This is a genomic window from Bradyrhizobium yuanmingense, from assembly GCF_900094575.1.
Classification (GTDB): domain Bacteria; phylum Pseudomonadota; class Alphaproteobacteria; order Rhizobiales; family Xanthobacteraceae; genus Bradyrhizobium; species Bradyrhizobium yuanmingense.
Genome location: NZ_FMAE01000003.1, coordinates 508,447 through 564,222, shown reverse-complemented (window position 1 = coordinate 564,222; position 55,776 = coordinate 508,447). Strand labels below are relative to the sequence as shown.

56 protein-coding genes (2 of these 56 cut by a window edge) are annotated in these 55,776 nt (G+C 64.5%); 20 read left to right on the top strand and 36 right to left on the bottom strand.

The features are described from left to right. The 3 genes from GA0061099_RS12355 to mepK all read left to right on the top strand — a co-directional run. Positions 1–989, top strand: partial view of a sigma-54-dependent transcriptional regulator gene (locus GA0061099_RS12355; RefSeq protein ID WP_036021934.1) — the 3' portion only. 508 nt of this gene lie to the left of the window's left edge; 989 of the gene's 1,497 nt are visible here — the last part of the coding sequence; the start codon falls outside the window, past its left edge; it ends in the stop codon at positions 987–989. A 347-nt stretch (positions 990–1,336) separates the two neighbouring features. Then, complete coding sequence (locus GA0061099_RS12350) at positions 1,337–3,505, top strand: L,D-transpeptidase family protein (protein ID WP_036021931.1); 2,169 nt, start codon at positions 1,337–1,339, stop codon at positions 3,503–3,505. Positions 3,506–3,789: 284 nt separating this feature from the next. After that, the gene (gene mepK / locus GA0061099_RS12345; RefSeq protein ID WP_225139255.1) at positions 3,790–5,397 is read left to right on the top strand and encodes a peptidoglycan L,D-endopeptidase MepK; all 1,608 of its coding nucleotides are present in this window, start codon (positions 3,790–3,792) and stop codon (positions 5,395–5,397) included. A 49-nt stretch (positions 5,398–5,446) separates the two neighbouring features. Here mepK and GA0061099_RS12340 read toward each other — a convergent pair whose 3' ends face one another. The 3 genes from GA0061099_RS12340 to GA0061099_RS12330 form a co-directional block, all read right to left on the bottom strand. Beyond that, positions 5,447–7,213 carry an adenylate/guanylate cyclase domain-containing protein gene (locus GA0061099_RS12340; protein WP_035998656.1) on the bottom strand — a complete coding sequence of 589 codons (1,767 nt, stop codon included), beginning with the start codon at positions 7,211–7,213 and terminating at the stop codon, positions 5,447–5,449. 86 nt (positions 7,214–7,299) lie between these two features. Beyond that, on the bottom strand, positions 7,300–7,572 hold the full coding sequence (locus GA0061099_RS12335; RefSeq protein ID WP_018641571.1) for a DUF2312 domain-containing protein: 273 nt from the start codon (positions 7,570–7,572) through the stop codon (positions 7,300–7,302). Positions 7,573–7,767: 195 nt separating this feature from the next. After that, positions 7,768–8,073: a DUF1244 domain-containing protein gene (locus GA0061099_RS12330; protein ID WP_035998652.1), complete on the bottom strand. Its 306-nt coding sequence runs from the start codon at positions 8,071–8,073 to the stop codon at positions 7,768–7,770. 153 nt (positions 8,074–8,226) lie between these two features. Between GA0061099_RS12330 and GA0061099_RS12325 the strand changes: the two genes are divergently transcribed. The 3 genes from GA0061099_RS12325 (at position 8,227) to GA0061099_RS12315 (ending at position 11,384) form a co-directional block, all read left to right on the top strand. Further along, entirely contained in the window at positions 8,227–8,808 is a 582-nt protein-coding gene (locus GA0061099_RS12325; RefSeq protein ID WP_035998649.1) for a DUF1036 domain-containing protein, read from the top strand. Continuing rightward, positions 8,805–10,241, top strand: coding sequence for a pyruvate kinase (gene pyk, locus GA0061099_RS12320; protein WP_036021924.1), 1,437 nt, complete (start codon positions 8,805–8,807; stop codon positions 10,239–10,241). Before GA0061099_RS12325 ends, pyk begins: the two co-directional genes overlap by 4 nt. A 231-nt stretch (positions 10,242–10,472) precedes the next feature. Beyond that, positions 10,473–11,384, top strand: a complete 912-nt coding sequence (locus GA0061099_RS12315; protein ID WP_036021920.1) for a DMT family transporter — start codon at positions 10,473–10,475, stop codon at positions 11,382–11,384. A 36-nt stretch (positions 11,385–11,420) separates the two neighbouring features. Here the strand turns inward: GA0061099_RS12315 and GA0061099_RS12310 are convergent, their stop codons facing one another. Then, the gene (locus GA0061099_RS12310) at positions 11,421–12,101 is read right to left on the bottom strand and encodes a TetR/AcrR family transcriptional regulator (protein WP_057028549.1); all 681 of its coding nucleotides are present in this window, start codon (positions 12,099–12,101) and stop codon (positions 11,421–11,423) included. 553 nt (positions 12,102–12,654) lie between these two features. Between GA0061099_RS12310 and GA0061099_RS12305 the strand changes: the two genes are divergently transcribed. From GA0061099_RS12305 to GA0061099_RS12290, 4 genes are all read left to right on the top strand, one after another. After that, complete coding sequence (locus GA0061099_RS12305) at positions 12,655–13,380, top strand: hypothetical protein (protein WP_141697581.1); 726 nt, start codon at positions 12,655–12,657, stop codon at positions 13,378–13,380. A 252-nt stretch (positions 13,381–13,632) separates the two neighbouring features. Next, entirely contained in the window at positions 13,633–14,052 is a 420-nt protein-coding gene (locus GA0061099_RS12300) for a hypothetical protein (RefSeq protein ID WP_036021905.1), read from the top strand. Between the two features lie 322 nt (positions 14,053–14,374). Beyond that, positions 14,375–15,973, top strand: a complete 1,599-nt coding sequence (locus GA0061099_RS12295) for a glycosyltransferase 87 family protein (RefSeq protein WP_083235099.1) — start codon at positions 14,375–14,377, stop codon at positions 15,971–15,973. A gap of 74 nt (positions 15,974–16,047) precedes the next feature. Continuing rightward, entirely contained in the window at positions 16,048–17,280 is a 1,233-nt protein-coding gene (locus GA0061099_RS12290) for a glycosyltransferase family 87 protein (protein ID WP_081492866.1), read from the top strand. 222 nt (positions 17,281–17,502) lie between these two features. On the opposite strand, the gene GA0061099_RS12285 is transcribed toward GA0061099_RS12290, so the two are convergent. The 3 genes from GA0061099_RS12285 to GA0061099_RS12275 all read right to left on the bottom strand — a co-directional run bounded on the left by GA0061099_RS12285 (position 17,503) and on the right by GA0061099_RS12275 (position 19,386). Continuing rightward, a complete protein-coding gene (locus GA0061099_RS12285; protein WP_036021901.1) occupies positions 17,503–17,715 on the bottom strand; it encodes a hypothetical protein in 213 nt (70 codons plus the stop codon). A 109-nt stretch (positions 17,716–17,824) separates the two neighbouring features. Beyond that, entirely contained in the window at positions 17,825–19,054 is a 1,230-nt protein-coding gene (locus tag GA0061099_RS12280; protein ID WP_036021898.1) for a glycosyltransferase family 87 protein, read from the bottom strand. A 167-nt stretch (positions 19,055–19,221) separates the two neighbouring features. Then, positions 19,222–19,386: a Flp family type IVb pilin gene (locus GA0061099_RS12275; protein ID WP_035998610.1), complete on the bottom strand. Its 165-nt coding sequence runs from the start codon at positions 19,384–19,386 to the stop codon at positions 19,222–19,224. 297 nt (positions 19,387–19,683) lie between these two features. Between GA0061099_RS12275 and GA0061099_RS12270 the strand changes: the two genes are divergently transcribed. The 3 genes from GA0061099_RS12270 to GA0061099_RS12260 all read left to right on the top strand — a co-directional run bounded on the left by GA0061099_RS12270 (position 19,684) and on the right by GA0061099_RS12260 (position 23,841). Continuing rightward, the gene (locus GA0061099_RS12270) at positions 19,684–21,174 is read left to right on the top strand and encodes a hypothetical protein (RefSeq protein WP_074447703.1); all 1,491 of its coding nucleotides are present in this window, start codon (positions 19,684–19,686) and stop codon (positions 21,172–21,174) included. 110 nt (positions 21,175–21,284) lie between these two features. Next, a complete protein-coding gene (locus GA0061099_RS12265; protein ID WP_225156416.1) occupies positions 21,285–22,781 on the top strand; it encodes a hypothetical protein in 1,497 nt (498 codons plus the stop codon). A gap of 64 nt (positions 22,782–22,845) precedes the next feature. Continuing rightward, complete coding sequence (locus GA0061099_RS12260) at positions 22,846–23,841, top strand: glycosyltransferase family 2 protein (protein WP_036021887.1); 996 nt, start codon at positions 22,846–22,848, stop codon at positions 23,839–23,841. A 64-nt stretch (positions 23,842–23,905) separates the two neighbouring features. Here the strand turns inward: GA0061099_RS12260 and GA0061099_RS12255 are convergent, their stop codons facing one another. The 14 genes from GA0061099_RS12255 to tolQ form a co-directional block, all read right to left on the bottom strand. Continuing rightward, positions 23,906–25,345 (bottom strand): hypothetical protein, encoded by a 1,440-nt coding sequence (locus GA0061099_RS12255; protein WP_036021885.1) that lies wholly within the window; start codon positions 25,343–25,345, stop codon positions 23,906–23,908. Positions 25,346–25,466: 121 nt separating this feature from the next. Further along, positions 25,467–26,699 (bottom strand): APC family permease, encoded by a 1,233-nt coding sequence (locus GA0061099_RS12250; RefSeq protein WP_036021882.1) that lies wholly within the window; start codon positions 26,697–26,699, stop codon positions 25,467–25,469. Positions 26,700–26,708: 9 nt separating this feature from the next. Next, entirely contained in the window at positions 26,709–27,548 is an 840-nt protein-coding gene (locus GA0061099_RS12245) for a universal stress protein (protein WP_074447702.1), read from the bottom strand. 252 nt (positions 27,549–27,800) lie between these two features. After that, on the bottom strand, positions 27,801–29,723 hold the full coding sequence (gene ftsH / locus GA0061099_RS12240) for an ATP-dependent zinc metalloprotease FtsH (protein WP_035998585.1): 1,923 nt from the start codon (positions 29,721–29,723) through the stop codon (positions 27,801–27,803). A gap of 276 nt (positions 29,724–29,999) precedes the next feature. Continuing rightward, on the bottom strand, positions 30,000–31,055 hold the full coding sequence (gene tilS, locus GA0061099_RS12235; RefSeq protein ID WP_035998583.1) for a tRNA lysidine(34) synthetase TilS: 1,056 nt from the start codon (positions 31,053–31,055) through the stop codon (positions 30,000–30,002). Positions 31,056–31,119: 64 nt separating this feature from the next. Beyond that, the gene (gene ybgF / locus GA0061099_RS12230; protein WP_074447701.1) at positions 31,120–32,217 is read right to left on the bottom strand and encodes a tol-pal system protein YbgF; all 1,098 of its coding nucleotides are present in this window, start codon (positions 32,215–32,217) and stop codon (positions 31,120–31,122) included. A gap of 207 nt (positions 32,218–32,424) precedes the next feature. Next, positions 32,425–32,913 carry a peptidoglycan-associated lipoprotein Pal gene (pal, locus tag GA0061099_RS12225; RefSeq protein WP_035998574.1) on the bottom strand — a complete coding sequence of 163 codons (489 nt, stop codon included), beginning with the start codon at positions 32,911–32,913 and terminating at the stop codon, positions 32,425–32,427. 244 nt (positions 32,914–33,157) lie between these two features. Further along, a complete protein-coding gene (locus tag GA0061099_RS12220; protein ID WP_035998571.1) occupies positions 33,158–33,919 on the bottom strand; it encodes an N-acyl amino acid synthase FeeM domain-containing protein in 762 nt (253 codons plus the stop codon). A 167-nt stretch (positions 33,920–34,086) separates the two neighbouring features. After that, positions 34,087–36,408 (bottom strand): putative bifunctional diguanylate cyclase/phosphodiesterase, encoded by a 2,322-nt coding sequence (locus GA0061099_RS12215; RefSeq protein ID WP_036021865.1) that lies wholly within the window; start codon positions 36,406–36,408, stop codon positions 34,087–34,089. A 36-nt stretch (positions 36,409–36,444) separates the two neighbouring features. Then, positions 36,445–36,588, bottom strand: a complete 144-nt coding sequence (locus GA0061099_RS41090) for a hypothetical protein (protein ID WP_157783954.1) — start codon at positions 36,586–36,588, stop codon at positions 36,445–36,447. Between the two features lie 78 nt (positions 36,589–36,666). Next, positions 36,667–38,013 (bottom strand): Tol-Pal system beta propeller repeat protein TolB, encoded by a 1,347-nt coding sequence (gene tolB / locus GA0061099_RS12210; protein WP_225112957.1) that lies wholly within the window; start codon positions 38,011–38,013, stop codon positions 36,667–36,669. A 30-nt stretch (positions 38,014–38,043) separates the two neighbouring features. After that, entirely contained in the window at positions 38,044–39,003 is a 960-nt protein-coding gene (locus GA0061099_RS12205; RefSeq protein WP_074447700.1) for a protein TolA, read from the bottom strand. A gap of 4 nt (positions 39,004–39,007) precedes the next feature. Beyond that, positions 39,008–39,460: a protein TolR gene (gene tolR, locus GA0061099_RS12200; protein ID WP_036021864.1), complete on the bottom strand. Its 453-nt coding sequence runs from the start codon at positions 39,458–39,460 to the stop codon at positions 39,008–39,010. 43 nt (positions 39,461–39,503) lie between these two features. Continuing rightward, complete coding sequence (tolQ, locus tag GA0061099_RS12195; protein ID WP_008546343.1) at positions 39,504–40,220, bottom strand: protein TolQ; 717 nt, start codon at positions 40,218–40,220, stop codon at positions 39,504–39,506. A gap of 422 nt (positions 40,221–40,642) precedes the next feature. Between tolQ and GA0061099_RS12190 the strand changes: the two genes are divergently transcribed. Next, the gene (locus GA0061099_RS12190; protein WP_035998550.1) at positions 40,643–41,161 is read left to right on the top strand and encodes a DUF2231 domain-containing protein; all 519 of its coding nucleotides are present in this window, start codon (positions 40,643–40,645) and stop codon (positions 41,159–41,161) included. 7 nt (positions 41,162–41,168) lie between these two features. Here the strand turns inward: GA0061099_RS12190 and GA0061099_RS12185 are convergent, their stop codons facing one another. Then, on the bottom strand, positions 41,169–41,939 hold the full coding sequence (locus GA0061099_RS12185) for a serine acetyltransferase domain-containing protein (protein WP_036021861.1): 771 nt from the start codon (positions 41,937–41,939) through the stop codon (positions 41,169–41,171). A 255-nt stretch (positions 41,940–42,194) separates the two neighbouring features. Here GA0061099_RS12185 and GA0061099_RS12180 point away from each other — a divergent pair, with 255 nt between their 5' ends. Beyond that, positions 42,195–43,358, top strand: a complete 1,164-nt coding sequence (locus GA0061099_RS12180; RefSeq protein ID WP_074447699.1) for an acyl-CoA desaturase — start codon at positions 42,195–42,197, stop codon at positions 43,356–43,358. A 33-nt stretch (positions 43,359–43,391) separates the two neighbouring features. Here the strand turns inward: GA0061099_RS12180 and GA0061099_RS42740 are convergent, their stop codons facing one another. The 6 genes from GA0061099_RS42740 to GA0061099_RS12155 form a co-directional block, all read right to left on the bottom strand. Continuing rightward, entirely contained in the window at positions 43,392–43,526 is a 135-nt protein-coding gene (locus tag GA0061099_RS42740; RefSeq protein ID WP_271542926.1) for a hypothetical protein, read from the bottom strand. Beyond that, positions 43,523–43,780 (bottom strand): hypothetical protein, encoded by a 258-nt coding sequence (locus tag GA0061099_RS12175; protein WP_035998541.1) that lies wholly within the window; start codon positions 43,778–43,780, stop codon positions 43,523–43,525. The genes GA0061099_RS42740 and GA0061099_RS12175 overlap by 4 nt, the downstream gene beginning before the upstream one ends. Positions 43,781–44,034: 254 nt before the next feature. Beyond that, positions 44,035–44,526 carry a DUF2852 domain-containing protein gene (locus GA0061099_RS12170; protein ID WP_035998538.1) on the bottom strand — a complete coding sequence of 164 codons (492 nt, stop codon included), beginning with the start codon at positions 44,524–44,526 and terminating at the stop codon, positions 44,035–44,037. A gap of 121 nt (positions 44,527–44,647) precedes the next feature. Next, positions 44,648–45,388: a TetR/AcrR family transcriptional regulator gene (locus GA0061099_RS12165; RefSeq protein WP_057028075.1), complete on the bottom strand. Its 741-nt coding sequence runs from the start codon at positions 45,386–45,388 to the stop codon at positions 44,648–44,650. Between the two features lie 124 nt (positions 45,389–45,512). After that, a complete protein-coding gene (locus GA0061099_RS12160) occupies positions 45,513–45,878 on the bottom strand; it encodes a YciI family protein (protein ID WP_036021849.1) in 366 nt (121 codons plus the stop codon). Between the two features lie 48 nt (positions 45,879–45,926). Continuing rightward, positions 45,927–46,331, bottom strand: coding sequence for a YciI family protein (locus GA0061099_RS12155; RefSeq protein WP_035998515.1), 405 nt, complete (start codon positions 46,329–46,331; stop codon positions 45,927–45,929). Positions 46,332–46,594: 263 nt separating this feature from the next. Here GA0061099_RS12155 and GA0061099_RS12145 point away from each other — a divergent pair, with 263 nt between their 5' ends. The 3 genes from GA0061099_RS12145 to GA0061099_RS12135 all read left to right on the top strand — a co-directional run bounded on the left by GA0061099_RS12145 (position 46,595) and on the right by GA0061099_RS12135 (position 48,681). After that, positions 46,595–47,383, top strand: coding sequence for an SDR family NAD(P)-dependent oxidoreductase (locus GA0061099_RS12145; protein ID WP_036021843.1), 789 nt, complete (start codon positions 46,595–46,597; stop codon positions 47,381–47,383). A 114-nt stretch (positions 47,384–47,497) separates the two neighbouring features. After that, entirely contained in the window at positions 47,498–47,935 is a 438-nt protein-coding gene (locus GA0061099_RS12140; RefSeq protein WP_035998510.1) for a hypothetical protein, read from the top strand. Between the two features lie 395 nt (positions 47,936–48,330). Then, positions 48,331–48,681: a hypothetical protein gene (locus tag GA0061099_RS12135; RefSeq protein WP_036021841.1), complete on the top strand. Its 351-nt coding sequence runs from the start codon at positions 48,331–48,333 to the stop codon at positions 48,679–48,681. A gap of 196 nt (positions 48,682–48,877) precedes the next feature. On the opposite strand, the gene GA0061099_RS12130 is transcribed toward GA0061099_RS12135, so the two are convergent. The 4 genes from GA0061099_RS12130 to GA0061099_RS12115 all read right to left on the bottom strand — a co-directional run bounded on the left by GA0061099_RS12130 (position 48,878) and on the right by GA0061099_RS12115 (position 51,631). Further along, complete coding sequence (locus tag GA0061099_RS12130) at positions 48,878–49,291, bottom strand: VOC family protein (RefSeq protein ID WP_036021839.1); 414 nt, start codon at positions 49,289–49,291, stop codon at positions 48,878–48,880. A gap of 30 nt (positions 49,292–49,321) precedes the next feature. After that, positions 49,322–49,861 carry a K(+)-transporting ATPase subunit F gene (kdpF, locus tag GA0061099_RS12125; protein WP_036021837.1) on the bottom strand — a complete coding sequence of 180 codons (540 nt, stop codon included), beginning with the start codon at positions 49,859–49,861 and terminating at the stop codon, positions 49,322–49,324. Between the two features lie 118 nt (positions 49,862–49,979). Beyond that, a complete protein-coding gene (locus GA0061099_RS12120; protein ID WP_035998501.1) occupies positions 49,980–51,266 on the bottom strand; it encodes an RNA polymerase sigma factor in 1,287 nt (428 codons plus the stop codon). Further along, on the bottom strand, positions 51,263–51,631 hold the full coding sequence (locus GA0061099_RS12115) for a YciI family protein (RefSeq protein WP_035998498.1): 369 nt from the start codon (positions 51,629–51,631) through the stop codon (positions 51,263–51,265). Before GA0061099_RS12115 ends, GA0061099_RS12120 begins: the two co-directional genes overlap by 4 nt. A 140-nt stretch (positions 51,632–51,771) precedes the next feature. Between GA0061099_RS12115 and GA0061099_RS12110 the strand changes: the two genes are divergently transcribed. Then, complete coding sequence (locus GA0061099_RS12110) at positions 51,772–52,737, top strand: 2-hydroxyacid dehydrogenase (protein WP_036021835.1); 966 nt, start codon at positions 51,772–51,774, stop codon at positions 52,735–52,737. Between the two features lie 15 nt (positions 52,738–52,752). Here GA0061099_RS12110 and GA0061099_RS12105 read toward each other — a convergent pair whose 3' ends face one another. Next, positions 52,753–53,433, bottom strand: a complete 681-nt coding sequence (locus tag GA0061099_RS12105; protein WP_035998494.1) for a TetR/AcrR family transcriptional regulator — start codon at positions 53,431–53,433, stop codon at positions 52,753–52,755. Between the two features lie 106 nt (positions 53,434–53,539). Between GA0061099_RS12105 and GA0061099_RS12100 the strand changes: the two genes are divergently transcribed. Beyond that, the gene (locus tag GA0061099_RS12100) at positions 53,540–54,184 is read left to right on the top strand and encodes a glutathione binding-like protein (RefSeq protein WP_036021833.1); all 645 of its coding nucleotides are present in this window, start codon (positions 53,540–53,542) and stop codon (positions 54,182–54,184) included. A 36-nt stretch (positions 54,185–54,220) separates the two neighbouring features. Here GA0061099_RS12100 and GA0061099_RS12095 read toward each other — a convergent pair whose 3' ends face one another. From GA0061099_RS12095 to GA0061099_RS12085, 3 genes are all read right to left on the bottom strand, one after another. Continuing rightward, positions 54,221–54,988 carry a substrate-binding periplasmic protein gene (locus tag GA0061099_RS12095; RefSeq protein ID WP_035998489.1) on the bottom strand — a complete coding sequence of 256 codons (768 nt, stop codon included), beginning with the start codon at positions 54,986–54,988 and terminating at the stop codon, positions 54,221–54,223. Positions 54,989–55,005: 17 nt separating this feature from the next. Continuing rightward, on the bottom strand, positions 55,006–55,320 hold the full coding sequence (locus GA0061099_RS12090) for a c-type cytochrome (protein ID WP_225112963.1): 315 nt from the start codon (positions 55,318–55,320) through the stop codon (positions 55,006–55,008). 114 nt (positions 55,321–55,434) lie between these two features. Continuing rightward, positions 55,435–55,776 carry the final stretch of a pyrroloquinoline quinone-dependent dehydrogenase gene (locus GA0061099_RS12085; RefSeq protein WP_035998486.1) on the bottom strand. The gene runs 1,377 nt beyond the window's last position, so the window shows 342 of its 1,719 coding nt (coding positions 1,378–1,719); its start codon lies off the right edge, out of view; its stop codon occupies positions 55,435–55,437.

Sequence of the window (55,776 nt, the reverse complement as noted above, 5' to 3'; positions counted from 1 at the left end):
TGCTGATCGAGGGCGAGTCCGGCGTCGGCAAGGAGATGTTCGCGCGCGCAATCCATGGCAGCGGCGAGCGCAAGGCCAAGCCGTTCGTTGCGGTCAATTGCGGCGCAATTCCCGACAACCTCGTCGAGTCCATCCTGTTCGGCCATGAGAAGGGCGCCTTCACCGGGGCCACCGAGCGGCACACGGGCAAGTTCGTCGAGGCTCATGGCGGCACGCTGTTTCTGGACGAGGTCAGCGAGCTGCCGCTGACGGCGCAGGTAAAGCTGCTGCGTGCGCTCCAGGAAGGCGCCGTGGAATCGGTCGGCGGCCGCAAGCCGCTCAAGGTCGACGTCCGCATCATCTCGGCCACCAATCGCAAGCTGCTGGAGCGGGTGAAGCAGGGACAATTCCGGGAAGACCTGTTCTACCGGCTGCACGTGCTGCCGCTGACGATCCCCTCGCTGCGCGCGCGGCGTGAGGATATCCCGCACCTGCTCAGGCATTTCATCGCGCGCTTTGCCGCCGAGGAGAGCCGCCCGATCACCGGGATCAGCGGCGAGGCGGTGGCCCATCTTGCCCAGCTCGACTGGCCCGGCAACATCCGCCAGCTCGAGAACGCGGTCTATCGCGCCGTGGTGATGAGCGACGGGGACCAGCTTGGTCTCGGCGACTTCCCTCTGCTCGCCTCGCAAGCGCATCCCGTCACGGATATTCCGACCGCTCCGTTGCTGCTCGAGCCGGCGGCGACGCCCTCCGTAGTGTCGGGTAATGAAATACCAATCGCCCCGCTCCCCGCGGTGGGAACGCTGTCTATGCTCACTGCGACCGGGGATGTCCGCCCGCTGGAGGACATGGAGAACGAGATCATCCGTTTCGCGATCTCGCATTATCGCGGCCAGATGTCCGAAGTGGCTCGCCGACTCAAAATCGGCCGCTCGACGCTCTACCGCAAACTCGACGAGGCCGGGGTTCCCGGGCATGGCGGCAAAAGCGGCGAGGAGACGCATTGAGCCCAGTGCGAACGAAGCTTCGCGCGGCGGTGCGAGATCGCTCTAAGCCGTTCGCGTGACGACGGAATTCGTCTGCGATTTGAACCGTGACTTGGAAGTGACAGACAGAGGGAAAAGCGCGTGGCAGAAGCGTACAATCCGTTGCCAAGAGGCTCCCTTGAAGTCAGTTTGTCGTGAGTTGCCCCGGGCAGCGCTGGCCGCAAAATCGGGGCCTGTATATCGTCTGCGTCAGAATCGTTGCGTGCAGGCGTGCAACTTTCGAGAGGCCGGCGCGGTTTAGCCGAAACATCAATAAGCGATAACGACCTGTTCCATGAAGGAACAGTTCACCCGAGGGGTGCGACACAATGCGTGACTGTTTGAACCACCGTGTGGGCTTTGACCGTGTCTTGATGACGGTCGCGGCGACCTTCCTCACGGTGTCGGCCAGCTCGGTCCTGGCGCAGGATCTGCCGCGCAGCAGCGCCGCGGAACTCGCGATCGAAGCCGCGATCCCGCGCCCCGAACCGGCAAACGTCCCGCCCCCGACTGCAGCCGACATCAAGCTCGACACCACCGCCACGGTGCAGGATTCCACGAAGGACGTCGCAAGGGATTCCGCCAAGGTGAACGTCGCGCCCACGGCGGACAAGGTGGAGACCAAGCCCTCCGACGTTGCCACCACACCCGCGCCGGAAGCGCCGAAGAGCGAGACTGCGAAAACCGAGCCGGCCAAGGCCGACACCGCAACGGCCACGCCGGCGGCTCCCGCAGCACCGGCCGCCGAACCGGTGAAGGCCGCAAGCAACGTGCCCACCGCCGACCAACCGGTCGCGGACAAGCTCAAGGACATCATCGGCGCTAAGACCTCGCGCCATTTCGACCGCAAGAACGAGCGTGCAGCGATTGAGAAGTTCTATGGCGCGCGCGACTTCGCGCCGGTCTGGACGCAAGGCGGCAACCTGACTGCTGCGGCCAAGGGCGTGATCGCACGGCTCAAGGACGCGGCGTCCGACGGTCTCAATCCCGCCGACTATCCGGTGCCGGATTTCGCCGCCACGACCCCCGATGCGCTGGCTGATGCCGAGCTCAAGCTCACCGCCAGCATGTTCGACTATGCGCGCCACGCCCAGAGCGGCCGCATGCATTGGTCGCAGGCGAGCGGCGACATTCTCTATCCCGAGCATCCGGTCGATCCCGGCGAAGTGCTCGCCAAGATCACGACGGCGGCGGACGCCTCCGCGGCGCTCGAGAGTTACAACCCGCCGCACAAGCTCTACAAGGAGCTGAAGGCCAAGCTCGCCGAGCTGCGCGGCCAGGGCAGCGGTCCGGTGATCGAGATCGCCGACGGCCCTGCGCTGAAATACACCCCTGCCGGCAAGAAGCAGGCTGAGATCGTCGTGGAAGATCCGCGCGTGCCGCAACTGCGCGCCAAGCTAGGCCTCGCCGAGAACGCGAGCGACACCCGCTATGACGCGGCGGTCGCCGAAGCCGTGCGCAAGTTCCAGAGCGGCGCCGAGCTGAAGGCGACCGGCATCCTCGACGACAAGACGGTCAAGGCGCTCAACACCCCCAAGCGCGACAAGCAGATCGACGTGGTGCTGGTGAACATGGAACGCTGGCGCTGGCTGCCGCGCGAGCTCGGCGCGCCGTCGCTGGGTGATGCCTATGTCATCCTCAACATTCCCGATTTCACTTTGAAAGTGATGCAACGCGGCCAGCAGGTCTGGACCACACGCGTCGTCACCGGCAAGCCGGGCAAGCAAGCCACCCCGCTCCTCACCGAGACGATGAAGTACATCACGGTGAACCCGACCTGGAATGTGCCGCCATCCATCGTTTACAACGAGTACCTGCCGGCATTGCAGCAGGACCCGACCGTGCTTCAACGCATGGGCCTGAGGCTTGAGCAAAACCGCGACGGCTCGGTGCACATTTCGCAGCCGCCGGGCGAAGCCAACGCGCTCGGCCGCATCCGCTTCAACTTCCCGAACAAGTTCCTCGTCTATCAACACGACACGCCGGACAAGCATTTGTTCGCCAAGGAAGAGCGCGCCTTCAGCCATGGCTGCATGCGCGTGCAGAATCCGGATCAGTACGCCTCCGTTCTGCTCAACATCGTCATGCCGAACGAGAAGTACACGCCGGAGCGCATCCGCAGCATGTACGGCAAAAGCGAGATCGACCTGAAATTCCCGACCCCAATCCCGGTCAACATCACCTATCAGACCGCGTTCGTGGATGAGGCCGGCAAGCTGCAGTTCCGCAAGGACGTCTATGGCCGCGACGCGGCCATGATCAACGTCCTGAAGAACAACCGCGGCAAGGACCTCGAGGCCGTCGTGGCGCATTCCCAGCCGAGCTATTCGCGTCCGGCAACGACGCTGCCCTCCGGAGTGGCCGTGGCCAACAACGGCAGCGGCTTCGGCTCGTCCGGGCCGAACTTCTTCGAGCGGCTGTTCGGGGCGCCCACCCAGGCCGTGCCGCCGGCACCGGTCGGCCGCCGTCCGCAACAGCAGCGGGTGTTTACCCGCTGACGCCCGTCCCGCACTCGTTTTCCTGAAATTCTGCAAGGAAATCAGCGACCCCGTCCCCAGGATGGGGTCGTTGACGTTAACCATGCTGCGACCTGCGATGGGGCGGCGGGCGTTTTTTTGCCACAGTCAACCGCTTAGGATCGTAATCTGACTTGGTTTGGGGGCGAGAAGGTCAACCTCAAATTAACCTTCTCGCTTTAAGAAAGCGTTCATCCTCTTTCGCGCTGCTAACGGGGTTGGCGGGAGAGTCCATTTGAACGCTCGTCGACTGGGTGGGCTCATACGTGCTGACTGGTCTCGCACGCCAATTCGTTGTGCTGTCGTTGTCCCATGCGGGCGTGAAGGCCGGATCCCGGATCGGCCTTGCGGCTGCATTGCTGCTTGCGGCCGCCGGTTCGGTTCATGACGCCGCCGCTCTGAACGAGACCAAGACGCTCTCGTTCCACCACACCCATTCCGGCGAAGACCTCACCGTCACCTTCAAGCGCGACGGGCGCTACGACGAGGCGGCGCTGAAGCAGCTCAACCACTTCCTGCGCGACTGGCGTACCCAGGAACAGACGGTCATGGACCGTCGCCTGTTCGACATCCTCTGGGAAGTCTATCGGGACGTCGACGGCAAGCAGCCGATTCAGATCATCTCCTCCTATCGCTCCCCCGCCACCAACGCCATGCTCCGCCGCCGCTCCTCCGGCGTGGCGCGCGCCAGCCAGCACATGCTGGGCCATGCGATAGACTTCTTCATCCCCGGCGTACCGCTGGAGCAGATCCGCTTCGCCGGCCTGCGCCTGCAGCGCGGCGGGGTCGGCTTCTATCCGACATCCGGCTCGCCTTTCGTGCACCTCGACACCGGCAGCGTCCGGCACTGGCCGCGGATGACGCATGACCAGCTCGCCCGCGTCTTCCCGGACGGCAAGACGGTGCATCTGCCAACCGATGGCGTGCCGCTGAAGAACTATGAGCTCGCCAAGGCCGAGATCGAGCGGCGCGGCAACGGCGATGATGCCGGCAGCAAGCCGAATTTCTTCGCAGCCTTGTTCAGGAGCAAGCCGGCAGCTCCGGCCGCCAGCGACGAGGATGACGAGGGCGCGCCCGCCCCGGCCGCGAAGCCGGCGGCACCGACCGTCGTCGCAGCCGCCGCCAAGCCCGCCGAGCCGGTGCCGACGCCGCGCGCCAAGCCGCAGATCGCCGCCGCGATCCAGCTCGCGTCGGCCGATGCGCAGATCGTCGCGCCGCCCAAGCCGAAGCCCGCGCCCGTGGCTGACAAGCCCGCTTCCGGCAAGCCTGTTGACGGAAAGCCGGAGACCCCGGCCGACATCATCAATGCGCGCGGCTTCTGGGATGACGTTCCGGCCACGCCGCAGCAGGCGACGCCGGCGCAGGTCGCCGCGCTGAAGGCGCGCCAGGCGCTGGCCGCGGCCACCGATCCGCAACCGACCGCGAGCGTGTCCAACGCGGCCCTGCAAGCCCTGGCTTACGCGCCGGCGGCCTCCCCGGTCGACCGCGCCAATGTCGTCGCCGCCTCGGCGCCGATCCCGCGCACCACCCGCCCCCGCAGCGTGGCTCAGGCGCCGGAGATCAACAGCGTGGTCGGCAAGAGCGTCGACGGCAGGGTCGCAACCGCGACCCGCCTGTCTGCGGCCAAGGGCGAGAGCATCTGGCTCAAGATCGTGATGCTGTCGCCGAGCGCCAGCCACGCGATGTCGGTGACGCTGATGGGCGAGCTCGATACCGCGGCGCTGCGCGGCTATTTCGTCAAGCCGCGCTCCGTGATCGCGATGGGCTTCTCCGACGACCCAATGCAGGGCCTGTCCTGCGACAATTTCTCGGGCAGCGCGACCGCAAAGCTCGAGACGACGTCGTTCGTCGTGCGCACCGCCGCGCTGCGCTGAGTCCTCTGTACCAGCAAAGCTCTCTCTGTTCGTCCTTGCCCGGGGTTGATCAAGCCGGCAAGCCGGCCGCGATGAGGCCGGCCTCGTGACGCTGCCGGTCGGGCTCGCGCTTGTAGTGCAGCGTCGCAAGATAAGCTGCCACCGAGAATCCCGGTTCGCGCTTCAAGACCTCGGCGGCGTGAGCGCCGGCCGCGATCGCGTTCTTCATCTGCGCGAATGTCGCCGCCAGGAACGCATGATGGGTATAGTCGGGGCGCGTGATCCTTGAAAACGCCTCGGCGGCCTCGGCGTATTTCTCCGCGCAATAATAGGCGCGGCCCAGATGGCTCCAGAAGCGCTCGGGATGATAGGGGTTGAGACGCATCGCTTTCCTGATCCAGTCGATGCCTTCCTCCGGCAGGCCCAGCCAGGTCAGAAGCTCTCCCTGTTGCACGACGACGAGGTCGTAGTTCGGATTGAGGGCGAGTGCACGCTCCTGGTGATAGGTGGCCTTTTCGTAGTCGTGTCGCGTCAGATTGAGCGCGGCGAGAATTCGGTGTACGTCCGCGTCGTTGTCGTCGAGCGCCAACGCAATTTCCAGCTCCGAAGCAACCTGCTCGAAGGTCGCCTCGCGGTCGGCGCACCAGCCATAGATCCAGCACTGACCGAGCACGCATGCCTTCCAGGCATGAGCGTGGGCATAGTTCGGATCCATCGCCAGCGCACGGTTGAGCAGCGTCTGCGCCTGAGCGTTGTCGTCGCGGGTTGATCGATGATGCAGGAGCTTTGCAGCCAGCACGCATTCGTAAGCGGGCATGTTGTCGGTCGGCTTGCGCTTGGTGCGGTCGTGCGTTGCGGCTTCTACTCGCCCCGGCAACGTCGCCACGATCGCGCGGGTCATCTCGTCCTGGATGGCGAAGATATCCCGGAGCTCGCGGTCGTAACGTTCGGCCCAGATATGGCGGTCGGTCTCTGCATCGATCAGCTGCACGGTGACGCGGACGCGCTCGCCGGCCTTGCGAACGCTGCCCTCGATGACATAGTCGACTCCGAACTCACGGCCGATGTCCTGGACCTTTACGGCCTTTCCCTTGTAGACGAACGTCGAGTTGCGGGAGATGACGAGCAGGTCGTGGAAGCGCGAAAGCTCGGTGATGATGTCCTCGGTGAGACCGTCAGCGAAGAACTCCTGCTCCGGATCGCCGCTCATATTGGCGAACGGCAGCACGGCGATGGACGGCTTCTTCGAAACACCCGGCGGCGTCAGAGCACGATTGGACCCGTCAGGCAGGCTTGCGGGCCCCTCCGCCAGCCGAATGCGGAAGATGCGGATTGGACGGGCGATGTTCTTGACGCTCTGTTCACCGAGATCGTCGAACTGAACGCCGTCGAGCCGGTCGCCGACCTGATCGCGCACCGCGCCGGAGACGCAGATTCCTCCGGGCTCGGCCAGCGTCTCCAGCCGCGCCGCGACGTTGACGCCATCGCCGAATATGTCGTTCTGATCGACGATGACGTCGCCGAGATTGATGCCGATGCGGAATTGGATCCACCGCGGCGGCGGGACGTCGGCATTGCGCCGCGCCATGCGGCGCTGAACCTCGGCCGCACATAGCACGGCATCGACGACGCTGTGGAATTCCGCGAGCATGCCGTCGCCGGTCGTCTTGATGATACGGCCGCGATTCTTGGCAATGGCGGGATCGATGAGCTCGACACGATGGGTCTTGAGGCGCGCAAGGGTGCCGGCCTCGTCGACCTCCATCAGCCGGCTGAAGCCGACCATGTCGGCAGCGAGAACCGCGGCAAGCCTGCGCTCTGGTCCCGGCACATCCATCGCTCGGTCCCTTCACCGAGCAACCTAGCAGATGCCGAGATTTTGCCCAAGCTTGGTGCGCTGCAACGCCGACCGGGCGGGGCGCCTCAGAGCATCCCCAGCGCCTGCATGTAGGTCTCGAGGATGGTCTCTGCCTCGGCGCGCTCGTTGGGGTCCTGCTTGCGCAGGCGCACGATGGTGCGCAGCGCCTTGACGTCGTAGCCGTTGCCCTTGCTTTCGGCATAGACGTCGCGGATGTCGTCGGAGATCGCCTTCTTCTCTTCCTCCAGCCGCTCGATGCGCTCGATGATGGATTTGAGCTGGTCCTTGGCGAATTTCGTCGCGGGCTCGTCGTCGCGGACGGCGGCGGAGGTGGCCATCTTGGTACTCCCAATGGAACTGGCAAAACGAGGTGACGCCGGCATCCCTCACCGCGCGTGCTGGGTAGACCCTTAGGGTCGGCGCTCCCAGCGTTCAAGCAAGCATCACGCTCGTCCACAGCGCGCCCACACCTTCCTGCGCCGACGCATAGAAAGCTGTTGTGTGGTGCGACTCAGGGCTCGGCGATGGGCCGTTCAATGCCCGTGGGGATGGACCTTCTTCATCGCCTCGAGCTGCTCGGGCGTGGCCGTGCCCTGGTGCTTCGCCTTCCAGGTCTCATAGGGCATGCCGTAGACGGCCTCCCGGCTCTCGTCCTTGCTCAAGGCGACGCCCTGGGCGTCCGCGGCGTCCTTGAGCCAGTTGGACAGGCAATTGCGGCAGAAGCCGGCCAGATTCATCAGGTCGATGTTCTGGACGTCGGTGCGGCTCCGCAGATGCTCGACCAAGCGCCGAAAAGCGGCCGCCTCGAGCTCCGTTCTGGTTTTGTCGTCGATTGCCATGGCTGTCTTCCTCAAGGTCCGTTCCGGGGCAGGGTTACGGGATCAGGTGGGTCTTGTCACAGATTTTGCCATATCGCGGCGCAAAGGGGCCACTGCCCGGCTGCCCCCGGCCCAACGCCAAATCGTCAATGATCTGGTATAGCTTCCGCGACAATGACTGCCGAATCTCCCCGCTCCCCGCTTTACCTGCTCGCCCGGTTGGTCCCGGTGCTGGTGGTCGCCCTGGCGTGCCTCTACGCCGGCCCGGCCTCCGCCGATTTCCGCCTCTGCAACAACACGTCGAGCCGGGTCGGGATCGCGCTCGGCTACAAGGACGCCGAGGGCTGGACCACCGAGGGCTGGTGGAACATCTCGTCCCGTTCCTGCGAGACGCTGCTGCGCGGCACGCTGGTCGCCCGGTACTACTACATCTACGCCATCGACTACGACCGCGGCGGCGAATGGTCGGGCCAAGCCTTCATGTGCTCCCGCGACAAGGAGTTCACCATCCGCGGCACCGAGGATTGCCTGGCCCGCGGCTATGACCGCACCGGCTATTTCGAGGTCGACACCGGCGAGCAGCGCGCCTGGACGGTGCAGCTGACCGACGCCAACGAACAGCCGGCGCAGCAGCGCGTGCCTGGCCTGCCCGGCCCGGTGGGCCCGGGCGGCGTTCCGGGTTTGCCCAATAGCCCGCCCGGTGCTACGCCCCCGGGCTCGCCCGGCCTGCCACCCCCGTCTGGAAATAAGCCATGAGGCGCCTTCGCCGTATCAAGATTCTCGCGACCCTGGGACCAGCCTCTTCAGACCTCGCGATGATCCGCCGCCTGTTCGAGGCCGGCGCCGACCTGTTCCGCATCAACATGAGCCACACCCCGCATGACAAGATGCGGGAGCTGGTGGCGACGATCCGCAACGTCGAGAGCAGCTACGGCCGGCCGATCGGCATCCTGGTCGACCTGCAGGGCCCGAAGCTGAGACTGGGCTCCTTTGCCGAAGGGGCGATCCAGCTCCAGAACGGACAGACCTTCACGCTGGATTCCGACAAGACGCCCGGCGATGCCACGCGCGTCCAGCTCCCGCATCCGGAGATCCTGGCGGCGCTCAGGCCCGGCCATGCGCTGCTGCTCGACGACGGCAAGGTGCGGCTGATCGCGGAGGAGACCTCGAAGGAGCATGCGGTGACGCGTGTCGTGGTCGGCGGCAAGATGAGCGACCGCAAGGGCGTCAGCCTGCCCGACACCGACCTGCCGGTCTCGGCGATGACGCCCAAGGACCGCGCCGACCTCGAGGCCGCCCTCGTCACCGGGGTCGACTGGATCGCGCTGTCCTTCGTGCAGCGCGCCGACGACGTCATCGAGGCCAAGAAGATGATCCGCGGCCGGGCCGCCGTGATGGCCAAGATCGAGAAGCCGCAGGCGATCGACCGCCTCGCCGACATCATCGAGGCTTCCGATGCGCTGATGGTGGCGCGCGGCGACCTCGGCGTCGAGCTGCCGCTGGAGCGGGTGCCGAGCCTGCAGAAGCAGATGACGCGGATGGCGCGCCGCGCCGGCAAGCCGGTGGTGATCGCGACCCAGATGCTGGAATCGATGATCCAGTCGCCGGTGCCGACCCGCGCCGAAGTCTCCGACGTCGCCACCGCGGTCTATGAGGGCGCCGACGCCATCATGCTGTCGGCGGAATCGGCGGCCGGCAAATTCCCGGTCGAGGCGGTCTCGACCATGAACCGCATCGGCGAGGAGGTCGAGCGCGATCCGACCTACCGTTCGGTGATCATGGCCCAACGTCCGGCGCCGGAATCCACCGCGGGCGATGCCATCGCCGACGCCGCGCGGCAGATCGCCGAGACGCTCGACCTGCCGGCCTTGATCTGCTGGACCTCATCGGGCTCGACCGCCGTGCGCGTGGCGCGCGAGCGGCCGAAGCCGCCGATCGTGGCGATCACGCCGAACATCACCGCCGGCCGCCGGCTCGCGGTCGCCTGGGGCGTGCATTGCGTGGTGGCGGAGGACGCGCGCGACCAGGACGACATGGTGAGCCGCGCCGGCCAGATCGCCTTCCGCGACGGTTTCGTCCGCGCCGGCCAGCGCGTCATCATCGTCGCCGGCGTGCCCCTCGGCATCCCCGGCACCACCAACATGGTGCGCATCGCCTCGGTCGGCCCCGAGGGCGACGCCAACATGTGAGGCCCGCCGGGGGCGGCCAAACAAAAAGTCGAAAAACAACCCCATGCACAGTAGCCGGCCACTCTGGCCGGTCTTGCCGGGGTTTTGCGAAAAGGCACGCTCGGGCAATGGCCTGAGCGCGATCAGGTCGCCTTTTGGCTCGCGGCGCGATTTCTTCAGGTCCCGACCAGCGCCGTGTTCGCAGGCAGCAGCGTCTGCTGCACCAGGCCGCTATCGCTAGGAACCGGTTATATGGCCACCACCGTAGAATCCGAAGCCCGCGCCCGCCCGACGCTGGGCATCGTGCTCATGGCGGCCGCGATGCTTTCGATCCCGCTGGTCGATGGGATCGCCAAATATCTGAGCGCCGACTATTCGCCGCTCTTCATCGCCTGGGCGCGCTACGCCGTGGCAAGCGCCGTCGTCCTTCCGGTGGCCGCGATCAGGTACAAAGGAGAGATCTTTCCCGCCGAACGGCGCGCCTCCCATATGCTGCGGACGGTGTTCCTCGTCACCGGGATGACGCTTTACTTCCTGTCCATCGCGACCGTTCCGCTGGCTACAGCCGTCAGCGCCTATTTCGTGGGGCCGGTCATCGCGGTCGCGCTCGCCGCCATGGTCCTGAAGGAGCGTTTGACGCAACGAAAGATCGCGAGCCTGGCGCTGGGCTTCACCGGCGCCATCGTCATTCTGCGCCCGGACGGCGACATCGAGCCCGGCATCCTGCTGGCGCTCGGCGCCGGGCTAACGTTCGCGCTCTATCTGATCGCAACGCGGCAGGCTTCTCTGGTCAGCGATCCCGTCAAGACGCTCGCCTTCCAGTGTGTCGTCGGCATGGTGCTCCTGACGCCACAAGCCATCTTGACCTGGACCACACCGGCTTGGGACGCTGTCATGTTCTTTCTGGCTTTGGGTGCGCTCTCTGCTGTCAGTCATGTCCTGTCCATCGCGGCATTTCGCTTCGCCGAAGCGTCCACCCTGTCGCCGCTGGTCTATCTCGAACTGCTCGGTTCCACAGCCATCGGCTATCTTGTCTTCAAGGATATCCCGCAAGGCTCCACGATCGCCGGAGCCGTCCTCATTGTGACCGCCGGGCTCATTCTTCTGAAGCGTCCCACCGGGGTTGATCAGTCCGGCCGGGAAAATGCTGATGCAGCAGGATAACAGGGAGCTTGGGCCAGATCCCGGTGGCGGGTCGGCTCAGGCGCCGACCAGCGCCTTGGTCGTCGGCAGCAGCGTCTGCTGCACCACGAGGCCGCGGGCACGAGCGTCCATGACGCCGACGGCGCGCAGCGCCAGCAGGGTCACGGTCTGCACCGCATCGCGCATCTTGACGGGATCATCGAGATTGTCGGGCGCGAGCGGGCCGACGAGCGCCTCATGCAGCGCGCCGAGCAAGGCGGTGGCCGCAAGCGCGGTGTCCTGCGCCGGCAGATGGCCGGCACGCACGGCGGCGTCGATCCGGGAGGCGATCTCGCCGGCGATCTCGCGCCGGCTGGCAAGGCGCGAGGCGCTGACATCGACATCGACCGGCTCGGCCAGGATGCCCCAGGCCAGCCTGCGCTGCGACAGCGTATGCACCGCCACGGTGGTCACGGCGGCCGCCAGCGCCGAGGACGGCCCCGGCGCGGCATCGGCCGCCCTTCGGATCGCCGCGAGCTCGTCGCGGGAGACCTCGGCAATGAGCTCGGAGATCAGCTCGGCCTTGGAGGGGAAATAGCGGTAGACGGTGCCGGCCGCGACATTGGCCCGGACCGCGACCGGCGCGATCTGCACCGCCGCCATCCCGCCTTCCGCCGCCGCCTCCCGCGCCGCCGCCAGAATGGCGCTGCGCCGCGCCGCAAGGCGCTTCACCACTTGATGCGTCCGCCGATAAACCATGGCGCGCTTCCTGTCCCACACGCCGGCCGCACGCCCTGCGGCCGAACGCTTCTCACGCAATAGATGCAAATCGCCCCGCAAGGACTGAACAACTATTCAGGGTGAATGACAAGATGCAAATGCGTGAAGCGCCATGGCGAGCGGACGGGGGCGTCAACACTATGTTGGCGGCATCCCGGTCGAGGCGGCCTCCAACGGTGCCCATCGGTGGCAGTTTGCCAGGAGCGGAGGGGCCAACCTCAACTTCTCTCCCGTCCAGGCGACCTGCAACGAACCGACGCGAGACTGAACGAGTAATCTTCGAGGGCTTAACCGGCCGGTTCACAATTTGACGTCAGTGGGTGCAACTTCGCCTCAGAGTGTTCCATGTCGATCGGGCTACATGCATCTACTTATAAGTTCATTTATCTTGTTCGCAGCCGCACGTTGACGTATGCCTGGCCAGCATGCTGATGGCATCGATCTTCACTGCCAGGAAGCTTTAGAGCCTGAGCTACTTTGGCGCTCTCTCGAGCTGCGGTGGAGAGTCTCATGGACCAACGGAGCGTGCGTCATGAAGCGGCTCTCGGGCCTCGCGCTCATCCTCCTTCTGATGCCGACACCAGACGGCGCGGCAGCCGCTGAATTATTCTCGGTGCGGTGTGAGGGTGGCGCGCCTGTCCGCCCGTACTTTGCAACGTTCGACATCGATGCCAAAGCTGTCGTGTTTGAGACGCCGCCGATAGACCTCGAAACAAATTTCGGCATCACTACACGTTCTGGAGAGATCATTTCCAAAAGTGATGGAAAGATCGAATTCATGCTGCGCGTTCGTCCAGGTCGGATCGACCTGATCTTTGATAGCAACAAGAAGACGATGACTTGGCCGGGACTCGACGACCCCACCTTTCGGCCGACATTAACCCATCCGTGCACTGTCACGCCTCCGAGAAGCATTTTGAGCTTCGGGGTTCGCGATCCCATTCTGAATCCGATCTCTGTACGCTGTGAACACACGGGCGCTGTGTACTTCACGATGGATGCAGCTTCGAAACAAGCACTCTTCGAGCGTGGCAAGGAGGGAAGAGGGTTTCGCGGTGAAGTCACCGATGCCGGCCAGGATGAAGTCACGCTGTCGATGAATTTCGAGGTCCCCCGCCGGATCGTATGGAACAGAAGCCGCCAGACCATCACTATTGAAGGCATCGATGGCGATGCAGCGCGACCTCGCACCGTCGTGCAATGTCAAGAAGTCCCGCCTCGAACAATGATGGAATTCCATAGAGAGTCGCAGCAGTAAGAGACGCCTCTCCACGGCAGCAACAATCAAAGAAAACGAAAGACTGGGCGACCGTGCCGACGACATGAACGTTGATGGTGCGTCGTCATGAGACGCAAACTCGCTGCACGCGGAGCAAGCTGCGCCATTCTCGTTCTGGCGTTGCCCACAGCCATCTTTTCGGCCGAGCAGCCGACCAAGAACCAAACCCTCCAAGTCCGATTCGCGGCACATTTGGTCCCGGCAAGCTCATCTTGGAGAGGAGAACGAAAGATGCTGCTCACAGCCGGATCCGAGCTGCCCGTTATGTACTTTCTCGATAGGCCTCCGAGCGATATTCGCACGTCAACATTACCCACGACGGCCAAGGAAGTACTGCTGGCGAGAGTGCGGCTACTGGGGACTGCGGCCGGCCTGGGTGGGCGGATTCCACCGGGAGGCCGTGGGAACGATTCTCTCCGGGAGCGTCTCGCGGTCAGCCTCAGGGTTCTCGAAGTCCAGAGCGGAAATGCATCGGTCGACTCGGTCTTCGACGCGACGTTCGGAGTAACTGATCAAACCCATTCCCTAATTCCGGTGCCGCGTACCAAGTCCGAGCTGGAGAGGGATTATTTTGTCGTCGTGTACGCGGACGATGGCGGTCATTGGCATTTGGCCGGATTTCCGATGAGCAAGGCAGAGTATCGGAGTTGAGAAGAGAAATTCTGGAACGATGAGCGCGAGCGCATGGGCATCAGGCCCTAAACGCTGCAGGTCGACCCGGAGGACCGATTCGAGCCCTCGACTACTCGCGACTTTGACGTGCAATCACGCAAAGTTCCCGCATTGATTAATACAACTTTAACTGGCTATCCATAGTCATACGGTTGTAAATTGGAATTCGGCAATGCATTTCACGAGCGGGCTTTCTGCGGTTCAGCGACCCGGCTCTGCTCGTGATGTTCCCGGCGTTCCCGGCGCCGATGGCGCCTTGATGCTGGAACGCGCGGCCATTTCCTCCGATCTGCGAGAGGTCATGTCCCTGCCCGCGGCCGACAGGCTGCGGCGATCGTGGAGGGCGAAGCAGCGCGGCAATGCGCTTGCAGCGATCGCCGTTGTCGTCTGCTCGATGCTGGCAGGCGCGCTCTACACTCTGGCCATGGGAGAGGACGTCAACTGGGATTGGCAGAACTACCACGAATACAATGTCTGGGCCGTTCTCAACGGCCGCTATGGCGTCGATGTGGTCCCGCCGGGCTTTCAGACCTACTTCAATCCGCTCGTCTATCTCCCAGTCTACTATCTCCGCCATGTGCTGCCGGCGCCCTATGGGCTGATGATCATCGGCGCTGTTCACGGCCTCAACCTTGCGCTGATCTGCCTGTTCGCGCGTCTGGTGCTGCGCCAGGCCGCAACCATCGCGCCGGTCATAGCAGTGGTCGTCATCGCTGCCTCGGGTCCGATGACGCTCTCGGAAGTCGGCACGAGCTTTTCCGACGTGCTGCTGGCCTTGCCCGTGATCGGCGGCTGCCTTCTGATCCTGGTGGCGGATCGCCGACCCGCGATCTGCGTCCTGCTCGCGGGATTGCTGATCGGTGCCGCCGTCGGGCTGAAGCTGACCAATGTCGTCTACGCGATCGGCGCTGCCGCTGCGCTGCTCGTCTCCGCGCGTCCGCTTCGCGCGATCGCGCTTCTTGGCATCGGCGGGATGGCCGGCGCGGCGCTCACCGGCGGCGGATGGTGCCTGATCACGTGGCGCGACACCGGCAATCCGATCCTCCCGCTGTTCAATGCACTGTTCCAGTCGAGCGAGGTGGCCGGCGTCAACCTGATGGATGCGCAGTTCATGCCTCATGGCGTGCTCGACGCATTGGCCTACCCCTTCTACTGGCTGATCGGCGACCACCGCGGCGCGGAGCATCCGTTCCGCGACGCGCGCTTCGCGGTGGTGATGGTCCTGCTCGTGCTCGGCCTGTGGGTCCGCGCGAGGCGCAAGAGCGCGATCCTCACCCGGGGTGACGTGCAGCTGGTGGTGCTGTTTGCGGCCTCTTACCTCGCATGGCTCGGCTTGTTCTCGATCCAGCGCTATGCGGTGGTTCTGGAGCTCCTGTGCGGTCCGCTGATCGTTCTCCTGCTCACGCGCCTCGCCGCGAGCACCGGACCGTCATCGCTGACGGCGTCCCCTCGTCCGCTCGCCGTGTTGACGTTGACGCTCGCAGTCGCGATCGCAGCGTGGTCGCAGCCGGCGGACTGGTGGCACCGCCCCTGGTCCGACGTCTACCGGCCGAAGATCGCCCACGAGCTCGATCAGCCCGCGACCTATTTCATCCTCGGCAAGCCGCTGGCCTATATCGCGCCGCAGCTGCCCTCCCAATCGCGCTTCTACCTGCTCGCCGATATCGCCGTGCCGATCGTCCCCGGCGGCATCTTCGACCAGCGCATTCGCGCCGGGCTGAAGACGCCGCTGCCCGGCGGCGTCCGCGAATTGCACATGCGCGGCGATCCGGACCGCAGCGCGCTGCTGGATCGCTACGAGCTCACCATCGATCGCTCCCGGCCCTGCGTCACCATTGAGGGCGCCCGCCCCGGCACGGTGATCGAAAGTTGCCCGCTGATCGCGCGGACTGCGCATTAGTCGCCGTCCGCGCGGAACTCAAACTTGAGAACCATCGCGCCTCTCGAACAGAGGCCTCACCCTTTGAGCGTACAATGAGTCATGGCAAGCTTGGCACAGGCAATCCAGCATCAGTAAGGATCTACGCGTCCCTCACCGTGGTCGCTGCGGCCATTCTGCTGGCGGTTGTCATATTTGACTTCCAACTGGCAGCAGCCCAGTCGTTCCCATCGTTCGTACGTGACCCAGGCGGCTTTCCGGTTGGTCGAGATTTTCTGAACACTTGGATAGGCGGCCGATCGGCTTTTTCCGGCGGCCCTGCGGACTGGTTTGATTCCAGCGCCTACATGGCTGCGATAGCGAAGGTGACCGGCATTCCCGATTTGGCACCTCTGTATTGGTCGTATCCGCCGCATCTTCTGTTCTTCATTTGGCCCTTTGGTTTGCTCGGTTTTCTGCCGTCGTACATTGTGTGGTGCGTCACCGGGCTTGCCCTGTACGTTTGGGCGGCAACATCATGTGGTGTCGAACGAAAATACTGGGTGTTTCTGGCCGTCGCACCTGCCGTCACGGTTAACGTATTCCTCGGCCAAAATGGCTTCTTGACCGCTGCGCTCTTGATCGGCGGTCTGGCAAACCTCGAGCGGCGGCCGATACTCGCTGGAATTTTGTTTGGTATGCTGACTATCAAGCCGCAACTCGGACTCCTGCTTCCGATCGTGCTGGTGCTGGGAGGGCACTGGCGAGTCATTGGTTCAGCCGTCGTCATGACGGTGTCGCTTGTCGCCGCGACTGCAGCATGGTTTGGGCCAGAAATCTGGATCGCATATTGGCATAAAGTTTTGCCGCAACAGCACGAACTGCTCGACGTGGCAGGTATCATGGGCTGGCCGATCGTTGCCTCAGCCTTGATCAACGCCCGCCTTGCGGGTCTTCCCGCTGATTTGGCCTGGGTGGTGCAAGGAGCGGCGTCGGTATGCGCCGTCGGTGCGGTAGTTTGGACGTTCTGGCGCAAGCGCGATCCGATCCTCTCACTAGCGCTCTTCGTTACCGCCACCTTCTTGTTTTCACCCTGGATCATGAACTACGACATGGTCGTATTCGGATGGATTGTCGCGCTTCTGCGTCAGCGCGGAAACGAAGCATTCGCCGATCAAATTCTTTCGCTTGCGTTGTGGATGCTGCCTATTCGGATGTTTCCATTCGGCTTCGCGCAAATACCGATTGCTTTACTGATCCACCCCTTGTTCGCCGCTCGTCTGCTGTGGCGGTTGTCCAATGATAGATCAAAGCAAGCCTCGTCAGTGACGTCGCCAGCGTTAGCTTGAGTGGCGACATCTCCTATTGCGTGACACCATCACGAGGGCAATCTTGAGCAGCGTTCTCACGCGCGGACATCCCTCGTGCGAAGGCGCAACATCCATCGGTTGTGCATCAAATGAGCGCGAAGCTTCAGTAAATTGGGAGCCGCGTTTCGCTTCCGGCGCTCAGCCGACAATCTCCGGCTTTCAGCCGGCAGACCGTTTTGGACCCAAAGCGGGCGATACCTGTCACCCTTTCATCCCATCCAGCTTGGGATGATTATTGTAAATGTTGTCGTGAAGCATGGTGTCTATTCGAGCGATGATATCGCCGACCGACGTTCTCAATCTCAGGAACTCTTCTGCTGAAGAGGCTTCTTGGGCAAGCGCGAGCGCCCGGGATAGCTCCTCAATGCTCCGCTCTATATGTAGTTTGAATCTCGCGGCTGGCTCTGCGTCCATGGTACTCTCTCGCGGGAATTTCGCCTACATTGGCAGCGTACCAGTTCTTCGGCCCCAAAAGTCTTTCAATTCTAGCGTCTCAAATCCGATCAGAGCGTGACCGAGTTCCTCAGCTCGTTCGCGTGAGAGCGAGCTGCGCCGATGCGGCCTCGGCACTCCGCCAGGCTGCGCAGCGTCCGAGGATCAGCCCGAACACGATCAGGATCGCCGGGAAGCCGACCGGTTGCCCGAGAAACAGGAAGCTCGCAAGCAGCGCGAAGACGAGCGCCAGCGCCATCACCTCGTGGCGTGCGAAACCTTCATCGAGCCCGGCGCGGATGAGGAACGCCACCGCGATGCCCAGCACGACCAGATCGTACATGAAAAGATAGGGCGTCGTGAGCAGCGTCGCCGTGGCGAGCATCGCTGCCTTGAGGGCGTAGGGCAGCCGGCTCCGCCACACCACGACCAGCGCCACGGCAACAGCTGTGGTCAACACCCACTGGAAGATCCATGCGAGCTGCTCGGTGCCGCCGAGATAGCGCACCAGCGCGAAGATGCTCTGCATCTTGAACCAGGGCGCCCTGCCCTCGGTCAGAAAGGCCTGGGAGAACATCGGAATCCAGTGGAAGAACGCCTGCCAGCTTTCGGTGCCGAAGGCGAACCAGGATAGTGCAGCGATCGCAACGGTGACGATCGCGGCGCTGAACAGCACGGTCCATTCGGCGGCGGCGAAGAGAACCAGCGGAAACAAGAGACCGTATTGCGGCTTGTAGCTGAGAAGGCCGAGACAGATGCCGGCCAGCACCGGCCGCGTCGGCAGCAGATAGAGCATGCCGCCGATCAGCGAGGCCGTGAGGAAACCGTTCTGCCCGACCAGGATGTTGAGGAAGGCTGCCGGAAATCCAACCGCAATCACAAGGCCCGCATTGCGTCCGATGATCGCGCGCATCACGGCGAGATAAGGCACCATGCTGAAGGCGGCCCAGCCGATGAAGGCGATCGCATAGGGAAATTGCGCGAGGAAGGACGCGACGAACAGGAAGGGCGGCGGATAGTGCCAGGCGAAATGGCCGACGAAATCCTGCTTGAGCAGCGCAAGCTCGACCTGCTTCTGAATGTCCCAATCCCAGGCCTGCGCGGGATGCCCCTCGAGCGCCAGTCTTCCGGCCGCCCAGACGTTGACGAAATCAGTGGGGATGCCGCGCCCGTCGGCGTCAAAGATCCAGAGATGGGCGAGATAGGCCGTCGGAAAATACGCCAGCGTGACGATCGCCAGCACGAAGGAGATGTTGACGAGGATCGCTGGGACCGCACCGTGACGGCCGATTGCAGGCGGAACGGAGGAGGCTTCGGCCATGCGGCTTCCTTGCGCGATGATGTGAGGCGGATGCGCCCAAGCCATACACCCGAGTGGCTTGAAGGAGGCTTAAGCCTGATCGTCGAACGCCCCGCGCCGATTCCTGGACAACGCAAAAGAGCCCCGTCGATGACGGGGCCCTTCGCTATTCCGCTGGTCGTCCGGCCTTACTTGAGGCTGGTCGAGATCGAGCTGAACTTCGTGTTCAGCGTGGTGCCGAGGTTGTTGACGACGGTGATGATCGCCAGCGCGATGCCGGCAGCGATCAGGCCGTATTCAATGGCGGTGGCGCCGGATTCATCCTTCATGAAACGCGCAACGAGGTTCTTCATAGAGTGCTCCAAATGAGTACACGAGGCTACAACTGATCTGGTCTCTTCGGCTTCCCAGCGCCGCCCGACCATGGCAACTGAACGTAGAGGCAAAGAATTGCACCGCAGTTAATTCGGCTGCGTAAACACCGAGCGGATTGCGTGTATCGGCCCATGGTAAATCCAAGTTCGAAACAATCCGTTAAATTGTAAGCATCTGACGCCGGCCTGGCGCGGCCGGTTTACCCGAAGTTATGACCGGCGTGGTCCAATGCCGCCCGCTCGGGCCGGCAAGAACAACCAGGACGACGAGACGGCATGTCCCTTTCTTTCGCCAACAGCATCGCGGTGCAGGGCCGCGCGCGTGCCCTGGTGCCGTTGTGCGTCGGCGCCGGCGCCTATCTGTTCTTCCTGTTCCTGGGCGATACGCTGCTTCAGGATTCCGACTCGTTCTGGCAGATCAAGATCGGGCAATGGATCCTCGATCACCGCGCCATGCCCATGATCGATTTCTATTCCTTCACGCGGACGGGCGCGCCGTGGATCTCGACGTCCTGGCTGTCGCAGGTCGCGTTCTCCTTCTCGCATGCACAATGGGGCTGGGCAGGCCCCGTCATCCTCACCGCGGCCGCCATCGCGCTCGCACTCGCGATCCTCGTGTATCTGCTCGAGGCGCATATCGGAGCCCCGCGCGCGGTGCTGTTCGCGATGCTGGCGCTGCTGCTGTCGATCCATCACGTCCTGGCGCGGCCGCATATTCTGGCGCTGCCGGTGATGGTGGCGTGGGTCGGCTTGCTGATGGCGGCTGCGAGCCGCCGGAGCGCGCCGTCCTGGACCTGGCTGCCGCTGATGGCGCTGTGGGCGAACCTGCACGGCGGCTTCGTGCTCGGGCTCGCGCTGATCGGCCCGATCTCGCTCGAAGCGGTCGAGCATGCCGAGAAGGGACGGCGGCTCGCCCTGTTCATGCGCTGGGTGCTGTTCGGAATCGGGGCGCTGATCGCGAGCTGCTGCACGCCGTACGGCTGGCGAACGCTGCAGGGCGCGACCAACATCCTCAGCCTCGGCGAATTGCTGACGCTGATCGTCGAATGGATGCCGGCGAACTTCGCCACGTTCACCCCGTTCGAAGGCGCCCTGCTCGCCCTGATCGCATTCGGTTATTATCGCGGCCTGGTGCTGTCGGCACCCCGGATCTTCCTGATCCTCTTCCTGACCTGGAGCGCGCTGAGCCACGTCAGGAGCATCGACGCATTTGCATTCCTGGTGCCGCTGGTGCTGGCAAAGCCGCTCGGCGAGATGTTCCCGCAGCCGGCGCTTGAGCCCGCCGGTGCCGACAGCTGGCCCGGCCGCTATGTCACGGCGCTCGGCGCGCTGATGATCGTGGCGGCAAGCTGGACCTCGACCTCGCTCTATCTGGGGCACCACCGCTTCACCTTCACGATGACGCAGACGCCGGTCGCGGCGGTCGACCTGCTCGAGCAACGCAAGGTGCAGCGCGTCTTCAACGCCTACCAGTTCGGCGGCTATCTGATCTCGCGCGATATTCCTGTTTTCGTCGACGGCCGCGCCGAGCTCTACGGCGAGAAATTCATCATGGACTTCTTCAAGGCGACCGAGGGCAAGAAGCCCGAGCTGTTGCCGCGCCTGCTCGACGAGCACAAGATCGATGCGACACTGCTGGGCGCGGATGCGCCGGGCCCGCAGATCCTCGACCAGCTCACGGGCTGGAAGCGGATCTATGCGGACGACATCGCCGTGATCCACGTGCGCGACGCCGCAGACGGCGCGACCGCGGCGCCTTCGAAGTGACGACCCGCTCCAGCGCGCGTCTTCGGCCTCAGCGACTTCATCAGATGGTTCCTTCCAGCAAGCCGATCCTGACAGATCCGGCGCGTTCCGCCCCGGACCGAGCCGTGGCGATGATCGTGCTTGCGATGCTGGCTGTAGTCTCGTTTGTTCCGGTGCTGCTGACGCCCATTCCGGCGATGGTCGATTATCCCAATCACCTCGCCCGCATGTCTGTTCTGAGCCAGAACGGCACCGCGGGTGCAAATCCGTATTACGAGGTGAGGTGGGCCTTCTATCCCAACCTCGGAATGGACCTGCTGGTCCCGCAGCTGGCGCGGCTGATGAGCGTCGAGAACGCGACGCGGCTGTTTCTCCTGCTGAGCCAGGTCCTGATCGTCACCGGTGCGCTTCTGCTCGAATGGGTCAGGAAGGGACGCATCCATCTCGCCGGCTTCGCCGCGCTCGCTTTGCTCTATTGCCTGCCGTTCAGCTGGGGTTTCGTGAACTTCGAGTTCGGGCTCGGCCTCGCGCTCTGGGGCATCGCCGTCTATCTGATGCTGGCGGAAGGCCCCTGGCCGCTGCGCTTCATGGCCAATCTGATCTTCGTCGCCGCGCTCTATGTGGCGCATTTCTTTTCGCTCGGCATCTATGGCGCAACGCTCGGCCTTTTCGAGCTGTCGCGCGTCCGCCAAGGGCGGGTCGCGTATTCCGTCGCGGCCGCGCGGCTTGGCGCGCTGGCCCTACCGGCGCTTGCGCTGCTTGCGATCATGCATGTCACGGCAGGCGCGATCGGAAGCCAAGGCAACGATTGGTTCCTCGCATTCAAGCCGGTCTGGCCGCTCCGCATCATGAACGGCTACAATCTGACGGCCGCGGCGGTGACCGGGCTGACCCTCATGACCGCGTTGCTGTTCGCCGTAAGGCGCGGCTTGCTCAGGCTCGAGCCCGCCGGGATTTGGATCGCGCTCGGTCTTGCGCTCCTGTACGTGGCCATTCCCTCGAGGCTGTTCGGGACCTCTTTCGCCGACCTCCGCGTGTTTCCTGCTGCGGCGCTGATCCTGCCGGCGTTCTGCTCGCTGTCGCTGCCAAGCCGGGCTTGGCGGATGGCTGCACTCGCTGCGATCGGCGGCATCACGCTGATCAATCTCGCCGTTGTCTTCACGGTATGGCTGCCCTACCGCACTGACTACGCGGCCATTGTCGAGTCGTTCCGCAAGGTCGAACGTGGCTCGCGCGTCCTCGTCAGCAATGCGGACGAAGCTGGCGACCCGCCCTTCGCCGATCTCACGGCGTATCCGATGTATTATGCGCCAACGCTGGCGGTGCACTATGCCAATGCGTTCGTGCCCAATCTCTTCACGGAGGCGGGCAAGCAGCCTGTTCGGGCCGTCGAGGCCGTGCGCCATCTTGCCACTCCGGATGGCGGACTGGTGTCCTCAGGCCTGCTCACCGCGATAGCAGCGGGCCACCCGCCGGCGGACTCGCCGCGCTTTGTCCGCACCTGGCACCGGGATTTCGACTACCTCTATGTGCTGGGACCGCGGGCCGCAAACCCGCTGCCGGATCTGCTGGAACTATTGGAGACCTCGGATCGGTTCGTGCTCTACAGGATTCGCCGCAAGTCCTGAGAAAGGCGACCTTAACCACCTGCCCGTAGACTTCCGTCCCTGCAACCCAGCTGGACTCCTTCGCATGGCGGCCAATTCCGGACCGATCCGCTACAGCCTCGTCATTCCCGTCTTCAACGAGGAAGCCGTACTGCCGATATTGTTGCGCCGGCTCGACTTCCTGCTGTCCCGGCTCGACGGGCCGGCAGAGGCGATTTTCGTCGACGACGGCAGCAGCGATTCCAGCTCGATCGTGCTACAGGCACTCGCTGTGCGCGACGCCCGCTTTCGCTATATCGGCCTGTCGCGGAATTTCGGCCATCAAGTCGCCATCACCGCCGGCATGGACGCCGCGCAGGGCGACGCGATCATCGTCATGGACGCCGATCTGCAGGATCCGCCCGAAGTGATCGAGCAATTGATCGCAAAATGGCAGGAAGGCAACGACGTCGTCCACGCCCGCCGCCTGTCGCGCGAGGGAGAGAGCCGATTCAAGCGCGCGACCGCACACCTGTTCTACCGGCTGCTCGGCAAGATGTCCTCCGTCGGCATCCCCGCCGACGTCGGCGACTTCCGCCTGATCGATCGCAAGGTGCTGGACGCGCTCAGGCAGATGCCGGAGCAGGATCGCTTCGTACGCGGCATGATCGCCTGGCTCGGCTTCCGCCAGGCCGAGGTCACGTTCCATCGCCTCGAGCGCGCCGCGGGCGAGACCAAGTACCCCCTGTTCAAGATGATCCGGCTCGCGGTGAACGCCGCGCTCGGCTTTTCCGATCTGCCCTTGCGCCTGGCGATCTGGTGCGGATTGACCGTCTCGGCATTCGCACTGCTCTACGGCGGCTGGGTCGTCGTGATGTGGCTGAGCAACGACGCTCATCTCGTGACCGGCTGGTCCTCGACCATCGTCCTCCTCTCGCTGTTGTGTGGAATGAACATGCTGATGACGGGGATCGTGGGCCTTTACGTCGGCCGCATCCATGCCGAAGTAAAGCGCCGTCCACTGTACGTGGTCCAGAAGCGAGCCGGCTTCGATCGCAACGAGGCGGCGACTGCACCCGCGAAACACGCAATCAACGAGTGATCTGCTGCAATCACCTCGGACGTGAGGCCAACACCTGGTCTTCGATGATGCTGCCGAGCTGTTGTTACTGCATCTCTCGGCGCTTGTGGACGACCGCCACATCGTCGCTGTACACGCGCTGCCAGTGCGGCAACCGGTCAAGCATCGCTGTGGCGGGCGTATTCGGTGCGAGCAGCGTCGCGCTGATCTTGTAGTCGTCGAGCAGCTTGAGAAAATCTGCGAGGTCAATCAGCGCCAGGGCGCGATTGTAGCGTTCGATGAACGGTCCGCCGAACAGTTCCGCGCGGCCGTCGATGAAGGTCGGGATGCCGGCAAAGACCAAATAGCCGCCGAAGGAATAATCGTTGAGCAGCGGCCCCGCCTTGGCGAGGTCGGCACGGGCGACGGCCGCCTCGGGGGTGATGAGGGGAGCCGGCCGGATGTCGCGCGCCAGCGCCAATCCACTCATCGCGGCCAAGATGCCGAATGCCGCCAGGTTCAAGCCGCGCGAGGAGCGGTCGGTCTCGTTCCCGCTCGGCCCGCCGAACCTCCGGGCCAGCGGGGCCGCGAGGTAGAGCGGCGCCAGCATGGCCAGCAGATCCGCATTGCGCATCTGCGCCAGCGCGAAATGGAGCAAGCCGATCACCACCAGGGTCCGCACGACCGGCAGCGTGACACCGCGCGAGAGCGCGAAGATGCCCCCCAGCAACAGCAGCTCGAAGCCGCCGATGCGGCTGAAATCCTGCGGCCGCCATTCCGCGATCCAGGCGAGCGCGGGACCGAGGCCGAGTGTCGTGATCGGCATCAGCAGCGGTTCCGGCCCATGCGGCGTCAGGCAGGATGCGGCGACGGCAAGCAGTGTGAATGGCACCCAGCGCAGCAGCACGCGTGGCCATTGGCTTCGCTCCTCGCGCAGCAGCGCCTCGAGCACCACGGGTCCAATCAAGCCAAGCGCCAGCACTCCGCTGCCGTGCAGATTGCCCCACACGACCAGCAGCGGCAGGGCCCAGTATGGTGGCGGCCTGCCATGATCCATGCAACGCACCAGGGCAGCCGCCCAGATCACCATGATGGGCATCACGAGCACGTGTGGCCGCGCCAACATGTGCGGCGCCGTCAGGATGACGGCCGCGATCACCATGATCAGCGTCTGGGTCGGCGACAGCTCGCGCAGCAGGAAGTATGTGAGCAGACCAAAGGCGAGTGCGATCGCCGCGGCCGCGACGACGACGACGCCGGACCAGCCGGACAGGACGTAGGCTCCGGCATAGATGACTTCCGACAGCCATTCGAACGTGATCCAAGGCGCGCCATGCTTCGAAAACGAAAATGGATCACTCGTCGGCAGGGTCCCATGCGCCATGATCCAGCGCCCGAGCTCGACGTGAGAATAGCTGTCGGGATCTCCGAGCAGCTTCGGGCCGACGGCCAGCAACACAGCGTAGACGGCGAGCCCCACAGACCAAGGGAGCGCTGCACGCGCCGAAAACGGTTGAACCGCGCTGGAGACGACCTGATCAGTCATGGCGGGCCAAGCTAGGCCTTAATTGTTAAGGTGTTCTTTAATGTTTCACCGATCGCGCGTGCGGAAGCGAGAGAACCGCCATCGCAACGCCCGGGCCCTCCGCCGAAACGCCACGCGGGCGCTATCGCACGAGATCGATCAGGAGCAACCCGGCGCTTGTGAACAGTCCTGCGATCGGCACCCAAATGGGCACGAAGAACACGCCGGCGGGAGGCTTGGATTCTCTCGTCTTGATGCGAAGAAGCGCCAGGTTGACCAGGACGAAGATCCCGAGCGTCAGGCGCGAGGTCCATTCGGCCAATCCGGTCAAGGGAATGCCGAGGGCGAGGATCAGGATGGCGCCCACGCCGAAGAGGGTTGCAACCACCGGCGCGCCGCTTCTGGCGTTCACACGGGCCAGAAAGGCCGGAAGGCTGCCTTGGTCCGCAAGCCCGTACAGCACACGTCCGATCATCAGCATGTGAACGATGATCCCGTTGACCGTCGCAACGATCGCGATGACGCTCAATACCGAGAGGGGAAGACCGGTCAACCGCTGAAAGACAAGTGCAAGCGGAGCCGAGGCGTGCGCGAGCTCGGCCGGGGGCACCGCGACCACCGCGACCCAGACGACGATCATGTAGAGGAGCGCCGTCACGCCGAGGGTGATGAAGAGCGCCCAAGGCAGCGTTTGGGACGGATTCTTCATTTCCTCGGAGATGTTCACGAGGTGCTCGAACCCGATGAACGCAAACACGGCGAGCAGCGACGTCTGTGCGATCCCGGTCCACGCTGCTTTATCGCTCAGGGGAGCCAACAGTTCGGGCAGCCGGGAGACCAGGGCGTCGCCCTCAAACAGCCCGGCTCCGACAATGAGGACCAATCCTCCGATCTCCACGACCGTCATCAAGCCGGCGAAGCTGATGGACTGAACCGCGGACAGGCAGGCGATCGCTCCCATCGCGAGCACAACGCCGGCGATGATCCAGCTGGCAGGCAGCGGCAGGAACACGCTGATGTAGCCGGCGCTCCCCACGGTGATGGTCGCGCCCGAAATCGTCGCTGCAGCCACCACGAGCAACCCTGTGGCACCGCTGAGCCATTTTCGATGAAACGCGGCCTGGACATAGGCGGCCTCGCTCGCCGCGACCGGCAGTCGCGTGCCCAGTTCGGCAAAGCTCCCGGCCGTCACGCCCATCACGACCGCGGCAACGAGGAACGCCAGAGGTGCATGCATTCCGCTCCGGGCAGCGGCCGCGCCCACCAGGACGTAGATGCCGGCGCCGATCGTCACGCCGAGCCCATAGAGGACCGCGTGCGTGAGCGTCAGCGATCTGACCAGTTTCGTAGACCCGAGCGGCGCCACCTCCTGCATCACCAAGCGTCAATGCGAAAACAGGATCGGCACCGGCGGCTTGGACAGCAGGCCCCTGGTCGCGCCGCCGAGCACGAATTCCCGCCACCTCGGCGTTCCGTACGCGCCCATCACGAGGACGTCGATGCCGTGGGACAGCACGTAAGATGTGAGGACCTCGTCGATCGGCTTGCTCTCGGCATCGATCTCATCCAGCACGACCTCGATGCCGTGACGAGCCAGGTTCTTCGCCAGTTCTCGGCCGGAATGTCTGGAATCCAGGGGCTTTTCGTTGGTGACAGTCACGACGCGTACACTTCTTGCGCTTTCAAGCAAAGGAAGTGCGTCGGAAACCGCTCGCGCAGCGGTGCGGCTGAAGTCCCAAGCCACGCAGATGGCATCGAGCCGCAACGGACGCGACCGCGGGCCGGTGGGCAGGATCAGCGTCGGCCTGCCGGATTCGAAGATCACCTCCTCGGCGTACCCCAGATCATGGGAGTCCGGCACCGCCATGATCGTGAGATCCCGAAGCCTTGCATAGTCAACCAGCAGCGCGGCCTCGCTGGCGGTTGCACAGTGCTCGAAGATGGTCTCATGCCGGACGCCGGATCTGTCGGCGGAGGCTTCGAATGCGGCAAGCAGGGCTTTCGCATTCTCGCGGCTCTTGGCGGCCTCGCGCGCAATAAGCGCGGGTATGTCCAGGATGACATCCCCGAGCAGGCTTGCGCGCACCTCCGCATGGACCTCGCAGGAAATGGCTGCGAGGTGCGCCCCCAGGGTGGCGGCCACCGAGACGGCATCGTCGATCACTGAAACCGGCGTCGGCTCCGGGTAGCTCGCCAGGGTCAACAGAACATCCTTGAAAGCCATGTGTGCCTCCTTTGACGAGTCGGAACCTAACGCCGTCGAGATGCTCCTTCTTGACCCACCGCAACCGATTCAACCGGATGGCTGTGGCAAAACGGCCCAGGCTCGAACGATGGCGCCGGAACAGAACGCTCTGGTTCGGCGGCGCCTGCCTTGCGGGAGGGCCAGCGCAATGCGAGCTCGCGAAGGCGCGCTCGGACAATAAAAAACGCGGCGTTACCGCCGCGTTTTTCGATTCTCAGCTGCCGCTTGGAATTACGCCTGCGGCTGCGGCTCGAGGCCGGGATCCGGATCGGGACGCGGGCGCGGCTTGCCGGCCGGGGGCACGGCGGAGGCGCGCGGTGTGGTCGGCTCGAGCACGGACTCGCGGTTCGGCTTCTTGCCCTTGAGCAGGTCGACGATCTCGTCGCCGGTCAGCGTCTCGAACTCGAGCAGGCCCTTGGCCAGCGTCTCGAGATCGGCGCGCTTCTCGGTGAGGATGCGCGTCGCCTCCTTGTAGCCTTCCTCGACCAGACGCTTGATCTCGGAATCGATCTTCTGGACGGTGGCTTCGGAGGCGTTCTGCGTGCGCGACACCGACATGCCGAGGAAGACCTCGTCCTGGTTCTCGCCATAGGAGACGGTGCCGAGCTCTTCCGACAGGCCCCAGCGCGTCACCATCATGCGGGCCAGGCGCGTGGCCTGCTCGATGTCGGACGCCGCGCCCGAGGTCACCTTCTCGCGGCCGAAGATCAGCTCTTCGGCGACGCGGCCGCCCATCATGATGGCGAGGCGCGAGGTCATCTGCTCCAGCGACATCGACAGCTTGTCGCGCTCGGGCAGCTGCATGACCATGCCGAGCGCACGGCCGCGCGGGATGATGGTCGCCTTGTGGATCGGATCGGTCGCGGGCACGTTGAGGCCGACGATGGCGTGGCCGCCCTCGTGGTAGGCCGTGAGCAACTTCTCTTCCTCGGTCATGACGAGCGACTTGCGCTCGGCGCCCATCATCACCTTGTCCTTGGCCTCCTCGAACTCGGCCTGCGTCACCATCCGCTTGTTGCGGCGGGCGGCGGTCAAAGCGGCCTCGTTGACGAGGTTCATCAGGTCGGCGCCGGAGAAGCCCGGGGTGCCGCGCGCGATGGTCTTGAGATTGATATCGGGCGCCAGCGGAACCTTGCGAACATGCACCTTCAGGATCTGCTCGCGGCCGACGACGTCGGGGTTCGGCACCACGACCTGACGGTCGAAGCGGCCCGGACGCAGCAGCGCGGGATCGAGCACGTCGGGACGGTTGGTGGCGGCGATCAGGATCACGCCCTCGTTGGCCTCGAAGCCGTCCATCTCGACCAGCAGCTGGTTCAGCGTCTGCTCGCGCTCGTCATTGCCGCCGCCGAGACCGGCGCCACGGTGACGACCGACGGCATCGATTTCGTCGATGAAGATGATGCAGGGCGCATTCTTCTTGGCCTGCTCGAACATGTCGCGGACGCGGCTCGCGCCGACGCCGACGAACATCTCGACGAAGTCGGAACCGGAGATGGTGAAGAACGGCACGTTGGCTTCGCCCGCGACCGCACGCGCGATCAGGGTCTTACCGGTGCCGGGAGGGCCGACCAGCAGCACGCCGCGCGGAATGCGGCCGCCGAGGCGCTGGAATTTGCCGGGGTCGCGCAGGAACTCCACGATCTCCTGCAGGTCCTGCTTGGCCTCGTCGACGCCGGCGACGTCCTCGAAGGTGACGCGGCCATGGGCCTCCGTCAGCATCTTCGCACGCGACTTGCCGAAGCCCATCGCCTTGCCGGCGCCGCCCTGCATCTGCCGCGACAAGAAGATCCAGACGCCGATCAGCGCGATGAAGGGCAGCCAGGAGACCAAGAGCGAGACGAACCACGGCACGTTGTCGCCAGGCGGCTTCGCAGTGATCTGCACCTTGCTGTCATAGAGGCGCTTCACCAGCGTCGGGTCGTTCGGCGCGTAAGTCTGGAAGCTGGAGCCGTTGGTGAAGGTGCCGTGGATGTCCGGCCCCTGGATCACGACGTCGCGCACATTGCCGCGGTCAACTTCGCTCAGCAGCTGCGAGAAGGCGATGTCCTGCGAGGAGGCCCGCTGACCCGGATTCTGGAAGAGCGTGAACAACGCCAACAGCAGCAAGACAATGATGACCCAGAGGGCGAAATTGCGCAGATTGGCGTTCATCGATCTTCCTTCGTGGTCGCGCGGATCGCGGCCGTGATCCTTGGGCAGTTGATTTGGTCAATGCGAGGAAATCCCAAGGAATCCTCATCGTTAGACGGATACAATTTAGGTGCCGCCCCGGTCGCTGCCAAGGGAACGAGATGGGACTATTTATCCCATCTTAGCGCGATTCCCGCTGAAATCATGGCGTCCGAACCCGGGTTTTTCCTGCCTGGTTAAGGTGGCCTGACGGCACGGACGCGAATTGACCGGTGTCATGATCCGCTCTCGTCGCGCTCATCTGCCCTTGCGCCGCCGGGCCGGCGCCGGCGCGATCTGGATACGCCCGCCGGCAAGGCTGATCAAGGCTCCCGCGAGGGTCTGCTTCAGAACCGGCCGGCCATTTGCGGCTGCACCGGGGCCGGCGATCGCCCGATCAAGCACCGACATCAGGGTTTCGACCTTGCCGAGTTCCGCCGGCCCTTCATGGCCGAGCGCGTTGATGGCCCGCAGCAGGAGCCGCAGCCGCACCTCCTCCGGCAGGGCGGCAAAGGTCGCGGCCTCGAAGCTCCTGACACTCGCCTGCGGCGCATCGCCGCGATCCCGCAGGCGGAGGAAGCGCTCGGCGCCGTCGGCAAGCACCTCGACCGCCGCATTGGCCCGCGCCAGCCTTGCCGCGAGCCGCGCCAGATTTCTGGCGTCGCCGCCCTCGGCCGCGAGGAGCGGCAGCAGCGCGCGCAGCCGCGGCCGTGTGTAGGCGGTGTCCCGGTTGGTGGGATCCTCGGCAAAGCCGATCCTCGCCCGCCGCAAGGTCGCGATCAGCTGCGATTTCGGAACGTCGAGCAACGGACGCGCCAGCACGATTCCGTCGCGCTCGGTGAATGGAGCCATGGCCGAGAGTCCGGCAAGTCCGCTGCCGCGGAACAGGCGCATCAACAGGGTCTCGGCCTGGTCGTCGCGGGTGTGTGCCGTCAGCACATGGCTCGCGCCGGCGGCACGGGCGGCCTGTGCGAGCAGGCGGTAACGGGCCTCGCGCGCGGCGGCAGGCAGCCCCGTCTTCGGCTTTTCACCGCGCCAGCGCAAGGTCCGGTGCGGCAATCCGAGCGCCGCGGCGAGCCGCTTGACCTCGCGCGCCTCACGGGCGGCCTCCGGGCGCAGGCCGTGATCAATCGTGACGACCGTGATTTGCGGGCCTCGCGCGAGGCTGCGCTGCCAGCGCGCTGCAAGCCACATCAGCGCAACCGAGTCGGGCCCGCCGGAGACCGCGAGCACCAGCGCCGGGGCATCTCTCAGGCCCGCGAAGAGCCGCCTCGCCTCGCGCGCCGAGATCGGTGAATCGTCGTCGTCTGACATGACGCTGCAATCATCCGCGGATTGACCGAATGTTTAGCGCAACGCCATCCGCTTTGTCAGCGGATCAGCACTTCACCCGCTTCTGCTCGCGATCGACGGCGGCTTTGACGCCGGCGGAGGCGCGGGGATATTTGCGGCCGATCTCGCCGAAGGCGGCGCAGGCGGCCTCCTTCTCCTTCAGCGCGGCGAGCGACTGGCCGAGCCGCAGCAGCGCATCCGGCGCCTTGGCCGATTTCTCGTATTTGGTGGTGACGGCGAGGAACGCTTCGGCGGAATCGCGATATTGCTGGCGCTGGAAATAGCTCTCGCCTAGCCAGTATTGCGCGTCGCCGACCAGCGGGTCGCTCGGAAATTTCTGCGTGAAGTTCTTCATGGTCTGCTCGGCCAGCGCGTAGTCCTTGCGCTGCATGTAGCCGATGCCGAGGTCGAACTCGTCGCGGGGCGTCGCCGACGGCGGCAGGGTGGCCAAAGCAGCGCCACCGGCCGGTGCGGGATAACCCGATTGTGCCGGCGGATAGCCGGGCTGCGCGGCCGGCGGCACACCTTGTTGGTAGCGCGGGCTGGTGTTGGCGAGATCGAGCGGCTCGCCCGCATTGCGGCCGCCGCCAGGCGTGACCGCCGGCATCGGCTGCTGCCCGCCGCCGAGTGCGCGCGGCGCGCCGGGTGCATTCGGGTTCTGGTTGGGGTCGAAGGCATCGCCGCGGCGGCGTGTGCCGGGAGCGCCGGGCGCCGGCTGCTCCTGAACGATCGGCGCGGGCGCTGCGATCTGCGGCTGCTCGTAGCTCGGCTGCGCGGCTTGGCTCGGCTGCGCGGCCTGCTGTTGCGGGGGCTGGCGATATCCGGGCGCGACCTGCCCCGGTGCAATCTGGCTCGGTGCGATCTGCGCGGGCGGCATCGCCGCGACGTTTGGTGCCTGCCCGGGCGCCCCTTGCGCGCCGCCCTCGAGCGCCCGCAGGCGCTCTTCGAGCTGGCGGTTGCGATATTGCAGCTCCTCGTTCTGGCCGGTGAGCTGGCGCAGCCGGTTCTCCAGCCGCTCGATCCGCATCTCCGGGTCGACATCATCCGACTGCCCGTAGACCGATTGCGCAAGCGCGGGCGAGCACAAAGAGAGCAGCGCGGCGGTCGCCGCGGTACCGGTAAAAGCCTTAAATCTGGATGACATCTTGCCCTGACGACGAAAGCGAAATGGCCTGCGACGGAACCCTCGACGCGCCACACATTGAAGTGGAGTACGCCAAAAATGTGACTGATACCAAGGGGTTTTCAGTCACAGAATGCTGAAACGAAACCGGCGCCCGAGAGGGCGCCGGCATCATCCAATTGCAAAGCTGAACGGGGCCTGACTGACCACCGGGGACCTGACCGAGCGTCAGGAGCTGGCGTTCAGGACAGTGACGGCGCGGCGGTTCTGCGACCAGCAGGAGATGTCGTTACAGACGGCGACCGGCCGTTCCTTGCCGTAGGAGATCGTGCGCATGCGGTTCGGGTCGATGCCGCGCGAGGCGAGGAACGAACGGACCGACTGGGCACGGCGGGCGCCGAGCGCGATGTTGTATTCGCGGGTGCCGCGCTCGTCGGCATGACCTTCGATGGTGAAGGAGTAGCGCGGATAGGTCTGCAGCCACTGCGCCTGCTTCTCCAGGGTCACGATCGCCTGCGGGGTCAGATCGGTCTGGTCGCTTTCGAAGAACACGCGGTCGCCGACGTTGACGACGAAGTCCTGCTGGCTGCCGGGCGTCGCCGCATTGGCCATCGCATCCGTCGCGGCATTCTTGTTGGCGCAGGCGCCCATCGACAGCGCGACGGCGAGCACCGCGGCCAGCTTCAATCCCTGGAGGATACGCATAGGATGTCTCATTCCGGAGCCTCCACGCTCACGTTAGTCCACTGCTGTCCGGTCTACAGGGGGTTGGTTAAGCGAACGTTCCGTCAACCTTGACGGAACCTTGCCTCAGCCGGTCAAATGCCCCCAACCAGCGAAAAGCAAACGTCATGGTTAATGGGTTGTAAATGTGGCGCGAGGGTGAAGGCAAGCCGCGTCGGCCGGCAAAAGAGCCGGCACTTGCTGGAATTTTGGGCCGAAATGACCGGGGAGCGCCCGCCTAGACCGAACCGAGCGCTTGAGAGGCCACGTCCAGGGTCCGCGGCGTGGTGAGCAGAATCGGCCGCGTGGCGGCCTGCCGGGGGATGCTGCGTTCAAACAGCATGCGCCGCTCGAACGCGCTGGAGCGCATGATCGGAAAGCGCGCGAGCACCTTGTCCCGCTGCCGCCGGACGTCGGTCGCCATCAGGACCGCCTTCTTGGTGGGCCAGCCCGGAAAGCCCCGCGGCTCCGGCGAAATGGTCTCGTGCAGGAAGATGCGGCGGTAGAACGCCTGATGATCGGTCCGGATCATGGCAAGGCCGGTGTCGGCGTTGAAATGATCGCACGCGACAAAGGCGAGCCGGACGGTCAAATAGGGCAGCTCGGGAAAGCGGTGGTGCTTGTCGGGATCTGCAACGAGCCGGCACGGATCGACAAAAACCTCGCCGCGATCGAGGCGGGGATGCAGGATGTCGCCGAACACCTCGGTGGTATAGGACATCCGCCATTCCGACGTCAGCAGATGGATGCGGACGGAGCTGCAAAGCTCTCCGTCAACGTAGACCCCGAAATTCCAGGTGTTGGGCGTTTCGTCGAAACGATCGCTGACGCGCAGCGAAGGTGATGGCTCGATCAGACCGGCCTGCAGATAGGCGCGGTAGCGCATCAGATACAGGTTGTCCTTGTCCTCGGGCGTTTCGATGAGCCGATAATCGATGCGGTCAAACAACGCGGCGCCTCGTGGAAGGAGCGCCGTGTTCGGTTCGGCTCCGGACTTCATCTGCAACCTCTGACTCCAAGCAACTTCCACGAGTAGCCAGACCTTAATGGTTCCTTAACGGAATTGCAAAGCTATAGAATCGTTAGGGTTAACCTTTGCGAGCCCGCAAGACTACGGTGCACACGGGAGCCGATTGCGAGAGTGGAGCTGCCGGGAAGGGATCGGGCCTATCGCGACGACACAAGGGCGAGCTGGTCGTCGGGCACGCGACGACCATGCGAGGCGTTGAGCAATTGCCGGATCCGCACCGCCGGTACGGGCCGGCTGAACAGGTAGCCCTGCCCTTCGGTCACGGTGCCGTCGGCGCTGATCAGCTCGAGCTGCTCGTTGGTCTCGATGCCTTCGACCACCACGGCCATGCCGAGGTCGGCGGACAGCCGCGCGACACCGCGCAGCAGCGTCAGCGGCCGGTCGGAATCGATGCCTTCGAGGAAGGAGCGATCGATCTTCACCTTCTGCATCGGGAAATTGTGCAGGTAGCTGAGGCTGGAATAGCCGGTGCCGAAATCGTCGAGCGAGATGCGCACGCCGAGCGCATGCAATTGCGACAGGATGTCGTGGGTGAGCTGGGTGTTGCGCAGCAGCGAGGACTCGGTGATCTCGATCTCCAGACGATGCGCCGGCAGGCCCGACACTTCGAGCGCGTAGCGGATTTCGCTCAGGACGTCGCGCTGGTGGAATTGTTGCGGCGAGAAATTAACGGCGACGCTGACACCCTCCGGCCACTTCATGCATTCCATGCAGGCGCGGCGCAGGATCCAGCGGCCGAGATCGACGATCAGGCCCATGTCCTCGGCGACCGGGATGATGTCGACCGGCGAGACCGTGCCGCGCACCGGATGATTCCAGCGCAGCAGCGCTTCGCAGGTGGTGATCTTGCCGGACCTCAGATTGACCAGCGGCTGGAAGAACAGCTCGAATTCCTCGTTGGCGAGCGCCTTGCGCAGGTCGAGCTCGAGGATGCGGCGCGCCTCGACGGTCGCGGCCATCTCGTCGCGGAAGAAACAATAGGTGCCGCGGCCGTCGGCTTTGGCGCGGTACAGCGCCATGTCGGCGTTCTTGAGCAGCGTGTCGGCGCTGGTGCCCTCCGGCGAGGTCAGCGCGATGCCGACGCTGGCGCCGATCTCGACCAGATGATTGTCGATGCGGTACCGCTCGCTCAACCGCTCGACGATGCGGCGGGCGAGTGCCGCGGCATCCTCGGGCGACGTGAGGTTCTGCTGGAACACGACGAACTCGTCGCCGCCGAACCGGGCGACGAAATCCTCGGGGCGCAGCATCTCGCGCAGGCGGTTGGCGACGGCGCACAGGAGCTGGTCGCCGCAGGGATGGCCCAGCGTGTCGTTGACCTGCTTGAACTGGTCGAGGTCGATGAACAGCAGCGCGGAGAGCTGCGCCGCATCGTGGGAGACAGCCAGCAGGTGCTCGATCTGGTCGCGGAAGTTGACCCTGTTCGGCAACGCCGTCAGGTCGTCGTATCGCGCAAGATGGGTGATCTTGGCCTCGGCGTTGCGCCGCTCGGTGATGTCCTCGAGCAGCAGCACCGCCCCTCCGTCCGCCATCGGCTGAACGGTCCAGCACAGCGACCGATTTCGCTCCAGGTTCGCCTCGGCGGTGATGATCTCCTTCTCCCGCGAACTTTCGATGCCGGCGACGATATGCTCGCCGTCCGCGCTCGAGATGGATCTTGCCTGCACGCATGCCGCGATGATGTCGCGCGCGCTGGCGCCGCTCCGAGGCAGATGGTCGGGCAGGTTCATCATCGCCGCGAAGCGGTGATTCATCACCGCGAGCTGGCCATCGCGATGGAACATGCAAAGACCGTGCGGCATGTTGTTGAGGGCGGTATCGAACTGGCCCGCAAGTGCGGCTTCGCGCTCGCGCGCCACCACGGCGCCCATGAAGATCCGGTGCAAGTTGACCGAGAGCTGCATGATCGCCAGCAGGAAGGCCGCGCTCACAACGGCCATCGCGATGTAGTAGGGCGTGCCGCGCCACGCCAATGCCAACACCGCCGGGGCGAAAATGAGCAGCGCCTGCAGATGGAAGATCGACGGTCGTCCGTACGCCCTTCCCGCTCCCCCTGCGGCAATGCCTGTCGTGACCGACAGGGCAATCATATGCGCGACCGCGTCGTCGGTGGCGAGCAGAGTCGTGCCGCACCAGATGCCGATCGCCGCGGCCTGGATCTTCGCGCCGATCTGATACCGCGCCTGCCAGCGTTTGGCCGCCTCGGCGGTCACGCTCGACTTGCGTCCCTGATAGCGACGCAAATCGATCGCCCGCACCGTTCCGGCCAAGACGAGCAGCGCCACGCACGCCCAAATCAGGGGCTCACCTGTCTTCAGCGCAGTCAGCGCAGCACCGATCGACACGAAGATGAGACCGGCCAGCAGCGGTCCGGGCGCTTCAAAGAGCGAATCGATCTGCGCCGCCGGATTGACCGGCGGCGGCTGCCCCTGCTCTCCGCTCTGGCTTGCGAACTGCATTTTGATTTGTACGCGCGTCCTGTTCAGCGCGTAGTCTTACCCAGCCGAGATGAAGCTTTTCTGAGGGAACATCGTTAAAGTCGGGTTGTTTTTCGGCAATAGCGAAATTATTTCCGCTGCAATATCAAGCAGGTAGGCAAGCCTTGCCGGACGCAAGGTGAAGGAAGTGTTGCCGTTCACGGCAAACTCGGAAAAAATCGGCGCGGTTTTTCGAAAACATCGCGCGTCTGAACGCGCGATGTTTCAACTGCGCCGTGGTCAGCCCGAGGTCGAGGACAACAGTGGCGACCATGCCGGGTCCGAGGCAAAACCCGGCGTCGGCACTTTCAATTCGTTGCGGCCGGAGATGTCGACCGAGTACAGCGACGGCCCGCCATTGCCGCCGGGATCGCGGAAGAACATCAGCACGCGGCCGTTCGGCGAGAAGGTCGGGCCTTCGTTGTGAAAGCCGGAGGTGAGCAGCCGCTCGCCCGAGCCGTCGGGCTTCATGACGCCGATCGCGAACTGCCCGCCGCCCTGCCGGGTGAAGGCGATGTAGTCGCCCTTCGGCGACCACACCGGCGTCGAATAGCTGGCGTTGGTGTCATCCTTGGAGAAGGAGATGCGCTGCGCCTGTCCGCCGCCCGCACTCATCACGTAGATCTGCGACCTGCCGCCACGATCGGACTCGAAGCAGATGCGGCTGCCATCGGGCGAATAGGACGGCGAGGTGTCGATCGCCGGCGTGTCGGTGAGACGCGTGGTCGAGCGCGAGCGCAGATCCATCACGAACAGGTTGGAATTGCCGCCCTGCTGCAGGCTCATGATGACGCGCTGGCCGTCCGGCGAGAAGCGCGGCGCGAAGGTCATGCCGGGGAAGTTGCCGACGATCTCGCGCTGGCCGGTCTCGATGTTGTAGAGATAGACCTTCGGATCGCCCTGGCCGAACTCCATGTAGGTGATCTCTTGCGAGTTCGGCGAGAAGCGCGGGGTCAGCACGAGATCGGAGCCGCGGGTCAGATAGCGCACATTGGCGCCGTCCTGATCCATGATCGCGAGCCGCTTGACGCGGCGCTCCTTCGGCCCGGTCTCGTCCACGAACACGACGCGGCTGTCGAAATAGCCCTTCTCGCCGGTCAATTTCTCATAGATCTGATCGGAGATGATGTGCGCGATGCGGCGCCAATATTCCGGCGAGGTGAAATATTGCTGGCCGGTGAGCTGCTGGCCGGAGAGGACGTCCCACAGGCGGAATTCGGCCTTCAGGCGGCCGTCCGGCTGCCGCGTCATGCGGCCGGTGACCAGAGCCTGCGCGTTGATGGTCTTCCAGTTCTCGAATTGCGGCGCGACGTCGATGTTGCTGATGCGCTCAATGAAGGCGGCCTGGTCGATCGGCGCGAACAGGCCCGAGCGCTTCAGGTTGTTGGTGATGACCTGCGTGACACCGTTAGCGACGTCGCTGTCGGAGGGCGAGCCGGGCACGAAGTTGCTGATCGCGATCGAGATGGGCTGAAATCCGCCGGGACTGACTTGAAGTCGCCCCTGCGCTGTCGCGGCGCCTCCGGCCAGCAGGGTGACTGACGATCCCGCGGCCGCGATGAATCCACGTCGCGTCAGAAATGGCATCTTGTTCACCTGAGTTAATTCATGTCTCATCTACTGCTGATCTTTCATATCGAAAGTCAGCGCAATCGTTTTCCAAGTGTCATACTGAGCTTTGGGCAAGAACGTGTAGGCCTGACACTGTTGGATCGCACGCTTGGCACTCTCCGCCATCGCATTTGCAATTGCCCGAGACGGTCCTCGAACCGCGACAATCACAGGCGCTGACGCGAGCGTTCCGTCGGGGCGCATCTGAATATCTATGTCGGCCGTAAACTGATCCCTGTCCTGAGCATCGTAAGGGAAATTGAAGCAGTGCTTGACGGCAGCGACGAAAGCTCCCTGCCAAGTCGCGACGTTGTTGGCGGCCGTCCCTGTCGCTGTGCCCAGCGAGGCTGATGCATTCAACGCCGAGCCGGTCTGCTCGTGCCGGGTCGCGGCGCGCTTGTCGAGGTCGCGCTGGATCTGCGCGGGATCGAAGGTGCGCTCCTTGGGCTTGGGCTGCTGCTGCGGCTGCACCGCCGCGACCTTCTGCTCCACGGGCTTGGGCGGCGGCTTCTTGGTCTCCATCTTCTTCTGCAGCTCGGCGATCGGATCTTCCTTGGCCGGATCAGGCTTCTTTTCCTGCGGCTTCGGCTCTTCCTTCGGCTTGGCCTCGGCGACGGGCTTCGGCGGCTCCGGCTTCTTCTCCACCGGCTTCTCGACCGGCTTCGGCGGCGGCTCCGGCTGGGAGTTGGTCTTGATCAGCTCTTTCTTCTCGGTGACCTTGCCGACGGCGTCTTCCTCGGGCTTGGGCTCCGCGATCTTCTCGACCTTGGGCTTCAGCTCCTCCTTCTTGCCGGTCTTCTGCCCCGCCATCATCTTGGCGAGCTGATCGGAGGAGACGATGTCGATCGGAAGCGATTCCTGCGTAGCGATGTAGGCCTTGCTGCTGAAGGTGACGAGCCCCCATCCCAGCACGAGGACATGCAGGGCAATCGACGCAACGAGTGTCTTGTCGACGTTCACCTTCACGGCCTCAAGACCCCTGATCCGCTTCCGTGACGAGCGCCAGCTTCTTGAATCCGGCGCCCGAGAGCTGGCCCATCACCTTGGCCACGGTGCCGTAATCCGCCTTCTTGTCGGCGCGCAGATAGATGCGTTCCTCGAGGCCGCCGCGCGCATCGGTGATCGCCTTCAGCTTCGGGATCAGCTCGTTCAGCGCAATCTCGGTGTCGTTGATGAACACCTTGCCCTTGATGTCGACCGACATCTGGATCGGCTTCTGGTCGTTGTTTTCGAGGCTCTTGGCACTGGTCTGGGGCAGGTCGAGCGGGACGCCGACCGTCAACATCGGTGCCGACACCATGAAGATGATGAGCAGCACCAGCATGACGTCGACCATCGGCGTGACGTTGATCTCGGCCACGACCGGCTTGCGCCGGCCGCGGCGCCCGCCGCCGCCGGACGAACTCGCAACGTTCATGGCCATGATCGCGTGCCCAGATTGCCCTTCACACTATACATGCCGTCCGTCAGCCCCGCTCGTCGATCTGACGAGACAGAATGGCTGAAAATTCATCAGCAAAGCCCTCGAGCCGCTGGGCCTGCCGGTTCACCTCGGAGGTGAACTTATTGTAGAAAATAGTGGCAGGAATGGCGGCGATAAGGCCGACGGCGGTCGCAAACAGCGCCTCGGCGATACCGGGGGCGACCACCGCCAGAGAGGTATTTTTCGAGGCCGCGATCGACTGGAAGCTCGACATGATGCCCCAGACCGTGCCGAACAGGCCGACGAAGGGGCCGGCGGAGCCGACGGTCGCCAGCACCAGAAGGCGCCGTTCCAGCCGCTCGACCTCGCGCGCAATCGAGACGTTCATCACCTTGTCGATGCGCATCTGAAGCCCTGCGACCGAGCGGGCATGGCTCTCGAACGAGCGCTTCCACTCGCGCATCGCCGCCACGAAGCAGGCCGCCATGGAATGCGTCGGCTTGGCCGACAGCGTGCGATAGAGCTCCTCGATCGACTCGCCGGACCAGAACGCCTGCTCGAACCGGTCCATCGAGCGGCGGGTGCGCGCGTAGAGAAAGATCTTGTCGATAGCGATCGCCCAGACCCAGACCGAGCAGGCCAGAAGCCCCAGCATCACCGCTTTCACGATCCAGTGAGCCTGCCAGAACAGCGCGATCAGCGACACGTCGGCGGAGGCAGCAACCGGAAGGGCTGACTGAGCCAATTCGGCCGGATTCATAAGCAGTATCCTCTCAAGGCGATCGTTACCTAATGTCCTTCGGCCAGCAAATCGCGGCCGGTGTTCCCCAACAGCCGCGCTGGACCCGCGCGGCGGGCAAGCCCGCTCAAAGCCTTCTCTTTCTGGGGTGCAGGGCTCGTCCAAAGGCTCGTCAAAAGCCGGCCGCCTGCATTCCCCGCCAAGATGTCAAAACTAAGGGGCCTCGACCCCAGGCCTTGACGTCGGGCTCCGGGCACGCCTGTCCGCACATACCAGAGCCCGCCGATGGTTAATGCGGGGTTACCGGCGGCGCATTTGGCTGCAGGAAAGACAGTCCGTGCAGGGGGATGGACCCCGGATCCCGTGTTCCAGACGCACCGGCCGGAGGAACCTGCTCTCGTGCCAAAAATTGTCCGGAAAATCACTCTCAGCGAGGTCCTGCCATGTCCATCAACCCCAAGACGACCGCCGCGATCGGCGATCACCCGCTCCACCCCATGCTGATTCCGTTCCCCGTCGCGTTCCTGGTCGGCGCTCCCATCGCCGATCTGGCCTTCATCGGAACCGGCGACGGTTTTTGGGCACGCGCCGCGATGTGGCTGATCGGCGCCGGCATCGTCATGGCGCTGGTTGCCGCCGCAGCCGGCTTCACCGACTTCTTCAGCGAGCCACGCATCCGCCGCCTGAACGATGCCTGGTACCACATGGTCGGCAATCTCGCGGCGGTGGTGCTGGCCCTGGTCAATTTCTATCTCCGCTACGCCCAAGGCGCGGAGGCGGCGATCAAGCCCTGGGGCGTCGTGCTGTCCCTGGTCGTGGTCGGCATCCTCCTGTTCACGGGATGGAAGGGCTGGGAAATGGTCTATCGCCACCACGTCGCGGTGCTGGATGCGCCGGGCCAGACCAGCTCGGAGCCGGTCAACCCGCATCATGGCGGCGAAAGCCACCGCCGCGCCGCCTGAGCGACAGTCAAGCGGACGAAGCGGCCGCAAGGCAATTGGTGAGCCGCGCGGGATTGCCGATTGCGGTACAGCCGCCAGGCACGTCACCGGTCACGACAGTCCCGGCGCCGATCTTGGCGAAGTCGCCGATCTCGATGTCGCCGAGGATGGTCGCGCCGGAGCCGATGAACACGCCGCGACCGATGCGAGGCGAGCGCATCGGCAGGTCGCCATGGCGTCCGATGCTGACATTCTGAAGGATGGTCACCTCGTCGCCGATGACGACATTGGCACCGATCACGATGCCGGTGGCATGGTCGAGATAAACCGACGAGCCGAGGCTCGCGGCCGGATGAATGCTGACCTGCAGGACGTTCGAAGCCTCGTTCTGCAACAGCAGCGCCGCATCACGATGGTCATGACGCCATAGCCAGTGCGAGACGCGCCAGGACTGCAGCGCGACATAGCCCTTGAAGTGCAGCAGCGGCGGCAACAATCCGGCGATGGCGGGATCACGGAGCACGATGGCGCGCAGGTCGCGGCCGGCCGCTTCGACCAGATCCGGTTGGCCGCGAAAGGCATCGCGGGAAAACGTCGTGAAGCGCTCGCGATCGGCGGCGCTGCCGCCCAGCCGACGCCCGATCAGATCGGCCAAGGCAGCGGTAAAATCGTCATGGGCAAGGATGGCATCGGCGACAGCCTTGCCGAAGACGGGATCCGCCGCTGCGGTGCGCCGCGCCTCGCCGCGTATCTCCTGCCAGAGGATGTCGCTCGCCACGATCGCAGTCTCCGTCCGCATTGCCGCCTGCGGTGTTTTGACGCTTGCTTCTCGCTGTCGAATATAGGACGCAGGCCGCCTGCGCGCCAATTGGCGTCGGCAACACGCGCGGCCACCTGTGCGCCATGCTCCCCGTAAGACTACGGGCTTGCTTGCCAGAGAGCTGCGGCCAGCCTTCGGCCGAAGCCCGCGGTGGCATCCGCGGGTTTTGGTACCCGCCGGACGTCAAGCTGCCGGCCAGTTCCGAATCCACGTCATCCGAGGTCACGCTCAAATATGCCGCTCAACGCCCCCGCCGACGACCAGCACGACGACATCATGTATCCATCCGCCCTGCCGTTCCTGCTGGTCCATCTCGGCTGCCTTGCGGCAATCTGGTCGGGCGTCACCTGGCAGGCGGTCGCGATCTGCGTCTCACTCTATTGCTTGCGGATGTTCGCGATCGGAGCCGGCTACCATCGCTATTTCTCGCATCGGGCGTTTGCGACCAGCCGGGTGTTTCAGTTCATCCTGGCCTGCCTTGCGCAAAGCAGCGCCCAGAAGAGCGTGTTGTGGTGGGCGGCCAAGCATCGCCACCATCACCTGCATTCCGACACTGAAAACGACGTGCATTCACCGCGTCACCGCGGCTTCCTCTATAGCCATCTCGGCTGGATCTTTTACCGGCAGCACGACGCAACCGACCTCGTGAAGGTCGGCGATCTCGCCGCCTATCCCGAGCTGATGTGGCTGCATCGGCTGGAGCTGCTGCCGGCCTTCGTGCTGGCAGGGCTCTGCTTCCTGGTCGCAGGATGGTCGGGTCTGGTGGTCGGCTTCCTCTGGAGCACGGTGCTGGTCTATCACGCGACCTTCTGCATCAATTCGCTTGCCCATGTGCACGGGCGCAAGCGCTACGTGACCGGCGATGATTCCCGTAACAACTGGCTGCTGGCATTGGTCACGCTGGGTGAGGGCTGGCACAACAATCACCACGCCTATCAGAGCAGCGTGCGACAGGGCTTTCGCTGGTGGGAGGTCGACGTGACCTATTACATCCTGACGCTGCTGTCGTGGATCGGCGTCGTCTGGAACATGAAGGCGCCGCCCGAACAGGTGCTGCGCAACGAGCAGCCGCTCGGCGCGCGGGTCATCCAGCGGGCGGCCCGCGAGCTCGCCGGACGGTTCGATGCGCAAACCCTGGCGCATGCGATCTCGTCGGCACGCCGCCGGGCCGATCTCGCCCAGTTGCAGCTGCCGACGCTGCACGACATCCTCAATCGCGCGCATGAAGGTGTCGACGCGCTGACGCATCTGCATCTGCCGAAGATCCCGACACGCGAGGAGTTTCTCGCGGAAGCCAAGGCGATGTTCGCGCGCACGCGATCGCTCAACGAGATCGTCGACCACGCCTACGAATACTTCCTGGCCTCGGTTCGCGCGCAGCTCGCCACGGCGCGCTGAAGCTTCACGCCATGCGACACCGGCCGGCAGCGGTCATGCTGCCGGGGCGCGTCCATCGCGGGCGCGGCCGGGGTCAGCTTGCTTGCGGAGGCTGAGCGCATAGAGCCAGCCGCCTGCGGCGATCAGCACCGGCAGGACGAAAAGCGCGAAATCGCGGAGCAGGATCATGGGACGATACTTCCCTGCGCGAACGACACAGCGCGGCTGAGTGCGTACGATGCGCCCCAATATAGATTGGCGCTGAGAAACAACCGCCAGGACTCGCCGAGCTGCCATTCCGGGTAGAGCTGAACTTCCGTGGGCCACCCATTGAGGAACGCAATCGCCACCGGCACCACAGGGCCGAAGCGCTCGAACAACACGGCCGCGCGCTCGAACAATGCGAGGCGCTGGCTGATTTGTTTGCGTTCAATGTTGGTCATGATCGTGCCCGTCGGCGCCGCGGAGGCGCAGTCAAGGCTTGGTCGGTGCTAGCGCGGTCCGGGTTCTATCGATCCTGCACATCTGCGTGATGGGCCTCGCAAAGCCCTCGCAGGCGCTTCGCATCGCCAGGACGACCATCGAAGTGTGACATAAACCAAACCGCCCGCCTGCGGGTTGCGCAGGCGGGCGGCTCGGGGCCATCAGGACTTTGGGGGCATGCGCCTGAAGGCTTTGAGAGGTGTAATTCTTCGGATCAGCCCTGCTGCTGGTCGGTCGGCGGCGGGGTCGGACGCGTCTTGTGCTGCGCCATGAACTGATCGAACTCTTCCTTGTCCTTGGCGTGACGCAGGCGGTCGAGGAAGTTCTTGAACTCGACCTGCTCTTCCTCGAGCCGGCGCAGTGTCTCACTGCGATACTCGTCGAAGGCGCGGTTGCCGGAGGACGGCGGGCCGAAGCCAAAGCCGAAGCCGCGGCGCTCCATGCGGTCGCGCATGCGATCCATCTTGTACTGCATCTTTTCCATCTTGTTCTGCCAGCGATCCTGATTGCTCCAGCACGACATTCTTCTGCTCCCGAGTGTGAAAAAGAGGAGGGCAAGTCCGATCGGCCACCAGATGATGAAGCCGAGAATGGTCACGGCGATCCAGCCGGGATGCCAGGGCGTGTCCAGCATGCGGGGGCGCTCGTAATATTGCTGTTGGTCCGACGGGCCGCGCCAGCGATTGACATCAGCGGTGTAGGCCATTTCCCTTCTCCATCACGGCACCAGCGCCGTTGTGAATGTAAATAACATTTACATAGCTAGACCATCCCGCGATTTTGTCAAGCTGGCAGCAAGACACGCCCGCGTGATTACTTGCGCAATCTTATTTCGGCTTGCCCCAGGGGCTGCCGGGCGGCAGGCCCGAACCGGAGGGAGCCTCCGGCGGCACCGGCGGCGGCTCGGCGCCCCTGGCCGGAGGACGGCGGTCGATCGGGAAGCCGAGGCCGCGCAGATAAATCAGTACCTCGGCCTCCAGCAGCTCGTCCGGCGACATCGGCAGCTTGCGTCGCGCAGCATCGCCGCGGGAAAACAGCGAGGCCACGCCATGCGACATCGACCAGATGTGCAGCGCCATCATCATCGCCGGCGGGCGGGGTGTGCCGGGCGGCGTCAGTGCGGCGAGCCGCTCGGCTGCGGCTCGAATGATGTTGAAGGCGCGTTCGCTGGCCGCCTGAAGGGCGGGATTGGCATCGACCGGCACGCCCGATTCGAACATCGCGTTGTAGAAGGCCGGCTCCGCGCGGGCAAAGGCGAGATAGGCCTTGCCGACGCGCTCGAAGGCGGTGACGGTGTCGGGCCGCCCGTCGTCCCACGCCGCCGACAGGCGCGCCTCGAACTGCTCGAAACCGCGCTGGGCGATCGAGGACAGCAGCTCGTCACGGTCGCGGAAATGCCGGTAGGGCGCCGCCGCACTGACTCCGGCCATGCGCGCGGCATCGGCGAAGGTGAAGCCGGCCGCCCCCTTCTCGGCGATCAGCCCGAGGGCCGCCTGTAACAGGGCTTCCTTCAGATTGCCGTGGTGATAGCCGCGCTCGGCGCGGCGCTGCTCCTTGCGCCAGCTCATGTGAACGAGCTTTACATGAGCCGGGCGTGAAGGTCACTAGCGGCGGCCGGACTGGTTAACCCGTATTTTCACGTCATTCCGGGGCGATACGGAGCATCGAACCCGGAATGACGGGTGACCGGGGCTACATCTCCGGAATCGGCAGCACGGGCATGACCTCGATTGCCTCGCCCGGGAAGATCGCAAAATGCGGATGGTTCTCGAACAGCTTTGCAGCGTCCTCCTGCGAGGCGGCACGCACCACCGTGAAACCGGTCAGCGCGTTGCTGACCTCGGTGATTCCGCTCCCGTCGATCCTGCGGGTCTTGCCGAGCGGGCCGCCCATCTCGACGATCACGGATTTGTGCTTCTCGACCCAGCCGTGCCAGGCGGCCATGCCCTCCTGCTCCTTCGCCTTCCGCTCGGCCTCGGGCAGCGCGCGCCACGCCGCCATTTTCGATCCGCTCGTGCTGCCGAGATAGACGGCGAGAAATTTGTGTTCGGTGCTCATGGGTTTTCTCCTTCAGATTGATTGGGAATCGCGCAGCCGCCGTCTCGTCTACGTCTTCAGGTCGCCGAACCCGGCGACGATCTCCTGCACTTCGGGCGAGTAGTCGGCCATCTCCTGCACCTGGCGGACCTCGATGATCTCGTTGGCTGAAGCGGGACATTTCTTGGCCCAGGCGATCGCCTCGGCGCGCGAGGCGACCTCGATCATCCAATAGCCGCCCAGGACTTCCTTGGCTTCCGCGAAGGGCCCGTCGGTGACGATGGGCTGGCCGGTCGCAAACGAGACGCGTGCCCCGGTCGACGGCGGGTGCAGCCCATCGAGCGTGATCAGCACGCCTGCGTCCTTCAGCGCCTCGTTGTAGCGCATCATCGCGGCGACGCGCTCGGGATCGAGCTGCAGCTCCGGCGGCGCGTTCTCGTAGCCGAGCGGGATCATCAGCATCATGAATCGCATGGGAGTTCCTTGCTGCTCTCAGTCATTCCGATATGTCCTGCGGGCGGAAACGGCCGGGCCCGCGTCCCCTCCAAGACGAACGGCCTTCTGCCGGGCCGACAGCGGGACAGAAATTATTCGAGGCCGCAGCGCAGCCGCGGCTGGCGCATTCTGGGCCGCATCGGGCTCGATCGGCTCGGCGAGGCCTTTCATGCCGGAACGAAAGCGCAGTAAAAGGAACCGGCGCTTCGCGCGCTGCTCCCGGACACAGGACAGATCAGGCAATGCCGCAAGCCCCGCAAAAAGTCGCCCTCGTCACCGGTGCCGCCCGCGGCATCGGGCTTGCGACCGCGAAGAAATTCCTGGCCGAGGGCTGGCGCGTGGCCCTGCTCGACATCGAGCACGAACTGCTCGGCCGCGCGGTCGCGGACATCGGCCAGAGCGAGGCGACGCTGGCGCTGACCTGCGATGTCGCCGACGCGGCCGCAGTCAGCACCGCAATGACGACGATCGAGCGGCGGTTCGGCCGGCTGGACGCGCTGGTCAACAATGCCGGCATCGCGGTGTTCGCGCCGCTGATGGAGACGTCGGATGCCGACTGGCGCCGCGTGCTCGAGGTCAACCTCACCGGACCGTTCCTCTGCACTAAGGCCGCGGTGCCCCTGATGCGCGACGGTGGTGGCGGCGCCATCGTCAACATCACCTCGATCTCAGCCGTGCGCGCTTCGACACTGCGCTCGGCCTACGGCACCAGCAAAGCAGGCCTTGCACACCTTACCAAGCAGCTCGCGGTCGAGCTCGCCTCCCTCAACATCCGCGTCAACGCGGTCGCACCGGGGCCGGTCGACACCGCGATGGCGAAGCAGGTGCACACCAAGGAGATCCGCGCCGACTATCACGACGCCATTCCGCTCAACCGCTACGGCCTGGAAGAGGAACTCGCGGAAGCGATCTATTTCCTGTGCTCGGGCCGCGCGAGCTACATCACCGGCCAAATTTTGGCCGTGGACGGCGGCTTCGATGCGGCGGGCATCGGCCTGCCGACGCTGCGCGGGCAAAGGCGCAACGGGTAGGCGCAGGATTTGTAGGGTGGGCAAAGGCGCAACGCGCCGATCCCAAATTTGCGGTGCGGATGGTGGGCACGCTACGCTTTGCCCACCCTACGAAAGCGAGTTGGTGGAGAGTTCATGCAACGCATCACCTTCCTCAAAGCTCTGATGCTTGCATCCGCGCTGCTCGCCGCCGCGCCTGCGGCGGCCGAGATCCGCATCATCCAGTCCCCGGGCGGACAGGTCGGGCCGTTCCTCGATCTGTTCGAAAAGGTCCGCGACAGTGGCGAGCGCGTGGTGATCGACGGCCCCTGCCTGTCCGCCTGCACGCTGGTGCTGAGCATCGTGCCGGGCGAGCGCATCTGCGTCACCAAGCGCGCCGTGCTCGGCTTCCATGCCGCACGCTCGGTTGACCGGCGCGGCCGCTTCTATGCCGAGCCGGAAGCATCGGTCGCGGTGCTTGCCGCCTATCCCGGTCCGGTGCGCGACTGGATCAGCCGACGTGGCGGTCTGACCTCGCGGTTGCTGCTGTTGAAGGGGCGCGATCTCGCCGCGATCTATCCGCGTTGCCGCTGATACAGCCGGCAGCCGCCACCGCTTTCAAAACAGCGTCTGGATCACTGGCGCCAGCTTCGCGCTGGCGCAAATGAGCATTCCCCAAAGAGCAAAGTTGATCTGTAGCGCCGCCGCCATCGGTCGCTCCCCTTGCAAGTGACGTCCATCCCAGTTTGTAGCTTTTATGACTCACCAATAACGATTCTGACGTGCAGAGCACAGCCCAATCTTGCGCCAATTGTTGTGCGATGCAGCTCGCTTCACGAAGCGGCCTCACTGCGTCCGCAAAGTGATGCGAAAGCACGACTCATATTCGGCCATGCCGGCAAGTTTGTTTTGCCTTGAGTTCCATTGAACCGACGATGCGCGTGTCTCACGCAGATTCTGCGCGCCGATTGTGGAGGCAAAAGCCCGGCATGATTCGACACGGCTTGATCGTGCTCACTTTTTGCACAGCGCTGATCGGATGCGCAGAGGCGCCAGCGCAGGAACGCCGCGCCATTGCATGGGATGGCCTCGGCAAGGATCCGAACCGTCCGCATGTGGCCAAGCGGCGCGTCACGACCGGCGCGCCGGCTGCAAGTGATCCCAATCAGGAGCGCGAAAAAGTGCTCGGCACATTGCGGGCCTATTCCGAGGCGTGGTGGGCGGTCCAGGACGAGATACAGGCGGAGAACGACAGGAAGCTGGGCGCCAAGCTCGTGATCTGTCCTCGCTGCGTGGAATCGTCGCCGCCGCCCGAGGACGTCACCGGATCAATCCGGTGAAAGGACAACGGCTGATCGGCGCCTAACGTAACGAAACGTACGTCCCCTCTCCCGCAGCATTGGAGAGAGGCATCGCAACGCGACGGTCGCGCCCAAAGCGCGATGCGATAGGATAAATCGTCATCGCGCTTTAGGTTGTTGTTTGAGCATGATCTTTTCGGAAAACCGCTTCACACTTTTCCGGATCATGCTCCTATCACATGCCCTCGGCCGGGCAGTTCACCATCCAGGGAATGCCGAACTTGTCGATGCACATCCCGAAGCCCTTGGCCCAGAACGTCTTGCTGAAGGGCATGGTGACGCTGCCGCCGTCGGCAAGCGCGTTGAACTTGCGCTCACCATCCACGGGGTCCTTGACTGTAATCGAGATTGCAAAGCCCTGCGGCTTCTGGAAATGCTCGGCCGGCGAGTCGGAGGCCATCAATACCGTGCCGTCCGGCAGTGACATCCGCGCATGCATGATCATCTTCTCGCGGCCGGGCGTAGCCGGCACCTCCGGCGGAGCATCCGATGCGCGCATCATCGCGTCGATCTTGCCGCCGAGAACCTTGGCGTAATAGTTGAACGCTGCTTCGCAATTGTCCTGGTAGAACAGATAGGGATTGAGCATCGTTTCTCTCCTCTTCGTTTGCCGTGAGACCTATTGCTTCTCGGTGAGCTTCTTCAGGCCGGCGAGGCCGGTCTCGAAATCCTTGCCGATCATGCTGTCCATGTTGAAGAACACCTGCATCAGCTTGGACATGAACGGGGCCGGACCGTACATCGCCCATGTGACGAGTGTGGCATCGCCTTGCGGCACAAAGGTGAACTCGGCGGTGTTGTGGCCTTCGAACGGCCGCTCGAAATCAAGCTTGATCCGGAGCTTGGTGGGCCCGGTCGCCTCCAGGATCTCCATATGGCCGGCGCCGACCTTGTTGTCGCCCTCCCAGGCATAGGTCGCACCCTTCCCTGCCGCGGTTCCGCCGAACGTCCGCTTCATGGCGGGATCGCGGGTCTCATACGGCGACCAGGCGGTCCAGCGATGGAAATCGGCAACCAGCGGATAGATCACAGCGGCCGGTGCCCTGACGGCGAGCGAGCGTTCCACACGGAACGTGTCGGGTTTCGTCAGGGCGAAGACGAGGACCGCGGCAAGGCCGGCGGCGAGAACGATGGCGATGACGGCAATGGCTTTCAGCATGGATGGCTCTCCGTGGATACGGAGCCTAGGACGAACGGGGGAGGCCCCGGCCCGACAATGGGACAGAAATTCTTTGGCGCACTGCGCACCCCACGTCCTGGCGTGGAAACAGACGGGCCTACTTCGCCTTGGCGCTTTCCTTTGCCTTCGGCTGGCTGTCCCGGATCAGGCGATCGAGATGCATGCGGATGTGGGCGGCTTCGGCCGAGGTGTTGGCGAGCGCGATGGCGCGGTCGAAGGCGATTCGGGCTTCGTCGTTGCGGCCGAGCTGCATCAGGAAGGCGCCGCGCACGCCGTAGAAATGGAAATAATTGGCGAGCTTCGGCGCCAGCGGCTCGATCAGCTCGAGCGCGGCCTGCGGCCCGCGCACCTTGGAGACCGCGACCGCCCGGTTGAGCGTCACCACCGGCGAGGGCTGCACCACTTCGAGCGCGCCGTAGAGCAGGTCGATCTCCGTCCAGTCGGTCTCCTCCGGCGTCGCCGCGCGCGCATGCAGGGCGGCGATCGCGGCCTGAATCTGGTAGGGCCCGCTGCGGCGGTGGCGCATCGCCTTGTCGATCAGCGCGAGGCCCTCCGCGATCATGGTGCCGTTCCACAACGAACGATCCTGATCGTCCAGCAGGATCAGCGACCCGTCCGCGGCAAAGCGCGCCGCGCTGCGCGCGTGCTGCAACAGGATCAGCGCGGTCAGGCCCATGATCTCCGGCTCGCTCGGAAACAGCCGCAGCAGCAGCCGCGCCAGCCGGATCGCCTCCTCGCACAGCGGCTTCCTGATCTCCGCGGTGTCACCGCTCGCCGAATAGCCTTCATTGAAGATCAGGTAGATCATCGCCGCGACGCCGGCGAGCCGTTCAGAGCGCTCGACCGCGCCCGGCGCCTCGAACGGCGTCCCGGCCTCGGCCACCTTTGCCTTGGCGCGCGTGATGCGCTGCTCCATCGCCGCTTCCGAGACCAGGAACGCGCGGGCGATCTGCTTCACCGTGAGGCCCGAGACGATGCGCAGCGCCAGCGCGATCTGCTGCGTCGCCGGCAGTCCTGGATGGCAGCAGATGAACATCAGCCGCAAGATGTCGTCGCGATAATGCGAGCCGTCGAGCCGCTCGGCGAGTTCGCCCTCGGCATCGTCGAGATCGGAGATCGCCTGGTCGTCCTCAGGCAGCGGCTGCTGCCTGCGCGCGCGTCGCACTTCGTCGATCGCAACGTTGCGGCCGACCATGATCAGCCAGGCCGCGGGATCGCGCGGCGGCCCATTCTGCGGCCAGGTCTTGAGCGCGCGCAGGCAGGCGTTCTGAAACGCCTCCTCGGCGGTGTCGAGATCGCGGAAATAGCGCAGCAGCGCGCCGACCGCCTGGGGTCGCGCCGAAGTCAGCGCAGTCTCGATCCAGGCGGTATCGGCCTCGCTCACGTCAGGTTTCCTCCGGGCCGGAACACGCCGACGGGACGCACCTCATAGGCGCCGCCGGGATTGGCGGCACCCAGCTCGCGTGCGACGTCGAGCGCGTCGTCGAGATTCTTGCAGTCGACGATGTAGAAGCCGAGGAGCTGCTCCTTGGTCTCGGCATAGGGACCGTCGAGCACCAGCGGCGGATCCTCCTTGCGCAGCGTCGCCGCCGCGGTCGTCGGCAACAGCCGCGCCACCGGCCCGAGTCGACCCTGCCTGGTGAGCTTCTCCTGCACCACGGTGAGCTTCTTCATCACGGCCTCGTCCTGTTCCTTGCTCCAGGAGCCGACGAAATCCTCATCGTGATAGCAAAGAATGGCGTAAAGCATGGGCAGCACTTCCCTCGTCTGTTCTGAAGACGCGCCAATATGCCCCGCCCCGACAGCGCTGCGGAAAAAATTTGCAAGAAAAATCCGGCAGATCGTGCCAAGGAGGGCCTTCTTGCGCGGAACCTGAAGAGGCACTTCGAATGACCATGGGCACACTGGCCGTCCTGATCAACAGCACGCAGCAGAACTGGCTGCCGGAGCGCTGGAAGGCCCGCTTCGACGCGGTCTGCGGGGGACGCCGCGTGGTGCTGCTGCCGGACGCCGGGCTCGATCCGGCGGAGGTGCATTATGCGGCGGTGTGGAAGCCGGTGCCCGGCGATCTCGGTGCGTTCCCCAATCTGCGGGCGATCTTCAACCTTGGCGCCGGCGTTGACGCGCTAATGGCGGACAAGAGCCTGCCCGAGGTGCCGCTGGTGCGCGTCGCCGTGCCCGATCTCACCAATCGCATGACCGAATATGTCGTGCTGCACGTTCTGATGCATCACCGCCAGGAGCTTTACCTGCGGCAATCGCAGCGCGAGAAGCGCTGGGAGCCCAGATATCAGTGGCCGGCGAGCGCGATCACGGTCGGCGTCATGGGGCTGGGCACGCTCGGCGCCGATGCGGCCGACGTGCTGCGGAGGCTCGGCTTCCGCGTCGCCGGCTGGAGCCGCAGCCCGCGCACGATCGAGGGCGTCGAATGCTTCCACGGCACTGCAGGCATGGACGCGTTCCTGCGCAAGACCGACATCCTGGTCTGCCTGCTGCCCCTGACACCAGACACGCACGGCATCCTCAACCGCGAGGTCTTCGCCAAGCTCAATCGCACCAGCCCGCTCGGCGCGCCGGTGCTGATCAATGCCGGCCGCGGCGGCCTGCAGAACGAGGCCGATATTCTCGCCTGCCTCGACGACGGCACGCTCGGCGCCGCCTCGCTCGACGTCTTCGTGCAGGAGCCGCAGCCGAAGGACAGCCGGTTCTGGACCCACCCCAAGGTGGTGTTGACGCCGCACAATGCCGCCGACACCGACGCGGATGCGATCTCGGCCTATGTCGCCGAGCAGATCGCCCGGTTTGAGGCGGGCGGCGCGCTGGAGAACGTGGTGGACCGAAAGCGGGGATATTGAAGCTTCGCTTCCAGCTTATCCTTTGGCGCCGATCATCACGTCGATCGCGCTCTTGACGATCGCCTCCAGCTCCTTGCGCGGCACGCGGGCGCGGGAGCGGATGGCGATGGTGTGGATGGTGGCCGATGCGATCTGTGCCAGCGCGAACGGATCGGCGCTCTCCGGCAGTTCGCCTTTCTCCTTGGCGCGGCGGAAGCAACTGGCAAAGGCCTTGTCGAGCCCGGTGAGGCCGTCCAGCACCATGGCGCGGATCTCGGGATCGCCGACCGCCTCGGAGGCCGCGGTCACGACCGTGAAGCAACCGCGCGGTCCGGTGTCGCCGGACAGATAGATGTCCAGCGCGGCTGCGTAGATGCGCTCCAGCCGCTGGCGCAGCGGCATCTCCTCGCGGAAGATCGCGACCATCGCCGCGCCCGCCTCGTCGCGGTAGCGCTGATAGCTCTTGATGTAGAGCTCGCGCTTGTCGCCGAAGGCGCCGTAGAGGCTCGGCCGGTTCATGCCGGTGGCTGCGCTGAGATCGTCGAGCGAGGTGGCCGCGAAACCCTGCTTGCGGAACAGATCGAGCGCCTTGCCGAGCGCGATATCGGGCTCGTAGGCGCGCGGACGGCCGCGGCGCTTAGGCCCACCGCGACGCTCGGACTCGCCGCGACGCTCGGGCTGATTGGCAGCAGCTGGCGGCTTCGATTTTTGTACCATTCCGCAAGTTATTCCTTGACCTCACCCATATTATGCAAGATGGTACAAAAATCAATCTGGCCAGGTTGAGCGACACCCAAAGAGGAATTGCCCAAGGAGGCTACAGATGGATCTCTATTTCTCGCCGCTTGCCTGCTCGATGGCGACACGCGTCGCGCTGTATGAAGCCGGCGCCGAGGCGAACTACCTCGAAGTCGATCCGCCGACCAAGAAGGTCTTGAGCGACGGCTCCGACTTCCGCACCGTGAATCCGATCGGCCTCGTGCCGACGCTGCGCACCGATGAAGGCATGGTGCTGACCGAGAACGCTGCGATCCTGCAATATGTCGCGGACCGTTTCCCGCAAGCCGGCCTCGGCGCGAGCGCGGGCATCGAACGCACCCGGCTGCATCAATGGCTCTGCTTCATCGGCACCGAGCTGCACAAGGGTCTCTTCATCCCCATGCTCGACCGCAAGGCGCCGCAGGAAGTCAAGGCCTATGCCCTGGAAAAGAACCTGTCGCGGCTCGACTATCTCGACAATTACCTGAAAGGACGCGAGTTCCTGCTCGACCATTTCAGCGTGGCCGATGCCTATCTCGTCACGGTCATCAACTGGACCATGGCGACGCCGCCGATCGAGCTTGCGAAATGGCCGAACCTGAAGGCGTATCACGAGCGGCTGCGTCAGCGACCTTCGATTGCCAAGGCGATCGCGGAGGAGTTCGAGCTGTACAAGGCCGAGCTCGCTCGGAAGAAGGCCGCGGCCTGAGGCCGCACGCGAGCTCCGTAATCGCGCGGCAGCGCGCTATCTCGGGGCCTGCAGCGCGATGCCGTAGCGGCGGTAGATCCGGTCGATCGTGCCGTCGCTGCGCAGCCGCTCCACGGCTGCGTCGATAGCTTCGCGCAACGCATCGTCCGGGCGGACCATGCCGACGCCGACGTTCCAGTTCAGATCGGCCGTGCTCTCGTCGCGATCGAGGATCCGGAGCGGTTTGTCCGGGTGGGTCAGATTGAAATAGCTGGCGGCGGTGGGCGTGACCGCGGCGGCGTCGATCTCGCGGTTCGACACGGCCTCCAGGCTGTCGCTCTCGAAGCCGAAGGTCGATATCGGCACGCGCCGCTGACCGATGATCATGGCTGCGATCGATCCAACCTGCACGCCCACCTTGGTCGATTCGTTGAGGCTGGCGAAGGACGTGAGCGTGCTGGATGACGGCACGGCGAGCGCGACGCCTGTGCGATAATACGGTTTGGAGATTCTCAGGCGGGTTTCGCCTTGCGCTTCGCGATCGGCGATGACGTCCAGGAGAATGTCGCAGCCGGCGCTGCGCATCTGGTACTGCGTGATGATCCAGTCGAGCCGCAGCGAGACACCGAGCTCGCGTGCCAGCACCCGACCGAGTTCGACCTGGAAGCCGGGCGGATCGCCGGTCTTGTGCGCGAAGGGAAGCGAATTGGGATGTGCGCAGAGCCCGATCACGCCGCTGGAGCGGATCGCCTCCAGGGGGCGCGCCGCCGCCTGCCCCGACAGGACGATGGCGGCAGCGACGATGACCGGGGCAAATGTCTTCATTCCACACTCTATGCTAGTCAGCCGTCGCGCGGTTTCAGGGCGCGGATGTACTTGACCATCTGGTCGATCTGGGCGTCGGTGAAGGCGCCGTCAAAGGCCGGCATCGCTCCTTGCTTGCCGAGCTTGATGCGACTGCGGATATAGTCGTCGTCGCGCGGCGAATTCATCAGTTGCGGCCCCTTCCCAGCGGCCCGGCCACCGTCGGAGTGACAGAAGCCGCAAGTCCCCGCAAACACCTGCTCGACCTCGAACGCCGCGTTCTCCGGCGCGGGTGTGGCGGATTGGGCCTGGGCCATCGCAGCCCACAGCAACGAGGCGCCCAGCCCCGCCAAAATCGTCTTGCAAGACAGTCTCAACAGCTACGCTCCATTCCTGAGCCACGCGGCCGCGACATCGATCGAGGAGCGGGCTTGCGCCCGCTCCATGATCAGAACATCTGCGGCAGACTATTTCAGGCTGAAGACGACCAGGGCGCCGTCGTCACGCGGCATGCTCTTGTAGACGCCGCCGAAGTTCGGCGCATATTCGTCCGCCAGCATCCCGCCGAAGCCCGCCGTCACCGCGATATATTGCTTGCCGCCGACGGAGTAGCTGACGATGCCGCCCTGATGGCCGGTGCCGTTGTTGTGCCTCCATAGCTCGGCGCCAGTTTCGGCATCATAGGCGTGCAGCACGCCACGCGAATCAGGCACGAAGACGAGGTTGCCTGCGGTCGACAGCACGCTTCCGAGCGGAGGCTCGGGATAGCGAACCTCCCATTTCTTCGCGCCCGTGATGGGATCGCGCGC

Coding starts and splice junctions, on each gene's coding strand:
- GA0061099_RS12350 (WP_036021931.1), top strand. CDS start 1,337: ATGCGTGACTGTTTGAACCACCGTGTGGGCTTTGACCGTGTCTTGATG.
- GA0061099_RS12340 (WP_035998656.1), bottom strand. CDS start 7,213: ATGGATGTGCCGGGACCAGAGCGCAGGCTTGCCGCGGTTCTCGCTGCC.
- GA0061099_RS12335 (WP_018641571.1), bottom strand. CDS start 7,572: ATGGCCACCTCCGCCGCCGTCCGCGACGACGAGCCCGCGACGAAATTC.
- GA0061099_RS12330 (WP_035998652.1), bottom strand. CDS start 8,073: ATGGCAATCGACGACAAAACCAGAACGGAGCTCGAGGCGGCCGCTTTT.
- GA0061099_RS12325 (WP_035998649.1), top strand. CDS start 8,227: ATGACTGCCGAATCTCCCCGCTCCCCGCTTTACCTGCTCGCCCGGTTG.
- pyk (WP_036021924.1), top strand. CDS start 8,805: ATGAGGCGCCTTCGCCGTATCAAGATTCTCGCGACCCTGGGACCAGCC.
- GA0061099_RS12315 (WP_036021920.1), top strand. CDS start 10,473: ATGGCCACCACCGTAGAATCCGAAGCCCGCGCCCGCCCGACGCTGGGC.
- GA0061099_RS12310 (WP_057028549.1), bottom strand. CDS start 12,101: ATGGTTTATCGGCGGACGCATCAAGTGGTGAAGCGCCTTGCGGCGCGG.
- GA0061099_RS12305 (WP_141697581.1), top strand. CDS start 12,655: ATGAAGCGGCTCTCGGGCCTCGCGCTCATCCTCCTTCTGATGCCGACA.
- GA0061099_RS12300 (WP_036021905.1), top strand. CDS start 13,633: ATGCTGCTCACAGCCGGATCCGAGCTGCCCGTTATGTACTTTCTCGAT.
- GA0061099_RS12295 (WP_083235099.1), top strand. CDS start 14,375: ATGTCCCTGCCCGCGGCCGACAGGCTGCGGCGATCGTGGAGGGCGAAG.
- GA0061099_RS12290 (WP_081492866.1), top strand. CDS start 16,048: ATGAGTCATGGCAAGCTTGGCACAGGCAATCCAGCATCAGTAAGGATC.
- GA0061099_RS12285 (WP_036021901.1), bottom strand. CDS start 17,715: ATGGACGCAGAGCCAGCCGCGAGATTCAAACTACATATAGAGCGGAGC.
- GA0061099_RS12280 (WP_036021898.1), bottom strand. CDS start 19,054: ATGGCCGAAGCCTCCTCCGTTCCGCCTGCAATCGGCCGTCACGGTGCG.
- GA0061099_RS12275 (WP_035998610.1), bottom strand. CDS start 19,386: ATGAAGAACCTCGTTGCGCGTTTCATGAAGGATGAATCCGGCGCCACC.
- GA0061099_RS12270 (WP_074447703.1), top strand. CDS start 19,684: ATGTCCCTTTCTTTCGCCAACAGCATCGCGGTGCAGGGCCGCGCGCGT.
- GA0061099_RS12265 (WP_225156416.1), top strand. CDS start 21,285: ATGATCGTGCTTGCGATGCTGGCTGTAGTCTCGTTTGTTCCGGTGCTG.
- GA0061099_RS12260 (WP_036021887.1), top strand. CDS start 22,846: ATGGCGGCCAATTCCGGACCGATCCGCTACAGCCTCGTCATTCCCGTC.
- GA0061099_RS12255 (WP_036021885.1), bottom strand. CDS start 25,345: ATGACTGATCAGGTCGTCTCCAGCGCGGTTCAACCGTTTTCGGCGCGT.
- GA0061099_RS12250 (WP_036021882.1), bottom strand. CDS start 26,699: ATGCAGGAGGTGGCGCCGCTCGGGTCTACGAAACTGGTCAGATCGCTG.
- GA0061099_RS12245 (WP_074447702.1), bottom strand. CDS start 27,548: ATGGCTTTCAAGGATGTTCTGTTGACCCTGGCGAGCTACCCGGAGCCG.
- ftsH (WP_035998585.1), bottom strand. CDS start 29,723: ATGAACGCCAATCTGCGCAATTTCGCCCTCTGGGTCATCATTGTCTTG.
- tilS (WP_035998583.1), bottom strand. CDS start 31,055: ATGTCAGACGACGACGATTCACCGATCTCGGCGCGCGAGGCGAGGCGG.
- ybgF (WP_074447701.1), bottom strand. CDS start 32,217: ATGTCATCCAGATTTAAGGCTTTTACCGGTACCGCGGCGACCGCCGCG.
- pal (WP_035998574.1), bottom strand. CDS start 32,913: ATGAGACATCCTATGCGTATCCTCCAGGGATTGAAGCTGGCCGCGGTG.
- GA0061099_RS12220 (WP_035998571.1), bottom strand. CDS start 33,919: ATGAAGTCCGGAGCCGAACCGAACACGGCGCTCCTTCCACGAGGCGCC.
- GA0061099_RS12215 (WP_036021865.1), bottom strand. CDS start 36,408: ATGCAGTTCGCAAGCCAGAGCGGAGAGCAGGGGCAGCCGCCGCCGGTC.
- tolB (WP_225112957.1), bottom strand. CDS start 38,013: ATGCCATTTCTGACGCGACGTGGATTCATCGCGGCCGCGGGATCGTCA.
- tolR (WP_036021864.1), bottom strand. CDS start 39,460: ATGGCCATGAACGTTGCGAGTTCGTCCGGCGGCGGCGGGCGCCGCGGC.
- tolQ (WP_008546343.1), bottom strand. CDS start 40,220: ATGAATCCGGCCGAATTGGCTCAGTCAGCCCTTCCGGTTGCTGCCTCC.
- GA0061099_RS12190 (WP_035998550.1), top strand. CDS start 40,643: ATGTCCATCAACCCCAAGACGACCGCCGCGATCGGCGATCACCCGCTC.
- GA0061099_RS12185 (WP_036021861.1), bottom strand. CDS start 41,939: ATGCGGACGGAGACTGCGATCGTGGCGAGCGACATCCTCTGGCAGGAG.
- GA0061099_RS12180 (WP_074447699.1), top strand. CDS start 42,195: ATGCCGCTCAACGCCCCCGCCGACGACCAGCACGACGACATCATGTAT.
- GA0061099_RS42740 (WP_271542926.1), bottom strand. CDS start 43,526: ATGATCCTGCTCCGCGATTTCGCGCTTTTCGTCCTGCCGGTGCTGATC.
- GA0061099_RS12175 (WP_035998541.1), bottom strand. CDS start 43,780: ATGACCAACATTGAACGCAAACAAATCAGCCAGCGCCTCGCATTGTTC.
- GA0061099_RS12170 (WP_035998538.1), bottom strand. CDS start 44,526: ATGGCCTACACCGCTGATGTCAATCGCTGGCGCGGCCCGTCGGACCAA.
- GA0061099_RS12165 (WP_057028075.1), bottom strand. CDS start 45,388: ATGAGCTGGCGCAAGGAGCAGCGCCGCGCCGAGCGCGGCTATCACCAC.
- GA0061099_RS12160 (WP_036021849.1), bottom strand. CDS start 45,878: ATGAGCACCGAACACAAATTTCTCGCCGTCTATCTCGGCAGCACGAGC.
- GA0061099_RS12155 (WP_035998515.1), bottom strand. CDS start 46,331: ATGCGATTCATGATGCTGATGATCCCGCTCGGCTACGAGAACGCGCCG.
- GA0061099_RS12145 (WP_036021843.1), top strand. CDS start 46,595: ATGCCGCAAGCCCCGCAAAAAGTCGCCCTCGTCACCGGTGCCGCCCGC.
- GA0061099_RS12140 (WP_035998510.1), top strand. CDS start 47,498: ATGCAACGCATCACCTTCCTCAAAGCTCTGATGCTTGCATCCGCGCTG.
- GA0061099_RS12135 (WP_036021841.1), top strand. CDS start 48,331: ATGATTCGACACGGCTTGATCGTGCTCACTTTTTGCACAGCGCTGATC.
- GA0061099_RS12130 (WP_036021839.1), bottom strand. CDS start 49,291: ATGCTCAATCCCTATCTGTTCTACCAGGACAATTGCGAAGCAGCGTTC.
- kdpF (WP_036021837.1), bottom strand. CDS start 49,861: ATGCTGAAAGCCATTGCCGTCATCGCCATCGTTCTCGCCGCCGGCCTT.
- GA0061099_RS12115 (WP_035998498.1), bottom strand. CDS start 51,631: ATGCTTTACGCCATTCTTTGCTATCACGATGAGGATTTCGTCGGCTCC.
- GA0061099_RS12110 (WP_036021835.1), top strand. CDS start 51,772: ATGACCATGGGCACACTGGCCGTCCTGATCAACAGCACGCAGCAGAAC.
- GA0061099_RS12105 (WP_035998494.1), bottom strand. CDS start 53,433: ATGGTACAAAAATCGAAGCCGCCAGCTGCTGCCAATCAGCCCGAGCGT.
- GA0061099_RS12100 (WP_036021833.1), top strand. CDS start 53,540: ATGGATCTCTATTTCTCGCCGCTTGCCTGCTCGATGGCGACACGCGTC.
- GA0061099_RS12095 (WP_035998489.1), bottom strand. CDS start 54,988: ATGAAGACATTTGCCCCGGTCATCGTCGCTGCCGCCATCGTCCTGTCG.